Raw genomic sequence first — 54910 nt, 5'->3', positions numbered from 1 at the left:
CTCGGTTCACCAGGTGCCGCTGCCGTGGCCGCAGCCGTTGCGGCGGTAGCGGGTGTGGTGGTCGCCGCCGGTGACGTCAACGGCGAGGTTCGGGTCGCGCAGCGCCTTCCCGGCGATGGTGAGGTAGCGGGCGATGACGCCCCTGGGCCAGGCGGTGGCGAAGATGGTGGCGGTGGTGTTCGTGGCCATGGGGTTCGATGTCCTCTCGGGTCGGTGGGGTGAAGCGGGGCGGGGTCGTCCGGTTCCCTGCGGCCCTGCCCGTGCGGGACGGACGGAGAAGGCAGAAGGTCGGGATGGCGGGCCCGTTCCGGGGGCTTCGGCTTCGGGCCCGATCGGTCAGTGGGTTCGGCGGGGAATGCCGGTCGGCTGTTCGGTGAGGGCGGCGGCCTTGGCGTAGGCACGGTGGGCACCGGACTGGTACAGCCGCATGGAAGGGGCGGTCGGCGACCGGAAGGCGGCAAGGACGACTACGCGGGCCATCAGCCAGTGGCCGCGCTGCTGGGCCTCCTCGGCCTCCTGCCGCGGAGTGGGCTCGCTCACCGACGGGGTCGCCTTCCGGGGCGCCGCTGGCAGCGTTGCCGTGGGAGCGGGCTCCGGATACCTGGCCACGCGCGGCGGCGGCGCGCTGTCCGCGTTCGGCCTGGGCTTTGCGGTAGTCCTCGAGATCCTGCTCAGCCACGGACACCACCCGCCCTCAAAGTCCTGCGGAGGACAAGCGCGTACTCCCCGCGCGTCGTCTGGCCCGCCACCTGCGGCATGAGGGCGAGGAGCTGCCGCTCCCGGTGCGGGTTGGCGGCGAGCTGCCGGGCGAGGACGATCCGGTCACCCCTCCCCGAACTCGCGGCCTGACTGGTGGACGGTGAGGTCCTCCATGGCGATGGTGAGGAGCCAGCGGAGCGCTTCGCCCTGGTGGGTGAGGGGGTTGCCGGTCAGGGACAGGGCGTCGGTACGATCGCGCATGGTCATCTCCTGGGTTCGTCAGGTGGATGGCTGGCCCCGCGGGCCCGCGGGGTGTCGCCCCCCGGCCCGTATGGCGTGTGCAGCGCCGGGCCGGGGGGCGTTCCTGTTGAGCACGGGACCGAGATGAGCGCGGCCCCACGCGAACAAACCCTAGGGTTGATCCAGAATCAAATCAACCCTAGGGTTGCAAGCGGTGTCCGGCCGCGCTCTCGCCAGGAAGGAGAGCGAGAGTGGCGGAGCAATCCGAGGAGGTGAGGCGGCTCTTGAAAGCCATCGAGGCGTTCGAAGCCATCGAAGACGACGCGCACTGCACGTCTGAAGTCTCCAAGGCACTCAGGGAGTGGCCCGGCTATCACGCGCGTCTGCGGGAACTCCGACAGCGACGTGTCCAAGCCCTCAGGGAGCAGGGCAAGTCCTGGCAAGAGATCGCCGACATCATCGGCGACATTACTCCCGCTCGCGCTCAGCAGATCGGCGCTGGGCTGCGTGGATCGAAACGTCCGCGGAAGCGGACTGACGAGGACTAGCCGGAAAAACGGCCGAGCGGTGTAGCGACCGCCCGGCCGTGAGTACCAGCGGGCTGCAACCCGCTGATCAACAGTTCCCCACTGCGTAGTAAGGACTGTCTTGCCCGGCAGAGTACACGGGCCTGCTTCGGCATGCCCAGATTCCTCCCTGCCCACGTGGAGCCCCGTGCCCCGCCCGGAGCAGGAAGCCACCACCACCGCATCACGCCGTGCCCAGCCGCGCGCCTGGCTGCGCGCCGTGCGCTGGCTCGTCGCGGCCAGCCTGCATCCGCGCGCAACCGCCACGACCCTGCGCATCGCCGCCGACCTGGCGCGGCGCATGGACTACCTCGAGGGCACGGTGCTCTACGACATGCTCGGGACTGCGGCCCGGCTCGAGGTGTCGGTGCCGACGGTGAAGCGGCACGTCCGCGTGCTCCGCGAGCTGGGCGCGCTGGTGTGGCTCGAGCACGGCACCCGGAAGAACCTGCGCCTGCCTGGGCGGGCGTACACGGGTACAGCCACGGTGTACGGCGCCACGATTCCGCCGTGCTTCGATGTGGCGATGGGGCACCGGCTCGACGGCTCCGGGTACGCAGCGCGGGTGGCCGGTGTGACGGAGGCCGGTCGGGGGCGGGCGATAGCCGAAACGCGGCGTGCAGCTGCTTCCCGCGGCCGGGGGCTTGAACCCCCTTCTCCTAGTGGGTACTTCAACGTTGGGAAAGCTGAGGTCGGTGGTGGGTTGAAAGACACACCGAGCGCAGCGTGCTCGACAGCCAGTTCCTCGAAGAAGACCACCACCGGCCGCCAGCGGGGCCGGTGGACGGGTCGCCCGGCGCTCCAGGTCGCCCGGGACATCTCGATCGTCCGCCAGATCCGCCCCCGTGTTGCCTGGACCCAACATGAGGGCCTGCGCCGGCTGGCGTTCGCGCTGCGGCCGCTCATCGACACGGGGCTCGACGCGGAGAGCATCGTCGTGGAGCTGCACTCGTGGTTCCTCGACTGGCGCCCGGCACGGCCGGCCGCGTTCATCACAGCCGAGCTACGGCGCCGCCAGCGCCGGGACGCCGACCTGCCCGCCATGGGAGCACCCGTGGCCGGGGGGCCGACGCCCGTAGTCGCGCCGCAAGACAGCCCGGCCTGGCGCGAGTACTGCCAGCGGCAGCATGCGATGGCCGCGATGCACACCCTGGTCGCCTCAGCACGGGAGCGGACCGACGAAGAGCGACGCAACGCCCGCCTCGCAGCCCTGCACGCCCCGCACCTGGTGCTCGATCACATCGCCGAGCACGGAGAGGACGACGCCTTGGACCTGTACGGCACATGGCTGGTCGCCCGATACGTCGGGCAGGCTGCCTCCAGCACTATCCGCTTGGGCGGGCCAGTATCCTGACCCTAGTGTTTTCGCCCGCACGCGCGGGCATGTACCGGCCGTTGCCCTGCGCAGTGTTCTTGGCGACCGCTCTCGCCCGCCCACGCGGGTTACGAAAGCCCCCACCGACACGGCGGGGGCTTCTTGCTGTCCGTACGGGGTCAGGGACAGCCGCAGGGCCCAGCCCGCGTCCTCTTCGTCGCGGACCAGGGGGCTGGTAGGTCTCCGGTGCCGGGCGCCCAGCTTCCTCCCAGTCGGCGAGCCAGCCCCGCAGGGCATGCAGGGATGGGGAGTCAGGGGCGTCGACAATGATCGTGCCGTCCGGCAGGATGACTGCGGCGGAGGTCGGGGTGGAGTGGCCCAGTCCGATCTCGTCGGGGGGCGAGGGCGGCCATGGTCAGGTGGGTGCCGCCGGTGGTGGCGGCGTAGGTACGCCAGCTCGCCCAGTCGAGCGGTTCCCCCTGGTAGGGCTCGGTGTGCGTGTCCTTCAGCAACCGCGCCAGGGCGGTGCGGGCTCCGGTGTGGAGCCGGTCGTCCAGGTCGCGCCACGCGATGGAGATCCAGGACGAGGCAGGGACGCGGTTCTCCCAGTCAACCCAGCGCAGCGGCACATCGTAGTCGGCGCGCGGGGAGCTGCCGGTCTCGATGTAGCCGCCGTGGAACACGGCGTCGATGCGCGGTCCGCCCACCCCGACGGTGATCCGGGCGACGACAGTGAGCTTGGGGACGTCTGCGATCGGCAGCGCGGTCACGATCACCGACCCGACGGTGAGCTGGTCCACCCACGCATGGGGCAGCAGCGGCGGGGCGCACCAGGTCACCAGCCGGTCGTACGGGGCGTCGTCGGGCCATCCGGCGGTGCCGTCGGCGGTGTGGCAGGCGATGTTGGTCAGGTCGCGCTGGTGGTGGAGGATGTTGGCCCAGCGGACCATGTAGGGGTCGATGTCGAGACCGGTGACGCGGCCCGAGGGGCCGACAATGTAGGCCAGGAGGGCACCGGAGTAGCCGGAGCCGGTGCCGATTTCCAGCACGCTCATCCCCTCGGCGGCGGCGAGGGTGGTCAGTTCGCGGTGAATCGCGGTGGGGTTGGAGCGATTGTCGGTGGCGCCGCGGTCTTCGTTGTGGGTGTAGCAGCGCTCGGGCACGGCGGCTTCGGAGACGGAGAGCACAGCAAGGCTCCCTTTGAGTGCGGGTGGACTTGTGCTCTGACAACCGGCCCGGGCGGATCAAGGACACGGACCGGTTGTCAGACCCTCAAGTGGCAGAGATGATCTTCAGAGCCAGTGCCCGCAGGGGGGCGATCCTGCTGCGGACCTCGCTTCCGTAGACAGCGTTGGTGCAGATGGCCAGGTAGCGGCCGGTGTCGGGGGCGAGGTAGAGGCTGGTGCCGGTGAAGCCGTGATGATAGGCGACAGGCCCCGGGGCGACGATCCACGACAGCCCGCGGTCCAGGCCCGGCTCGATCGGGGCGACAGGCAGCATGGAGGCGCGCAGCCAGGCGTGCAGGTCTGCGTCCGGGTCGAACAGGCGATCGGCGTAGCGGGCAAGGTCGTGGGCGGTGGAGAAGACCCCGGCGTGGCCGGCGGCTCCGCCGAGCAGGGTGGCGTTGTCGTCGTGCGGGATGCCCCACATGCGGGGAGCGCCGGGAATGCGCTGTTCGGTGGGGGCGACCTGGGAGGTGCGGGCGAGGGGCCCGTAGCAGGTGGCGGTCATGCCGATCCGGTCCCACAGGTCGCGGCCGAGGTCGGCCAGGTGCCGTCCGGTGACGTGGGCGAGGGCCAGGCCCAGGAGGATGTAGCCGCGGTTGATGTACCGGTGGGTGCCCGGCTTGGTCTCCAGGTCCTCCCTCAGCATCAGCTCATGCAAGGGGGTTTCGCCGCCCCGGTAGAGGTCCAGGCGGGTGGACGCTTTCAGTCCGGCGGTGTGGGTCAGGAGCTGTCCGATGGTGGCCTTGCCACTGGGCGCGGGCCCGTCCATGTGCGGCAGGAGTTCGCGGATGAGGGTGGTGCGGTCCAGCAGCCCGGTGTCGATGGCCTGGCAGACCAGGGGCCAGGTCGCGGTCACCTTGGTGAGCGAGGCGAGGTCGTACAGGATGTGCTCATCTGGTGCCAAGTCACCAAGTTCGAGGGCGATCCGGCCAGCGGTCAGGAAGCGGGGGCTGGCATCGCGGGTGCCAAGCGCGATGACCCCGCCGGGGGCGGCGCCGTCGGCGATCGCCTGGTCGAGCGCGTCGGCCAGGCGGGCGGTGTCGTCGGGGGTGAAGGCGGTCATCGGCAGGTCTCCGCGACGGTGGTGATGTCGGCGCCCAGCGCGGCCAGATTGGGCAGCAGCCTGCCGTAGCCGCAGGCGAGGCGGTACACGCCTCGGATCGTAGAGGTCCCCGCGGCGGCCAGGGCGGCAATACACAGCGCGGTGACCGCGCGGGTGTCGTGCACCTGGGTATGGGCCGCCCGCAGCCGGGTGACGCCTCTGACCCGGGTGACGGGGCTGGCGGCTTTGATGTCGGCGCCAAACGCGCGCAGGCCACCGGTGTCCACGGTGGCCTGGATGCCGCCTGGGCTGCCGGTGAGGACGATGCCGACCGGGACCAGCGCGTCGTCGATTTCAACCGTCGAGTGAGGACGGAACTCGCCCTGGCCAGTTGAGAGCCGGTCAGCGGAGCCGTGTCGTGCCGTGGCAGCGCAGGAACGCAAGACCCCCGCCAAGTGAGGCGGGGGCCGAGGCTGTGCCCCAACCGCCGGGCGAGGGCGCACCGTCTGTCGGGCGGCTACTCAGCGGACCGGGGAAGGTCAAGGACCATCGCGTCATAGAATGGCGCCTCTTCCCACGGGTGGGAGACGCCGACCTTTCGGTACCCCCACGCCGCATACGCGGACTGTGCCGGGGCGGCCTCTGGCTCGGGCCGCATCGTCAGCGTCACTCGCTCCGCTGTCAGCCCTTCCAGAAGCCGGGAGTGCAGCCCGGCCGCGATGCCGCGTCGCCGCCAGGGCTTGCGTACGGCGAGTTCGATGATGACGAACGTCCGCTCGCCGGTCTCGCGCGTGAAGTCCTCCGGGAGCGGGTCGCCCTGGATGTTCTTCCACCAGCGGGTATCCGACGCGAGGAGATAGCCGTAGGCGAAGCCGACGACTTCGTCGATGTCGCGGGCGAGGACAAGGCGCATACCGGGGCGCTGTGCTTGGACCTGATAGTGCTCGATGAATTCGGCGACGTCGCGCGGTCCCTCGCAGTAGGGAGGCTCAACGTAGATCTCCTCGTACGCGGAGAGGAACGCGTCGAGCTGCTGCGCCGCCTCCCGCCCCTCATACCGGTCGAACGTTATCTCGGACATCACGCGGCTCCCTTCGCACGGACGTGCTCCGTCAGTTCCTCGGCGGCCTCCCGGGCGCTCACGGCATCAACCTCACGAAGGAGGCCTGCGACTTCGGTGAGCCGCCGCATGACGCGCCCCGACTCGACCTCCTCCAGGTGTTCCAGGCTCTCTACCGCATGAGCTGCGCCCTCGTCGACCTCACCAGCCTGGAGGAGGCCACGGGCGAGGGTGAGCCGGTACAGAGCGCGGTTGCGGCCGTACGTGCGGTCCTGGTGAGCGAGCGCGGCCCGCAGGAAGGTCACCGCCGCCCGGTGGTGACCGATCTCCGTGTAGAGCAGCCCTTGTGCGTAGTCGAGTTCCGCGTGTCCGTGGAAGGCGGCCCATTCCGGGGAAGGACGCCCACGGCCAGCGCGGTCGATCAGGCGCATCGACTCGGCGAGCCGTGCGCCCGCCGCCTTCCGGTCCCGCATGAGGGAGAGGGCGCGAGCCTCGCGGGCCGCGATGAGGGACTGGAGAGCGGGGGAACCGAAGCGGGCCGCACGTTCCTGCGCGGCGCGGGCGAGGTCGTACCCGTCACGCGGTCGGCCTTCGTGGCTCGCCTGCATGCTCAGGGAGGCTAGTGCCAGGATCTCCAGGCTGTCGTCCCGGAGCATCGTCGCGGTCGTCAGGGCCTCACCCCAGTACCGGCGTGCCTGGTCCTGATCGCCCGCGTCGTAGTACAGCCAGGCGCAGTGCTCGGCCGTTTCCCCGGCAAGAAGTTGAAGCTGACGCCCGATTATGTCCGGGTAGGAGCAGGTGTTGATGACGCGGCGGACGCGGCGGAGATGCCGGACGGCCAGGGAGCGCACGTCGCCCCCGCCGTATGCGTCGTCGAGCTGGTAGAGGGAGCGGAGGCCCTCACGGAGTTCGAGGAGGTGGGTAGTGCCGACGGCGCCCGTGTGGCTGGCGGGCGTGAGCTTCTGCGCGGGGGTGGGTAACCGGGCGGCGGCAGCTGCTCCAATGGAGTCGGTGAGGAACGCCCGTCGGTCCACTCTGGTGCCTTCCTGTGCAGGGGGTGGTGCTTTCCCTACGGTGGCACCCGGCGGGGGTCCGGGGAAACCCAACTCTGCCGGGCTGACCCCGAACATCGCATGGAGTACGCGCCAGGCGCGGGCGCGGGGTGCGGGAGGCTTCGGCTGACGCCACCGTCTGAACTGGCGGTCCGTCACCGTGACCGCCTCGTCGAGCATGGCTGCGGTCTCCTCGAAAACCCGCAGAAAAGCCACCGGCCTCTCCCACCCGTGCGCTGCGCATGCACGCTCAAAGGGAGTCGGTTCGTCGGCCACGTCATACCTCCAGTGTCCGGTCGCACACCGAAGGTAGCGGCGCGGGGGCACGAAAAGGCCGGTCGCGGTGGAAAGTCCGCTGAAAAGTCCGCCCGTACGTCCGGCCGTTGCTGTCCCTCGGGAGTTGACTCGTGGTGTGAGGGAGTCACCGAGGGGAGCCCGAACCGTGAATACTCAAACCATCCGGAAGGGGCCGCCCGGCATGGGCGGCGACCGAGTCGACGTCGCCGCCATCCGACAGGCCGTCGACCGGGCCCTGGCCGTCGGCCCCGTCCTGCCCCGGCACCAGGAGGTGGAGGACCTCATCGCCGACCTGCGCGGCCACCTCCAGATCCTGCTGTCCACTGTCCGCGTCACCGAATGCGCCAGGGCCACAACCGCACTCGCCGAACTCGAGCGCGGCCCCGGCCGCGGCCTACGCTCCGCCGCCGACCACGCGCAGCTGCTGGCGCTGGACTGCCGGTGGGCGCTGCGATACCTCACTGCCCAGGAGGGAACACGGTGATCCAGCACGCCGCTGGCCCCTCCGGTGCCGGCGCCGCGGACGGCCGCCTCCCGGTCGACTGGCTGTCCCCCACCGGCCGGCTGCCCGCCGTCCTGTCCGCCTGGGAGCGCGGCGTCCTGGCCGAGGTCCCCACGGGGATCGCCTGGGACGTCGTCCGCCTCCCGGCCAGGCTGGTGCACGAGACCGTGCAGCGGCTGCGGGCCGCCGGGGCCCCGCTGGGGCCCGTGCTCTCGGCCCTGCTGGGCGCGGAGTTCTTCGTCGCCCCGGGCTCGGCGGACGGCTGGGACGTCGCCGAGGGGACCGTCCTCCCCTACGGCACGCTGGTGCTGATGCCCGACCCAGGCGTGGTCGGGCACCGCCGAATCGGCGACCGCGGCTGGCTCGTCGCCCCGGCCGGACAGCCGCTGTCCCGGGGAGCGGACCTGCGGGACGCCTACGCCGAGGCCCGCGCACACGCCGCGGAAGCAGCGGAGGTCCTGGGATGAGCCCTCGCTCCGTGCTGCGCTACGTCCGCTGGCATCTCGCCCTCAACACCGAGCCGGACGCGGAGCCGCTGACGTACGCGATGGAGTGCACGATGTGCGGCGAGCGCGGCCCGGCCAGCGAGGACGCGAAGGCCGCCCGCGCTTGGGTGTTCGAGCACGTCAAGGCGCCGGAGAACCGGCTGCACATGACCTACCGCGAGCACATCACCCGCCCGTGGACGGCCATGCCCGGACCACCCGCACCGGCCTCGTCCCCGACCACGCCGCCCCTGAGTGCCGCGCCAACGGAGGCTTCGTGAATCCCTCCCCGCCACGCCCGGCCGCTGACGACGTCACCTCCCGCCCGGCCCCGCTGCCCCGGCCGACCGTGGTCCCCTACATCGCCCGGTGGAGCGCCGAGCAGAGCCTCACACCCGACGTCATCGCAACCGCGCGGGGCCTGGCCTACCCCGACGAGACGCCCTATGACCGCGACCATGGCGGAGCGCTGTGGGCCCGTACCGAGCTGAAACCCGGGCACGGTAAACCGGACTTCGGTGGTGTCCATCCCCAGCGGCAGCGCCGCGCGATGCAGCGGCTGCTGTGTCAGGTCTGCGGCCACCGGGCCGACCGCACCCAGGGCGGCGTGCTGTGGCTGGTCGAGGACCACCGCGGCGACTGGAAGGACTGGCCCGAGGGGCTGGTCACCGCCCATCCGCCGGTGTGCCTGCCTTGTGCCCGCCTGGCAGTCGTTCAGTGCCATCACCTGTTGCATGTGCCCTGGATGGCGCTGCGCGTACGCGGCTCCGCAGTCGAGGGCGTCTACGGCCGGCCATATCACCTCCAGGGGCATCGCTTGGTGCGAGGCGAGAAGGCAGCCGTCTTCTACGACCATCCCGCCATCCGGTGGATCGTGGCGTCCCAACTCACCCGGACCCTGCGTGGTTGCACGGTTGTGGACCTGGACTCCGCTCCCGCCCCGTGAAGGTTCCTGTCCCCGGCAGCGGACGGCTCCCCTTTTGTGGCCCGCAGCCGGGGACAGGCAGAAAACCTGTTCGCCCCCGACCTGTCAGGAGTTCTCCATGACCGCACCCGCAACTCCACTGGCGCAGCACGCCGCTCCCCGAATGAGGACGACATTCCTGGAGCTGGAGATCACCGGCAAGTGCCAGCTCGACTGCTCCCACTGCTACGCGCACTTCGGCCCCGCCGGCGACCACGGCGCCATGACCATCGACGACTGGCGGTCGGTCATCGGGCAGGCCGCGGACATGGGCGTGCTCGAGGTGCAGTTCATCGGCGGCGAGCCCACCCTTCACCCGGACTTCCCCGCGTTGCTGGACTGTGCCATCGACCACGGCCTGAAGGTGCAGGTGTTCTCCAATCTGGTGGCCGTCCGCGAGCCGTTGTGGGAGCGCCTTCGCTGCCCGGCCGTGTCCTTGGCGACGTCCTACTACAGCGACCGCGCCGACCAGCACGCCCACGTGACCGGGCGCCGCGCCGCCCACGCCCGTACCCGCGCCAACATCGCCCGGGCTGTGAAGCTCGGCATCCCGCTGAAGGTCGGCATCATCGACATCTTCGACGGGCAGCGCGTGGAGCAGGCCCGCCGCGAGCTGGAGGCCCTCGGCGTGCGGCACATCCACATCGACCGGCAGCGCGGCGTCGGCCGCGCCACCACCGTCACGGGCGTCGGACCCACCGTCGACGAGCTGTGCGGCAGGTGCGGCATCGGCCGGGCCGCGATCGGCCCGCAGGGGGAGGTGTGGATGTGTGTGCTGTCCCGCTTCCTGCCCCCGGCCGGTAACGTCCGCACCACGCCGCTGCGCACCATCGTGGAGGGCGAGGCGATGACGACCCTGCCGGCCCAGGTCCCCCGACGCCCGGACGCGACCGCGTGCAAGCCCAACAGTGACGGCTCGGACTGCTCCCCGGCAGAGACCACAGCCTGCAACCCTGCCTACTGACGAAGGAGTCGGTCGTGGAGTGGCGAAAGCACGCCGAACGCCTGGCCGCCCAGGTGACTCATCCGGTCTCTCGGTGGCGGCCCGCCGTGGCCACCGTGCCGAGGCATCTGTTCGTGCCCCGCTGGTGGCACCCCGACGGTGACGGCTGGGCGTTGCGCGACGGCCCCACCGATCCCGAAGCATGGGCGGCGGCCGCCTACAGCGACACAGAGTCCCTGGTGACTCGAGTCGGGCAGTGGCATGCCGACCACGCCCAACCAGGGGATCGGCCGACCGGGCTGCCCACGTCCTCCTCCACCCACCCCTCCCTGGTGGTGCGGATGCTGCGCCACGGCATGCTCACCGACACCAGCGACCTGCTGATCGTGGGCACCGGCACCGGCTACTCCACCGCCCTGGCCTGCGCCCGACTCGGCGACAAGCGCGTGAGCAGCGTGGACGTCGACAGCTACCTGACCCAGGTTGCCACTCAGCGCCTGGCCGCGGCCGGGTGGGCGCCGACGGTGACCACGGCGGACGCCACCGGGCCACTGCCGGGCACCTACGACCGCATCGTCTCCCTGGTCGCCGTCCGCCCCGTCCCGGCCTCCTGGTTGGCCGCACTGCGACCCGGCGGACGGCTGGTGACCACCCTGGCGAACATGCCCGTCATCATCACCGCCGACAAGACCGACGACGGCGGCGCGATCGGACAAGTGGAATGGGACCGCGCTGGGTTCATGCGCACCCGCCACGGCCACAACTACCCTCCCGGCCTCACCCAGCGCCTCCCCACACTCCGGGAGCAGGAAGGCGAACACGTCGGTACCGGCCGCTATCCCGTCCTCAACGTACCCGAGGCGTGGGAGGTGTGGTCGATGCTGGAGCTGACCGAGCCCGGCATCGAGCATCACTTCGAGGCCGGGCCCGGCCGGCGCCGCACCGCGTGGATGCTGCACCCCGACGGTTCCTGGGCCCGGGCCACCGCCGTCTGGACCGACCCGCCCCAGGTGCACCAGAGCGGCCCCCGCCGCCTGTGGGACACCCTGGAGAAGGTCAGGAACCGCCTCAACCTCGAGGGCGCCCTGCCCGTCTACGGCGCCACCGTTCGTATCGACCCCGACGGCACCGTCCACCTTCACCGCGGCCGATGGTCCGCAGTCGTGCCATAGGCACGCTTCTCGTTCCTCAAACAGCCTGGCTCGGCAGGAACCTCAAGACTGCCACGCGCCTGTGACCCCCGACGCGGGCGCGCGCGGCTCCCTCTCCCCTGCCGTGCAGATCCCAGCGGGTCACTCACGAGAACGGAAAGAGCAAGCAGAGTGTTGTTCCAGCCTGCCCGGTCACGGTTCAGCGTCAGGCTCACCGTGGGCCGGGGCACCAGCGGCATCACCGGTCCGTCCGGCGGGATGGTGGTGGATCCAGGACAGGCCGCCCAGGTCCAGCCTGTACCGTGCGCGGGTGACGGCGACGTAGGCCAGGCGGGCCTCGGCGTCGTCGATCACCCCGGGCAGCGGCTCGCCATGGTCGTCGGTCTCCTCCCGGTCCGGCGGCGGGGTGAAGTCGTCGGCGATGCGCACCGTGGCCCACTGGCGGCCCTTGGCCTTGTGGGCGGTGGAGACGATCACCTCCGCACAGCGTTCGTCGATCAGGCAGTCGGCGGCGTGGAGGATGGTGTCGGCGCCGTGTTCGCCGACCAGGTCCACCAGCGGCTGCAGGTCCCGGCCGGCCGGGTCGTGTTCGGCGTAGTCGAGCAGGTCACCCCAGGTGGTGAACAGCACCAGTTCCGGGTGGGAGGTGCGGCGGCCGGACTGCAGGTCGCGGGCGGCGTGGGCCAGGGCGCGCAAGGCCTGCCCGCCGCCCGCGAGGGCCACCGCGCGGCCGTCGTCGAGGTGTTTCATGATCTCCACCATGGCGCCGACGTTGGTCCGGCACAGCACCGCCGCCGGCTCGCCCACCTCCCCCACCGCACTGGAAATCTCTTCGGTGCCGGTCAGCCGGATCGGCGCCTGGGCAATGGCCAGCCAGCGGTTGGCCTCCTCGGCGATCGCGGGGCCGAAGCGGAAAGAGCGGGACAGGGTCAGCGGGGTGCCGTCGAAGCCGGTCATCACGTCCTTCGCGCCGCGCCAGCCGTAGATGGCCTGGGCGGAGTCGCCGACCATCACCAGCTGGGCGTGGCCGCGCTGGGCCAGGAAGACCTCCTCCAGGACCGGGTTGGTGTCCTGGGCCTCGTCCAGCAGCAGGAAATCCGCCTGAATCCGGGGCTGGGACAGGGCCCACATCTTCAGGTAGTGGTCGTGGTCGAAGCGGACCACCCCCTGGTCGGGGTGCTGCAGGTCGGCCCAGGCCTTGCCCGCGTACGGCAGCACCAGGTCGGCGAGCTCGGTGTGCAGCTCGTCCGTATCGAGGCCGCGCAGCCGCGGCACGTGGCCGGCGTCCAGCACCGGGTCGGCGGAGTGGCAGAACCGCTCCACCGTCCGCAGCACCACCGCCGACAGCGCCTTCGGCGACAGGTCGCGGCCGCCGAGGGTGATGCTGTGGCGGATGCCCAGCTCCATCCCGGTGCGCCAGCTGGGGATCCGGGGGGCGTTGAGCCGGGCGGTGTAGCGGTGGCCGATCGCGGCGTAGGCCAGCGCGTGCGCGGTCTTGCAGACCACCGTGCGGGGAAAGGCCTGGGCGGCGGCCTGGGCGATGGCCCGGTTGAACGCCAGGTACCGGCCCCTCCGCTTCGTGGCGTGGGCCAGCAGCGCCAGGGTGGTGGTCTTCCCGGCGCCGGCGCCGGCCTGGATCACCAGGTGCTCCCCGGCGGCGAACGCCTCGGCCGCGGCGGCCTGCTCTGCGGTGGGCTCCACCGTCGTCATCTCCATCTCCTTCACGGCTTGGCAAGGTCAGCAGGGGGTGGCCGGTGCACCGGCCGGGCGGGTGGGGCCGGCGGAGCCGTCCGGTGCGCCGCCCCGGACCGCCGCACCGGGGGACACGGCCGACGGAGCGGGCGGCGGGCCCGGCAGGTCCGCTGCGGTCAGCCACCGGCCCCGGCCCGGATCGGCGCCGGGGACCAGCCACACCGGCACACCTGCGGCCACCGCGCGGCGGGCGATGTCCGCGCTCGTCCCCGGGCCGGGGGTGAAGGTCTCGTGGAAGACGACCACCAGCCGCGGACCCTCCTCCCGCAGGATCCGCTGATGGCGCACCGCCAGGGTCTCCCGCGGCAACCGCATCAGCCCGCGGCTCGCCTGGAGGCGGGGGTGGCAGCGGTGCCGCCACGCCGGCAGGCCCCGCTCCTGGCACCAGCGGTGCGCGGCCCGCTCCGCCCCGGTCCCCGCCCCCTCGATCACCACCAGATCCCCGCCGTGCCGGTCGGCCGCCCGGTCCAACACCGCCGCCACCGTCTGCGGCCACGGCCAGCACCGGCTCCCGCACACCCACACCCGCGCCGCGAACCCCCTCACCGGCCCGCCCCCGGCCACGACACGACACGAACATGCCGATCACGGAGCACTTCGCCGACGGTGGAGCAGCCCAGCCGGCGCACAGGCGAGCCGGTGGCCGGCCGCAGAACCGCGAGCGGGCCGGGAGTGCCGCGTGCCGCACAGGTGCCATCAGCTCCGGCAAGGCGGCGCTGCACGGCAGATCCGCCGAGACCGCTTCCGGCTTCCCGAGGCCGTTGTCCACCGCTGCCCGGCCGCCGCTCGGCGTTCTTCCACGAAGGAGAAAAACTCATGGAGGGGACCGTGGCAGGCGACACGCCACAACACCGCCGTCCAGGCCGCATATGTCCCGGAGAAGGGTGAATTAGCCGCCACACACGTTCGGCAACTGGATCACCAGTTCACCTCGGGTCGGCACCGCCGAGGACGGCCGCGCGGCCTCTTGAGGCTTCTGCGCGGACTTCAGGACGAGGACGCCGTCGGCGGCTGATGCCCCTCGCACAAGACGCCGAGGAACTGCCCGATCGGGATCCCCAAGGCGTGGGCGAGAGCGTGCCAGGTCCTCAGGCTGCCGATGGTGCGCCCCTGTTCGATCTCGATCAGAGTACGGCGAGCCAGGCCACTGCGCTCGGCGAGTTGGTCGTAGGTCCACCCCCGCTCCGCCCGTGCCCGCGCCAGCCTCAGGCGCAACGCGGCCAGGTTCGGGTCGGGCGGAGGGATCGTCACTCAGCTATCGCACGGTGCAGACCCCTGCCCTGTCAGTGCAGACCTCTGCCCTATCTTCGGTAATGCCCCATTCAGGGCAGAGGTCTGCACCGACAGGCCTCACCCCGCCCACACCACGCACCACCACACCCCAACCAGACAAGGAGACACCGCCCCCATGGGGACCGGCACGACCCCCCACCCACCACGGCGTACCTGGACCGTCACCCTCAACCCGCCCTCAAACGACCCCGGGCTGCACTGCACCGCCTGCGGCCCCCTCCCCCACTCTGCAGGAACGCCTCCCCGCAACGCCGCCCTCGATCACCTGGGCGACCACGTACACCACACCCCACTGGAACCACACCTGCGCACCTGCCAGTGCCGCGAGGACGGCTGCCGCGGACACCCCCGACACCGCGGCTGCGACGGCTTGGTGGCCCTCTACCTCACCCACCACCCCACACACCGCTCTTGGCGGCTGGCCGACCTCTGCCACGCCTGCGCCACCGCCACCCCCCACACCGCCAAGGTCCCCGACCTCCCCCAACCACCGCCCCCTCAACGCCCCAGCGCCCCTCCCCCAACGGGCCACTCCACAAGTCCCAACACCCCCCAAGACAGCCCAAACGACGAAGAGTTCGAGTTCCACCCGTGGTGGACCGACGACGCACCCCCCTACCTCTGAACACCTCCGACGCGCCCCATGACCAGCCCACGCTCCCGGCCACGGCCACCACCACCGGCGACACATCTCCCGCCCTGGCACTGCCACCGGCGCGCCCCGCCCACCTCCTACGGCCGAACACCGGACACCCCCATCCCCCACACCCCGCCCCCGACCACCGACCGAAAGGCCCGCACACCGTGAGCCTGCCACCCAACCACCCGCACCCCGACACCGGCGACCGGCCACTGCCCCCGACCCACCACCATTCCCTACATCGCCCGGTGGACCGGCGAAAGCGACCTCACCCCCCTGGTCGTCGCCCAAGGCCCGGGGATCGCCTACCGCCGAGACCAGGAGATCCCCCAGGACCGCCACCACGGGGTGCTGTGGGCACACCGCTCGCTCAACCCCGGCCACGGCCAACCGATCTACTCGGGCGTGCACCCCCAGCGGCAGCGCCGGGTGATGGCCAAGCTGCTGTGCCAGGTGTGCGCCAAACCCGCCGGCCGCACCGAGGACGGCGTGCTGTGGCTGATCGAGGACGACCGCGGCGCGTGGTCGGACTGGTCGGAGGGCCTGGCTACCACCCACCCCCGCTCTGCTGCCGTGCGCGAGGGCGTCCCTCACCCAGTGCCACCACTGGCGACGGGAGAAGGCCGTGGCGGTGCGCTCCCGCGCCTCCCAGGTCAGCGGCGTCTACGGCACCCCCTACCAGTGGCAGGGCCCGGTACTGGTCCCGCAGAAAGAGCGGGGCGTGCGCTACGACGACCCCGCCATCACCTGGACCCTGGCCCGCCAACTGGTGCGCACGCTGTACGGCTGCACGCTCGTCGCCCTCGAAGCCGAACTCGCCGCCTGACCCCCGCCGCTCGTCTCCTGAACCCCTGCCCCCGGTCGCGGACGATCCTGCTGTCTACCCACGGCGGTTCCCCCACGGCCCGCATCTGGGGGGCAGGCTCCAAGCCGCTCCCCCGCCCGGTTGCCGAGTTTCACGCGCGTTCCTCGGCAGGCGTCGCCGGGCGGGAAAGCCCCGCCCCCTGTCGACCGAAAGAAGACGGACCGTGCTTCCCTCCCCCTTCGGCTTCACCACCTCCGCCCCCGAACTCGCCTGGCTGCTGCAGGCCTTCGTCGAACGCGTCACCGGCGTCCGCGGCGCGGTGCTGTTGTCCGGCGACGGCATCCATAAGACCTCCCACGGGCTGGACCAGGACAACGCCGACCGTCTCGCCGCCGTCGCCGGCGGCCTGTACTCCCTCGTCGCCGGCACCGCCGCACAGATCGGCGACGTCGACGACAGCGGACACCCCCGGGTCCGGCAGGTCATCGCCGAGATGGGCACCACCGTGCTGTACGTGTGCACCGCCGGCGCCGGCAGCCGCCTGGCCGTCCTGGTCGACACCGGCACCGACCCGGCCGTCATCGGCCACGAGATGGTCCGCCTGGGCAACAGCGTCCGCACCCACCTGGACACCCCCGCGCGGACTTCCCCGTCCGCCTGACAGCTCCTGGCCGCCCTGACCCGGGCCAGGTCCCCGTTCCTGAGGCGCCTCAACGGCCACCGGTGCGCCTCGGAAACGGGTTTCCACACAACCCGTCACACCCCTGAAGGAGAGGACCCATGGACTCGACCCTGGATCAGCCCACGACCGAGACGACCTTCGACCTGGATGTACAAGTCGTCACCGACGTGCCCGCCGACAGCGCCGACATTCCGTGCGGCACCGGCGACGGATGCGCCACGACCTGCGCCTCCTCGTGCACCAGCGCCGTGTGAGTCGGTGACATCCCCCGGGGCCCGGAAGGAAATCCGGGCCCCGGCCCGCCCCGTACCGCCCCTTCTCGTACCGCCCGGATGGAGGCCGGATGCCCTCTTCCCGCATGACGCCCGCCGGCGTCGCTCTGCTACGCGCAGCGGTCATGCCGCTGGACAGCGTCCCCGACCAGTGGCCCGACCCGTCCGACACCCCGGCGTGCCGCGCATGGCTCGCGCAGGTGTGGGACCGGTCGGAGTTCGCCGCCGCGGTCCGGCAGGCCAGCCCCGACCTCGCCGCCCGGGTGGATGCCATCCGCGCGGGCCGTGCCACCTCGGACAAGCACGTCCGCCGCGCCGTCGTGTCGATCACCCGCTACCTGCTGCGCGCCACCGGCCGCCCGACCCCGTTCGGTCTGTTCGCCGGGGTGGCCCGCGCGGGCCTGGCGCCCGCGGCGGCCGTGCGTTGGGGAACGGAGCACCGGGCCGTGGCCCGGCCGGACACCCAGTGGCTCGCCGCTGTGCTCGACCGCCTGGAGGCGTGCCCCGATCTGTTGGAGCGCCTGGACGTGGTGTTCAGCAACCTGGCCGTGCAGCGCGGTGGGCGGCTCCATCTGCCCCACGGCCCCAACCGGGTCACCATCGTCTACTCCGCACCGTCCACGAGGCCGCCGCCATCCCGATCCGGTTCGAGGCCTTGGCCGACAAGCTCGCCGCCGACTTCGGGCCGGGCGTCGATCGGGCGCAGGTGCGGCGGATGCTCACCGAACTAGTCCGACAAGGGTTCTTGATCACCTCGCTTCGGGCGCCGTTCACGGTCACCGACCCTCTCGCCCACTGCCTCGACCGGCTCCGCGCGGCCGGGGCCGAGGACACCGACGCGGCCGAGCTGCTGCACGCACTCCAGCAGGTGGCCGCCGACCTCGCCCGCCCCGACCAGACCACGAGGACCGCCCGGCGGATGCGGAGGCTGTCCCCGGCCGGGCGCACCCCGCTGGCCGTGGACCTGGCCCTGGACTGTGACGTGAGCGTGCCCCATCAGGTCGCCGACGAGATGTGCCGGGCCGCCACGGCGTTGATGCGGCTGACCCGCTTCCCCACCGGACAGGCGGTGTGGCGGTCCTACCACGCCGCGTTCTGCGACCGGTACGGCACCGGTGCCCTCGTGCCGGTGTTGGAGGTCGTCAACCCCGACACCGGGCTCGGGTTCCCGACCGCCTATCCCGGCAGCGTCCTCCCGGAGCCCGCCGACATCCCCACCGCCCGCGACGAGCGGCTGCTGTCCCTGGCCTGGCAGGCGAAAACCTGCGGCGGAGAGATCACCCTCACCGACGACCTGATCCGCGACCTGACCGCCGGGGACCGGTTCACCACCTGGAACATCCCGCCGCACGTGGAGCTGGCCGCCCGCATCCACGCCCCCACCCTCGACGCCCTCGACCGCGGGGACTACACGCTCACCGTCGCTCCGGCCCGCTCCGCCGGCACCCTCATCTCCCGGTTCACGCCGCTGGCGACCGGCACCGGCCTGGAAGACCTCTACCGCACCGTCCCCACCACGGTGCAGGGCGCGCTACCGGTGCAGATGAGCTTTCCCCCGGTCTACTCGCACGCGGAGAACGTCTGCCGCATCCCCGCCTACCTGGACGATCTGCTACCGCTGGGAGAACACCGCGCCCCGGCCGAGGACCTGGTGGGGATCGAGGACCTGGCGGTGACCGCCACCCACGACCGGCTGCACCTGGTCAGCATCTCCCGCCGCCAAGTGGTCGACACGCAGGTCTTCCACGCCTTGGCGCTGGAGAAGCAGCCGCCGCCGCTGGCCCGCTTCCTCGCCCACCTGCCGCGGGCCTTCACCGCCCGCTGGCACGAATTCGACTGGGGCCCGCTCGCCGGGCGTCTACCGTCCCTGCCGCGCATCCGGTACGGCCGTACCGTGCTCCACCCGGCCCGCTGGCGGCCCGACACCACCCAACTGCCCTTGGCCCGCGACCTGGACGCCTGGCAGCAGTCCCTGGAGGACTGGCGGCGCCGCTGGAACTGCCCGGAGACGGTGGAGCTCCGCGACGCCGACCGGACCCTGCGCCTGGCCCTCGCCGAGCCGTCCTACGCCGCCACCCTGTACGACCATCTCAAGCGCCACGGACACGCCCTGCTGTACGAGGCACCCACCCCGGATGCGTTCGGCTGGATCGGCGGGCACGCCCACGAGATCGCCGTGCCCTTGGCCCGCACCGCCCCGGCCGCACCGTCCCCGCTGCGCGGGGCGCTGCCGGTCGTCACCAACCGCAGCCCCGGACACCTGCCCGGCGCGGCCGGTACCCGCTGGCTGTACGCACAGGTCTTCACCCACCCCGAGCAGCACGACGACATCCTCACCACGCATCTGCCCGGCCTGCTGGATGCCCTCGAACCGCACGTCGGGGAACCGGTGTGGTGGTTCGTGCGCTACCGCAGCCCGCAGGAGACCGACCATCTCCGCCTCCGGTTCCGCGTCCCCACCCAGGAGGTGTACGGAGCGTGTGCGACGACCGTCGGCACGTGGGCCGCCCGGCTCCTGGACGCCGGGATGGCCGGGGACCTGCGGCTGGGCACCTACCGGCCCGAGGTCGGCCGCTACGGGACCGGCAAGGCGATGGAAGCGGCCGAGACGGTGTTCGCCGCCGACTCCCGCCTGGTACGCGCCGAGCTACAGGCCCCACCCGCCGGATGGCACCCCACGGCGCGGGTCGCGCTGTCCATGGTGGACATCGCCGCCGCGTTCCTCGGCGACTTGGAGACGGCCGTGCCCTGGCTGATCGACCGTCCCGCCGGCACCGGCGAGGGCGCGGACCGGGAGATGGCCGACCAGGTGGTCCGCGCGGCCCGCGACGGCCACCTGCGCAAGCTGCCGGACGCGCCCGACGCCCGCCAGGCCCGCGCCGAGGCGCTGGCCGCCTACCGTCGGGCCCTGCCCGAGACCACCGACCTCGACGGGGTGCTGGGCTCCCTGCTGCACATGCACCACAACCGCGCGCTGGGCATCGACCCCGACGGTGAGAGCGTCTGCCGCCGTCTGGCCCGGCAGGCGGCCCTCGCGCACCGCGCCGCCATGGAGGGGGACCGGTGACCCCGGCCGCCGATCCGCTGTGGGAGCAGTCGCTGACCGGCGCGGCCGGGAACGCGCTGTGGCACATCACCCAGGCCCAGGCCGGCGCCGGGAGCTGGGAGACCGCGCACCAGGCGGTGCGCGCCATGACCCGTCACCCGGTCGTCGCCCACTCGACCGCCGGTCTGTACCGGGGAGCCCCCGCGGTGGCGTTCGTCCTGGCCACCGCCGGTCTGGACGCCTACGCCCCGGCCCTGGCCGCCCTCGACCGGCACATCACCGCCCTGACCCGGCACCGTCTGGAGGCCGCCCATCGGCGCATCGACCGCGCCGAGTTGCCCGAGCTGCGCGAGTACGACCTCATCAGCGGCCTGACCGGCATCGGCGCCTACCTGCTCCACCGCCACCACGGTGGCGACCTGCTGGTCGAGGTGTTGGCCTATCTGGTGCGGCTCACCGAGCCGGTGAAGACCGAGGAGGGCGAGGAGCTGCCCGGCTGGTGGTCCGTCTGCGGGCCCGACGGAAAACGGTCACCCGACTGGGCGGGAGGACACGGGAATTTCGGCATCGCCCACGGCATCGGCGGCCCCTTGGCGCTACTGTCGGCCGCGATGCGACGCGGTATCACCGTCCCCGGCCACGCCGAGGCCATCGCCCGGATCTGCGCGTGGCTGGACTGGTACCGCCGCGATCACTGGTGGCCCGAGGTGATCTCCCGTTCCGAGTGGCGGATGGGCGCCGCCCGGCAGACCGGCCCCGGCCGCCCCTCCTGGTGCTACGGCACTCCGGGCCTGGCCCGCGCCCAGCAGCTCGCCGCCCTCGCCACCGGCGACCCGGCCCGGCGACGTCTCGCCGAGGACGTCATGACCACCTGCCTCGTCGACCTCCGGCAGGTGTCCCGGCTCACCGACCTCGGCCTGTGCCACGGCTGGGCCGGTCTCCTCCAGGTCACCCGGCGCATGGCCGCCGACGCCGCCCCGGCAGTCCCCTGGCCGGGCGCCTGCCGTACCTGCACGCCCGCCTGGAGCGGTCTGCCCCCTCCGGGGAGCCGGCCGCCGCCGGGCTCCTGGAAGGGGAGGCCGGGATACGCCTGGCCCGACACACCGCCCCGACCGCCGCCCGCTGGGACGCCTGTCTCCTGCTGGACGGCTGACCCACCCGCCCACCACTGCGAACGAGGAACTCTTTCGATGACCACCACCCCCGACGAACTCGCCGACCGCCTCCGGCTCCGGATGCTCGATCTCATCCGGGACGCCGGCCGCACCCCCTCGCCCCGCGTCACCGACGCCATGCGCACCGTCCCCCGGCACCGGTTCGTGCCCGACGCACCGCTGGAGAACGCCTACACCGACGAGGCGGTGATCACCAAGCGGGGAGCCGACGGGGAATCCCTGAGCTGCGCGTCCGTGCCCAGCCTCGTCGCCGCGATGCTCGACTGGCTCGACGTCCAACCCGGCCACCGCGTCCTGGAGATCGGCGCCGGCACCGGCTACAACGCCGCCCTGCTCGCCCATCTGGCCAGCCCCGGCGGGCAGGTCGTCACCATCGACATCGACCCGGAGGTGACCGCGCAAGCCCGCCAGGCCCTGAACGCCACCGGCCACGAGCGTGTGCGGGTCATCACCGGGGACGGCTCCCTCGGCGCCCCCAAGCACGGCCCCTACGACCGGATCGTCTTCACCGTCGGCGCGTGGGACATCCCCCGCGCCGTACAGGACCAGCTCGCCCCCGGCGGGCGCTTGGTGGTGCCCCTGCGGTGGCGCGGCACCACCTGCTGCCTCGCCCTGGTGAAGGAGGAGGACGGCACCCTGCGGGCGGACTCGGCGGAGCTGTGCGGCTTCGTGCCCATGCTCGGCCCCGACCAGGACGGAGAACGCTCCGCCGGCATCGACGCCGACGGACGGGTCACCCTGTACTGGGACACCGATCAGGCCATCGACCCGCAGTCCCTGGCCGGGGTGCTGGAGCGGCCCAGGACGACCACCTGGAGCGGTGTGGTCGTCGGCCCGATGGAGCCGTTCGACGGGGTCTGGCTGCGCCTGACCGGCACCGAGCCGGGCACCTGTCGGATCGCGGCCGACCCCGCGGCCGTCGACAGCGGCCTGTGCACCCCCGCCATCCCCGTCCGCAGCCCCGCCCTGGCCGAAGGCGGCTCGCTGGCCTACTTCACGCTCAGGCCCCTCGGCGGGAACGGCGACGACCGGCGATGGGAGTTGGGAGCGATCGGCCACGGCCCGACCGGACCGGACCTCGCCGACCGCATCTGTGAGCAGATCCACGCCTGGAACGCGGACCGGGACGCCACCCCCGCCCTCGTCGTCCACCCGGCAGACACCCCCGACGAGGAGATCGCCACGGAGGCGTTCGTCATCACCAAGCGCAGCACCCGACTGACACTGGCCTGGTAGCGGTGCCGCGGCAGCCGCCCCCACGCCGGCGGCCCGGTCTCCCCGTCACCATGCCGGGCCGCCCTGCTTGGCGCGATCCGTGCACCAGCCGGACCATCCCCGCAGGTTCAGGGAGCAGTCCGGCCACGGGGTTGTGCTCCCACTGGTCGTCGGACCGTCCCCGCAGGTGCAGGGGAGCAGACTCGGTGACCTGCCACTTTCCCCAGTGGGGCGGTGGTTCCCGACCAGCTTCACCGGGTCAGACATGACAGACAAGACTCCCTCGATGGCTCGACCTCTCTCAAGATGGAGCGGGTGGCGGTTCCGAGCGGATTTTTCCTCTGCCGTCATCGACGGTGCCCGTCAAACATCCTCTGTTCTTCGCCGGTTCCACTGGGATGGTTACGATAGGCCCGCTACCGGCTCCAGCGTTCCCAGGGGGTGTGGAACGCGGCCTTGACCTTGGCCGCACCGACCTTGCTCGGGCTCGGCTCCCTCTCGGCCTGGGCGGAGGCCTCCGCGCCGGTGGTGCGGCCGGTGCGCAGGGCGACCAGGCAGGTGGTCGCAGGTGCCGGGCGATGCGGTCCCGTGCAAGGGGACGGCAGTTGGTTGCATCGCCGCGCGCCGGGTTCGCTTGTTTCTCAGCGGGCTGATCGACAGGTGTCCTTTCCGTTACGGTCAACGGGCCGCGTATGGGCCGTAGCGCCCTGTGCGGCCAGCTGAGGGGACTGACGGTGGCCGAGACGACTGAAGACACTGCTCTACCCGACCGGGGCGTGGTGCTCGGGCAGGCGGTGCCGTTCGATCCGGAGCGCTGGACATCGCTTCTTCCGGGTGCCGCATGGTGGCCGGAGGAGCTCAACTCCTGCCCGGTCACCGGTCGCCGGCCACACGTGGACCGGCGGACGGTCTTCGGCCTCGCCCGCCGGGCTGACAGCGCCGAAGACCGTCGGCGCCTTCTGATCGCCACCCTGGTATGGGGCTGTGGTACCAGGGCACGGTTGGTGCACCGCCGCGCCCGCCTCTTCACCCGCACCGCCGCCACGGACATCGACGCTCGACTGGCTGCAGCCCTGCAGACACTCCGTGAACGTGGAGCCGCGGCGGCGTACTTCGCCTTCCACAGCGATCATTGGTCCCGCACCGGGGGCCAGCGTTCTTCACCAAGGTGCTCTGCTTCGCCGGGCACGACACCCCCACCGGCCGCTGATCCTGGACAGCGTCGTCTCCCGGGCCCTGCGAGCGGGCGGGATGGCCGACGCCTGGTGGCTGGCTGGCGGCTGGGCTACGCCCGGTACGAGCAGTACCCGACCATCGTCCACGACATCGCGCACCGGAGCGACGTGCTGCCGTACCAGGTCGAGGCGGCCCTGTTCTCCCACGGCAAGGCCGTGCCGTGACCCGGCGCAACGCGCGCGAGAGACGTTGATCAGCATCGCTTGCCTCGCCCATCCTCGTGCCGACAGTCCCGTTGCGGAAGAAAAAGAGCTGCCCAGGGGCTGGCTGGACACGGCGATAAGGCCGCTGCGTATGTCGACGAACGGTGCGCGCTCCGCTCAGGGCACACTGGTGGCGTGAGCGATGTGCCTGACGGCGAGCTGGTCCCCGGCCTCTCGGGTGTGGTTGTCGAGCGTCTGCGATCGGAGATTGGTGGGCGGGCGGAGAGAGTGCTCCGTTGCCTTCGCACAGCGGCTGCCCTGATTGCGCAGGCAGAGCAGGACGGCAGCGGTCTTCGGCTTACTGAGAGCGCGGCCTACAACCTCCGTGAGGCCCTGAACAGTGTGGTCGAGGGGCAGGATGCTTCCGAGGGCGGCTTGCGGGCCGTGATGGATGCTTGGCAGAGGTACAAGGAGCAGGCGGCAGTGCCTGGTGCGGACGCTGCCGCGGCACGTGACGACCTGGATCAGGTGCTGCGGAGGGTCGCGGCCAATGAGTCACGCGCTTCCTACTACGCACGCCGGCTGGTGACCTACTTGCGCGACAGGGCTGGTATCGACCCCTGGAATCGCCGCGGTGATCCGGTCTCGGAATACGCTGAGCTGCGCGAGAAGGCGAATAGGGCGGTGCATGACGAACTCGCCCTCGCAGAAGTTGCGGCCTTGCTCGCTCGGGCGGTCGCGTGGTTCGTCCGGGTGTTCACTCCTCCCGACCAAGTGGTCGAGGCCATCCGGAGCCTGGCCGCAGAGCCGTGGCGCGGGCCGGAGCAGATCGCCGAGTTGGAGCGACTGGCCACGAACGACCATCATCTGCGGTTGTTCTTCAATGAGGTCACCGATTCGGCGTGGCTTGAGCCGCTGCGCGAGGCCGATATCGCCCAGGTGCCGATGGACGGGGCGCCCTGGCCCGTGGCGGGGCTCCTGGAAGGGCTTGGGAAGGCCAGCCCCGAGAGCGTCGCCGCTCTGCTGGAGCGCTTTCTGGAGGACGCGGCGGGGAGACCGAAGGACGAGCAGGCGGTGGCGCGGTTCGAGTTGTTGCGGGTAGCCGTCCAACTCGGTCCATCGGGACACAACGTGGTGGCGGAGGTCGCGCGTCTGCACAGCGACCTGTCGAGTGTGCGCTCCCTCAGCGTGCACACCGCGCGGAAGGCCGACCCCGCAGACCCTGTGGTGCGCCGGGTGGCCGACGCGGTGTTGAACCACTTCCCCAGATTCGCGAATGGAGATCGTTACTACGCGACCGAAATACTCAACCACCTACAAGCCGGCACCACCGCCGACAACGTCGCTGATCGGGCACGGATGCTCGCGGGGAAGATCCGACGTCTGGCTCGCTCTGACCAAGCGCGCTACGTGGTGCTGGGCATCGAGGCGCTGACCGTCGACCCGGACGAGCGCCCTGAGCCGTTGTTGCTGTTCGCCCACCACCTCGCACACATGCTGTCCAAGGCTCGGCGATGGGGGGTGCCCACCTCGGTGCAGTTGGAGTGGCTGGGGAAGATGCGGGGTGAGGTGGGTGAGCGTCTGCGCGGCCACGCCCTGGCCGGCGCCGATGACATCGCCGTGGCGGACAAGATTGCCCATGTCACCGTGCGGCTGGGCTCCTCGACCGCGACCGGGGAGGACCTGGCGCTGGTGACCGACATCCTCTCCCGCAACCCCGCCCCGGAAGACCTCGCCGACTGGACCGAAACCCTGGGGACTCCGTCCTCCGCTCCGGCCAATAGTGAGGACCGGATTCCCCGGGACTGGGCCCGCGCCTGGCGGTGGGCGGCAGTGCTGCCCGACCACGTCCTCACTGGCTGGCGCCACGCCATCGCTCACGTCAGCGCACGTCACGGAAAGCCCGACCCTCGTGCATTGACCCGCAGCCGTTCCCCGCTGTGGGAAGCCGACTTCGGGAAGTCCCCCTACAGCACCGAGTACCTATCCGCACGTCCACCGCTTGAGGCGGCCGCATTGGTCAGCGCCTGGCAACCTGACGTCGAGAGCGAGCGGCAGATTTTCGGGCGACTGGAGCTGGCTCGGGCGCTTGCGGAGGCCGTGAAGGCCGATCCGGTGGGCTGGAGCTCCGACCCTGCGGCCGTCGTAACGACTCTGAGTGCGCCGCTCTATATCGAGTACTACTTCCGAGGTCTCTCCGAGCGAGCTGGTGACATCATTCCCCAAGCCACCGCGGTACTCGCCGCCGCCCTGGCACAGCCCGCCGCAGGCGAAGGGCAGACCAGCGACAGTGACGTGGAGAAGGCCCGCCTCGAGCGCACAGACACGGAAGACGCCGTTCTCGGCCTCGTCAGAACGCTGGCCAACGAGGACGCGGACCTGACCACCGGTCTCGATGATCTCTGGGACCGGGCAGTCGCAGCGGTGCGGAACGTCCCGGAGACCGACGAAGGCTTGTTGTTCGCCGACCACGACGCCCTCAACAGCGCGATCAACCGCTCGTGGGGCCACGGCCTTCAAACGATGCTTGCCCTCGCCGCGTGGGAGTTCCGCAACCGCAGGAGTACCCGGCCGGAGTTCGAACACGCTCTTGATGCCATCACCGCATCGACTGGCTCGGTCGGCCTTGAGTTCCGCGCGATCCTCGGTGCCCACCGCCCGCTCCTGGAGGGCATCGCGGGCACCTGGTTCGAAGCACACTCGGCAGCACTCTTCCGAGAGGGCCCACTAGCGTCAGAGACGTTCGACCTCACCATCAAATGGGCCAGACCGACAACGCAGCTCTACCAGAACTTCAAAGCCGAGCTCGTCGACGCCGCACTCCGCGGAGCCGACAACGCCGCCAGGTACCTCGCGATCGCCGCGTTGAACGAGGTGGAGGGCTACGGCCTTGCCCCCCTCATCGAGCTCCTCCACAAGGACCCGGCCGTGCTGGGTGCCGTGGTCGAAGACGCCACCTTCCTCGTGCAGCAATCCGAACCGGACTCAACCCTCCTCACAGTCGCTGTCCGGTTCTGGGCCCTTCTTCTCGATACCGACCGGTCCAAAGTCCCTGCTCAAGCTCTCATCGGCCTCGGCCGCTGGGCCTTCGTCGACAACATCGACGATGACCAATGGGCACACCTCACCGCCCGCACCCTCGACGCCACCGACGGCCGAATCGACAACGCCGTCTCCGTCGCTGACCGCGCCGCCCGCATCCCACCCAGCAGCACCAGCCGTGACATCCTTCTGCGACTGCTCGACAACAACGAACCGTGGGAAAGGCATCATGCTGCGGCGAAAGCCGTCGCCGTCCTCCACGCCTCCACCGCCCAACCCGCAGACGGCAGCTTCCATCGCTTGCGAACCCGCCTCATCGACCTCGGACACCACCAAGCCAGCACCATCACCCCACCGGACCCCACCGACCAAGCTTGATCACCAGCTTCGATCGGGTCTGTCAAGAGCGGCCCTGTTTCAGCTTGACTCTGGCGGGGTTCTGGGGATCCCCAGGTGGAAGGACACGGTCATCGGGCAGGCTCGGTTGGGTTTCGCAGGTCGTTCGTCTTCGAGGTGAGCCGATCTCCCTCCGCTCCTGCTCTGGTGAGCTGTTCCCCTCCGTGACCGCGCGGGCAGTGCGAGCGAGCAATCCCCGTGGTACCACCGCGATGCGGGTGCGTGACCGGCCGGACGGTCCGTGGCGGGACGAGAACTTCGCCTCCTGATCCCCCTGGGACGGGCGGCCCGGGTGGTCGCCAGCCCAGCTCGCCACGGTGTGCGTACCGCGGTTCCTGCTGGACCTGTCGGACCGGCAGGCCGCCGAGGCGGTGCGCTGCCGCATCGACGTCACGTACGCCCTGGCCCTGGAGCTGGCCGATCCCGGTTTCCACCCCAGCGCGTCGGCCGATTTCCGTGGTCGCCTCGCGCGGAGCGACCGGGCCGACCGGCTGCTCGGCCTCGCACCGGCCCGGCTCAAGGATGCCAGGCTGGTGCGCAAGCGCACACCGCAGCGCACCGATGCCACCCCCGTGTTGGCCGTGGTGCGCGACCCGACCCGGCCGGAGCCGGTCACCGAGGCGGTACGCGGCGCGCTGGAGGAACTCGCCCGCACCGCCCCCCTCCTGGCCGGCCTGGTCGGCGAGGTCCGGGGACGCCGCTGCGGCCGTCCGGCGCGCCCTGGCAAGAACCCCACCTGCCCCACGACCAGGATTACCACCGGGAGGGACGCCTACCGTCTGCCGGACCACCTCTGGCGCCACCAACCCAACCTGGAGCACGGGCCCCGGGTCTAGGTGTGCTGTCCGGGGACGTTGGTGACACTCGTGCTGGATGCTTGAACGGGTGAGGGCCTTCTGGGTTCGGTGTGGATTGCGACATCTACCGCCGACCGCAGGAGGCCCTCGTGTCCCACCGTAATGCCCCGCTGACGCCGAACGCCAGGCAGCGTTTCCCGACTGGCTGGACTGGTACAACTACCACCGACCCCACACCGGCATCGGCGGCCACCCACCAGCCAGCCGCGTCATCAACCTGTCCGATCAGTACACCTAGTGCTGTGACCGGGAAGGTTCGCCGGGTTGGTGTTCGCCCCGGGTACCAATCGGCCGGTTGGATGTGGGGACACATCCGCTCGGACGCGTGGAGGCGCGGTGGCAGAGCCGGCCAAGGTCCGCAGACTGACCGACCAAGGGGGACAGCGGCTGCAGCAGCTCGTGCGCCTGGGCAGCACCAGCACGGTGCGGTACCGGCGCACGATGATGATCCTGGCCTCCGCCGGCGGGAACCGCGTGCCGGTGATCGCTCAGCTTGTCCAGGCCGGACGAGGACACCGTCCGCGATGTGATCCACCGGTCCAACGAGATCGGGCTGGCCTGCTTGGACCCTCAGTGGGCGGGAGGCCGTCCTCCCCCAGGCTCCGCCCGGGGGTGCCCCCAGCCTGCTCAGCCCTGACGACGAGCACTTCGCCATCCAGACGGCCACCACCCGCCCGGCCAAGCTCGGCCGGGCCCTTCACCCGTTGGTCCATCCGCAAGCTCGCCGCCTACCTGCGCCGCGTCCACGGCCGGGCGGTCCGCATCGGCCACGAAGCCCTGCGGTGCCTGCTCGCCCGCCGCGGGATCACCTTCCAGCGCACCAAGACGTGGAAGGAGTCCACCGACCCCGACCGCGACGCCAAGCTGGATCGGATCGAGTACGTCATCGAGCACTTCTCCGACCGCACCTTCGCCTTCGACGAGTTCGGCCCGCTGGGCATCCGCCCCACCGGCGGGTCCTGCTGGGCAGAGCAGGGCCGTCCCGACCGGCTGCCGGCGACCTACCACCGCACCCATGGCGTCACCTACTTCCACGGCTGCTAATTGGTCGGCGACGGCACCCTGTGGGGCGTCAACCGCCGCCGCAAAGGCGCGGCCAACACCCTGGCGGCGCTGCAGTCGATCCGGGCCGCCCGCCCCGACGGCGCCCCGATCCACGTAATTCCGGACAACCTCTCCGCCCACAAGGAGGCAAAGATCCGGCACTGGGCGAAGAAGAGCAAGGTCGAGCTGTGCTTCACCCCGACCAACGCCTCCTGGGCCAACCCGATCGAGGCGCACTTCGGGCTGCTGCGGCAGTTCGCCATCGCCAACTCCGAGCACCGCAACCACACCGTGCAGACCAGAGCCCTGCACCGCTACCTGCGGTGGCGCAACGCGAATGCCCGCCACCCCGACGTCCTGGCCGCTCAACGCCGCGAACGCGCGCGCATCCGCAGTGAGAAAGGCATCCGCCGGGGCGGACGCGCACTGCCCGCCGCGGCCTGACCACCGCGCCGGGCGCCACGGTCACAGGTCAGCGGTCTGCCGTGAACCTTCCCATCAAGCGGGTGGAACCCGACAGACAGGGACCTCAAAGACGAGTTCGAGACCGTCCTCCTCATCCCACTGCTCTCCGACCTCAACGAAGCCGAAGCCCGAGATCGTGGCCAGAGAGGCCACGTTGTCGGGGCTGATCGTCGCCCGCACGGTCGTGACTGCGGGTTCCGCTGCTGCCCGGCGGAGCAGCTCGATCAGCGTGGATCGGGCGTATCCCTGGCGACGGAAGTCGGGAGCGACGGAGTAGCCGATCTCGACCATGCCAACCTCATCGGGCGGTCCGTGGAACCCGGCATGTCCGACGACAAGGCCCTTGCCCCCGACGACCGCCTGCCGCACCATCCACCGTGCCTGGCCGGGATCGGCGGCCATCTGGTCGAGCCGGAACTGCCACAGCCACCGTGCTCTGTCGGTCACGAAGTACTCGGTCAGCAAAACCCCGGCGATCCTGCCGGCTCCGGACAGGTCTCCAGCCAGCAAAGCGGACATCGCCTCGCCGGACAGCTCGACAAAACGGACACGTTTCGGGCTCCGCGTGAGTGGTCTCCGACGACCGGCTTCATCTGTCACCTGCGGATACTCGCTGACTGATCCGAAAGGTGTCCAACGATTTCGAAGCAGTCCGGCGGCCGGCCCGCGACGTCATCCACCACCACAACCTCGTGGCCTTGATCCGTGAGACCGTCCGGGGCCTGCGCCGGGCCTCGCTGTCGTTCCGCAGCCTGACGCCCACCGATGCCGATGCCTGGGACCTGGGCTGGACGAACCTGCGGTCCACGGCACTGGGCGGGCGGCGCCACCGGCCGGGGCAGGTCGACGCGTCCGCCATCCGTCAGCCATGGCTCCGGGAGGTGATCAAGACGTGGGCCACCACCGTCAGCCTGGACAGTGGCAGGTTCAAGCGGGTGTTCGCCGCCTGCGTCGTCGCGTCCGATGCCCTGCATGCCCGGCTCGGCGGCGACAAGGACTACACGAAGCTGCGGTTCGCCGACATGAAGGCGGTCTTCACGGCGATGAGCCGCATCCGCCGCAGCACCGACGATGAGCTCGCCAGCAGGAGCTACCGCCAGCAGTCGTTCGGCTGCTTCATGGAGATCATCGACTTCGGCCGCAAGTTCGACCGGGACAAGACGTTGGTCCTGCCGCCCGAGGAGACGAACGAGGACGCCGCCGGCCGGGCTGTCCCTGAGTCCGTCATCGCTCAGCTTGATGCCCACCTCGCCCTGTTGGGAGCCGACTTCTCCTACGGCGAGTTGGAGCGGGCCGACATCGAGCTGATGATGCAGACGGCCTACCTGGTCCTGCGCGACACCGGCCGCCGTCCCGTCGAGATCGCCAGTCTGCGGCTGAAGTGCCTGGAGACCCGCGGAGACGAGAACACCCTCATCTGGGAGAACGTCAAAAAGCGCCGCTACGGCCGCAAGCTGCCCATCACCCGCGAGACCGCCGCGGTGATCAGGACCTGGCAGACCCGTCGACGTCAGCCGGAGGTTCCCTCCCGCAGCCGGAAGTACCTGTTCCCGTCGATCACCGACCGCAGCGGGGTCGCACACATGGGAGCGTCCAGCCTGGCCAACGCGATGCGGGAGTGAGTCACGGCGATCCCGATGCTGCTGAGCGACGAATTCGACGAGCAGGGCAGCAAGCTGCCGTTCGACCGCACACTGATCTTCCCCTACGCGTTCCGGCACGCCTATGCCCAGCGTCATGCCGACGCGGGCGTCCCCGTTGACGTGCTCAAAGAGCTCATGGACCACCGGTCGATCGTCACGACGATGTCGTACTACCAGGTGCCCCTGAAGCGGCAACGCGAAGCGATCACGACCATACGGAAGCACACCACCGACCGGTCCGGCCGTCCGGCACCGTTCACCAGCACGACCGGCTACGAGGCCCAGTCGGTCGCCGTCCCGTTCGGCAACTGCCGCGAGCCCAGCAACGTCAAGGCCTGCGCGATCCGGTTCCAGTGCGCCGGCTGCGGCTTCTATCACCCCGACCCGTCCTACCTGCCCGCGATCGAAGAGCACGTCAACGATCTGCGGGCCGACCGCGAGACCGCCAAGGCCATGGACGCCGACGACTTCGTCGTCCGCAACCTCGCCGACCAGATCACCGCGTTCACGAACGTCGCCGACACCATGCGCGACCGGCTCGGCAACCTCCCCCAGGACGAACGCGAGGAGATCGAGGAGGCCAGCGCGGTCCCGCGGAAGGTCCGGGCGACCCGGGACCACAAACTGCTGCCGCTGACCGTGATCCGCAAGGAGACCCTAGATGCCTGCTGAGACGTCCGAGAAACCCTCCAGGACACCCGCAGAGGCCCTCAAAGCCGCACGTCAGCGGGATAGTGCCGACAAGCGCGGACGCGTCCTGAAGGCCGTCCAGGACATGCTCCGCGACAACCGGCGCATCACCTTCGCTGCGGTCGCCCGCGAGGCAGGCGTCTCCAACCGGCTCGTCTATGCCCCTGGCCTGCGCGAACGCATCGAGCAGGCACGGGCCCGCCAGACCGCCCAGGGCCATCAGGACCAGCAGAGCGGCCGGAGGGTCTCAACCGCCAGCGAGCAGACCGACCTGCTTCTCGCCCGACAGGAGATCAAGCGACTCCGCACCGAGAACGAACAGTTGCGGCGGCAGGCCCGTGTTCATCTCGGGCAGCGGGCAGCAGGTTGAACAGCTCGGCAACCACGACTTGGCCAACCGCATCAACGAGCTCACCGAGGAGAACCTGAGGCTGTCCACAACAGAACGGAAAGCGACCGCCGAGAACGAGCGCCTCCAGCATCAAGTCACCGAGCTTGAGGACGACCTCGCCGCAGTCCGCACCAGTCTCCGCCGCATGATCCGCAGCGAAAACCATTCTCAAAAGAAGAACACGACTACGACGCCCTGACTGCGGCAAACCGAATGGAGTGGTCACTCGGTACTGGCATCAGTCCACCCGAGGGCTGGTGAGAGGCACTGGGATTGCGTTTGTCGGGTTTGCTCAGTTCAGGAACTCGGTGGCCGAGGAGGTGGGGAAACCTGCTCGCCTCGCTCCCAGGCAATCTGAAGTGCTGCTGATTGCGGATCGAGGATGAGTCGGTGCACATCCTCCAGCTCTAGAGATTCCAGCCCTTGCTGCTGCCGCTCTGAGTTCATGCTCTCCAGAGCTGCCGTATGGACGATCTTCACGAGCTGGAAAGGAGCATGCTCCTGCGAGAGATCAAGATCCAGATACTGGCGGACCAGCTCCCGTCGTGCTGCGATCCCTAGGTGCACCTTCTGAGCGACTCCGGCTTCTCGGCCGCCTCTAACGATGCCGGCAAGACTGTCCAAGTGCCGCAAACGGACCGACTGACGCACCGGCATCCGCGCGGCAAGCAATGCCGCCGCAAGGGCAACCGCAGCACCGACCAGGGCCCCTCCGAAGCCTATGAGCGCAGAGAGCAGTTCATCGGACATGGCCGGAGACTACTCGCCCGTCGTAACCACCCCGGACACGCCCTCGACAACGAGAACCGTGCCTAACGTCCCTCACGCAGCCTTATGACCCTCACCTGCATAAACACCGCGCGAACCCCCAGACAACACCGGGGAACACCGCATCGCTGGACACGTGGACCAGGCGGCTTCCGTGCTCCGCCGCCGCCATCGCGAGCCGGACGGGGCCCTCCACCGTAACCGTCCAGTCGGCCTTGTCGCTCGATGCGTTGACGACAAGATGGGGGCTCACCTCGGCCATGACGGCGTCCAGGCGTTCCGCATCCCGCAGATCAAGGGGGTACCACACGGCCTGGGAGGCGTCGCCGGGCTTGGTCGCGTGGTACGTCGCGGCCGTGGGGTGCCCGGCCGCTCTCGCCTGCCGGATCAACTCGGCCCCCAGGAAGCCGCTGCCGCCGATGATCAAAGCTGTCATGTGCGGCACGGTAGACCGGTCCCGGTCGGTGCCGGCGGAGGCTCGGCTTCCGGGCCGCCCGAGGTGGCGGACGGTCCAGCCCGTCGCGCGCCGGGGCTCGACGGCGAAGGCGGTCACTCCGAGTTCTGGTGACCACCTTCGCCGTGAGCGTACCCGGTCCAGCCACGGCCGCGGTGGCAGCTTGTCAGGGCCAGCGGGCGGCCGACCGTTCCCCGGGTCTGATCACTCGCCTCCTCCGGCGTTACGTCCGGGGCCGCCAGACGTAGCGGATGTCCGGCTCCCGCTCATCGTTGCGCAGCCCGTCCGTTCGCTCGGCCTCGATGAAGCCGTGCCGCTCGTAGAACCGCCGCGCCGAGATGCCGACCCGGAACGTCCACAGCGCCAACCCGTCGGGCTGCCGCTGCTTGGCCAGAAACATGAACCGATCGCCCAACTCACGCCCACGCCACGCTGGATCGAGGTAGAGCTGCTTCAACTCCGCACCGTTGAGCATCAAGACCCCCACCACACTGTTCTCGGCGACCGCCGCCCAGGTCTCGTACTGCGGCACAAGCACACGTGAGAACAGTCCCGCACCTTGGCATCGTCGTGCGCACGACGCACCGACGGCAGCGCGGCGTCGAAGGAACGCAGCCACACGTCGGCCGCGGGGAGTGCATCGGCGGGGCCCGCACGACGGAGGGCAACGTCGTCACTACTCACCACTACTCACAGCGCGAGGCCTCCACACTCTTCTGGAGTCTGATGGCTTCTCACCCAGGAGCTCTCTTACGGATCACTTGGTAGAGGTTCGGTCTCAGGGCCTGCTGGCGCCGGCGGAACCGCTGCCTGCGACGATGCGCTTGTGAGTTATGACCTTGCGGTGTGGGACGGCGACCGTCCACTCGACGACCGCCAAGCGGGTTTGACCTACGACGAGCTCTACGAGCGCTACCTGGAGTCGGACGATGTCGTCGTGCCTCCGACACCGCACATCGTGGCGTATGTGGAAGCGCTCGTCGCGCGATATCCGGACGACGTCGATCGCAGTGTCGTATGGGCGTCCTCACCGGTCATCAAGGAGGCATCGGGCCCGATCGTGTACCTGCTCATGTCCTATGGCAAGGCAGAGGAAGTGTCCGAGTACGCCGCTACGCTGGCTCGCGAGCACGGACTCGTCTGCTTCGATCCGCAGGGGGAATGCCTCCAGCCGTGATCTGCTTGGGAGGAGTACGCCCTGTCGGCCAAGACCACGTCCGGCCGGGTGCGGGGGCGTCCCACGGGGCGGGGCACCCACAGGCGGGCCATGACCGCCTCGAACGCCGGGGCGTCCCCGGCCTGTCCGGGGGTGAAGGTGGAACGCCAAGGGCCGGCAGCGGCCGTCGGCGACCGGGTGGATCTTGCAGGTCCGCCCCGGGACCGTCCGCAGGCGTGGTCGGCCGGCTCGCCGGCCGGGGCCCCCTTGTGCGGGCCCCGGCGGCGTGCTGGTGCGCGCGGACGATGGTGGGGTCGACTCCGACCAGCCACTCCAGGTCGCCTGTGGTGTCCGCACGGGCTTGCGAGGCAGTCAGGACGCGGGGCCGGGCGCCGTCCTTGGCCCACGTGGCGAACCAGTGGTGGACCGTCTGCCACGGCCCGAAGCACGCCGGGAGGGCACGCCGGGCGTTGTTGCCGCGGAAACGCCAGGCGACCGCGTCGATGACCGGCCGGTGATCGGTCCGCCGGCACCCCGACGCGGTGTCCGGTTCGGCGGCAAAGGCCCGATCAACGCCTACTGCTCATTCGTCGGTCCACCCCGGTGGCCCACTCCCGGACACAACAAACGACCGATCCGTCAGACACTGCCTAGACGTCCAGCGAGAGTGCGTTCTTGGCGTGCGCGACGGATGCCTCGGAGGCGGGCCCGCCCGGATTTTCCGTGGCCAGGGCCTGGTTGAGGCTCACGAAGCGGCGCATCCGCTGCTCGTAGCGGGAGAACGCGGCGTGGTGATCGCCGTGTGCCTGAGCGAGGCAGTCAGCCAGCACGTAGGAGCCCGCGAGGGCGAGACTGGTGCCCTGCCCCGAGAGTGGGGACGGGCAGTAGCCGGCGTCTCCGAGCAGGGCCACCCTGCCCCGCGACCAGTGGTCCATCCGGATCTGGGCCATCGCGTCGCAGTAGAAGTCCGGCGCGTCCCAGGCAGCCTTGGCCAGGCGAGTACCTTCCCATTTCAGGGAGGCGAGCTTGTCCGCAACGAGGCGCCGAAGCGCACCGTTGCCGCGGAGGTCATGGCCAAGTGGCGCGGACGGGAAGCCAAAAGCGATCCTGAGCTCGGTGTTGTCGCGAACGGGCATGATGCCGAATCCTGTGTCGCCGTCGCGTAGCCACATCTGCCAGTGGTCCAGTGCGAGGAAGTTGTCCGCGCTGAACACTGAGAGGTAGCTGCCCAGGTGCTGGGCGAAGCGCTCCTCGGGACCGAAGGCCAGGCGCCTGACGGTCGAGTGCAGGCCGTCGGCCCCGATCACGAGGTCGAAGGTGCGGGACGCTCCGTGGGAGAAGTCGACGTGCACGCCGGTCTCGTTCTCGACGAGTGCGGTGATGCTGTTGCCGAAGAGGTATTCGACATTTGCGCGCGTGTGTTCGTACACCATCCGCACCAGGTCCTCGCGCAGCAGCTCGATGTCGTCGCTGTCGAGTCGGCCGCTGCTGAAGGTCGCATCGGTGAAACGATCGATCTCGTGGCCTTCGGGGTCGAGGATCGACATGCCATGCATCCGGGTGCGCACGCGTCGAGCTTGTTCCAGCAGGCCCATCCGCTCGACGACCTCGAGCGCGACGCCGCGGATGTCCACGGCCTGGCCACCGGGGCGTGGAACCGGGGCGCGTTCGACGACAGTGGTCTCGAAGCCGTGGTGGTGAAGCCAGTAGGCGAGCACGGGTCCGGCGATTCCGCCGCCGGAGATGAGAACGGTCTGCATGGAAAGCTCCTCCAGTACGCTGTACGCGCCCTGAACGTACGGCGTACGTGCAGCCCCTTCAACTGGCCAAATGACCGTCCTGTACTAGGGCAGTCGACCTCCACTCGGCGCCCTCGCTGATAGCCCTTGCGCTAGTACAGAAAAGGAAGGTGGTAGGACGTGACGAAGCTCACACGCGCATCCGGTCAGCCGCCCTATCTGCGCATCGTCGCCGGGATCCGCCGACGCATCATGGACGGGGAACTGGGCCCTGGGGACCGGGTTCCCTCGACCCGCCAGATCGCCAAGGAGTGGGGTGTCGCCCTCGCCACCGCCACCAAGGCCCTGACCACCTTGCGTCTCGAGGGACTTGTCGAGACCCGCCCCCGGATCGGCACTGTCGTCGCCGGAACCGCTCCCGCCGCGCCGTCCAGCAGGCAGTCGCCGTCTGCCCCACCTTCCGAGCAGGAACTGACCCTCGACCGGATTGTCCGCACAGCCATCGACATCGCCGATACCGAAGGGCTGTCCACGCTCTCCATGCGCGGCGTCGCGGCCCGGCTCGGTGTTGCCACCATGTCGCCCTACCGGTACGTCCCCAGCAAGGACGACCTCGTCCTGCTCATGGCCGACGCCGCGTTCGGTGACGAGACCTATCCCGCCGATGCGCCCGAAGGGTGGCGCGCCCGCATCGAGCTGGGCGCTCGGACCCTGTGGACCCTGTACCGCAGGCACCCGTGGCTGGCCCAGCTCGGTTCTCTCACCCGCCCGTTGCTCGTGCCCAATCTGATGGTCCACAGTGAATGGATACTCAGTGCCCTCGACGGCCACGGCCTCGATCCCACCACCCTGTTCGACATCCACGTACTGATCTACAGCCATGTCCAGGGCCTGGCAGTGCACCTGGAGTGGGAAGCGCACGCCGAAGCCACCACAGGCCAGTCGGAGGACCAGTGGATGGACAGCCGGGCTCCCGTCCTACAGGAACTGGTGGAATCCGGCCGCTTCCCCACCTTCGCCAAGATGGTCGGAGCTTTCAACGACGGCTATGACCTGCGTCTCGACGTGCTCTTCGAATCCGGCCTCAAGGCACTCCTCGACGGCTTGACCCCCATCATCGAAGGTTAGGAAACCGTCCAGGCAGTGCCGACCGGGCACCCCTGGTCGTGCTCGCTTGCAAACCACCTCGTTCAATTTTGGGCGACCTGTTCTCGCCGGGAAGGACGTCGAGAACAGGCCGCGCCACTGGTCGTGGCGGGGCTGGATTCTCCTGCGCGCCGGAAAGGCCGTCGAGCGCGCGCCACCGCGCGACCCCAAACGGGCACTCTCCGAACTGCGGGAAGCCCTCGAGTCAGCGTCCTGGTCCCTCTGGTTCCAGCTCCAGCACACCGACGTGATCGCTTCCATGCGGGCCGCGGCACCGCACTTCCCGGACACGGTGCAGCCCTTGTGGAACGAGATCACCGACGAGCTCGAAAAGCGCGCTCCCTACGGAGCCGGCTGAGCGACACCTCAGCACACCGCGAACTCATGCCCGGCCGCACCGGCCCAAGCCCACGGGGAGAGAGTGGCATCGGCAACGCGGTCGATGGCTCTGGCGTGAAAGGAGCACCTCCATGCCGAGACCAGGCATGAGGTCCAGCCCGTACACAAGCCGCCTTCCCCTACGTCCACGGAGCGGGGTCCACTGCCGCAAGCTCGTCATTGCCACTCTGGGCGGTGCGCGGCCTGGGTGCCGAGCGTGCCGAGGGCCGCCAGGCCGGAGACGGCGGCAAGCAGGGCGAACAGGTGGGGGTAGCCGCCCAGTGGTGCGGCCAGGGCGGCTCCGGCGAACGGGGCGAGGGTGGTCGCCGTGGTAATGGGGGCGGCGAGGAGGCCGGAGAGGCGGCCGTAGTGGGTGGTGCCGCAGCGGTCGGTGACGGCGGTGGCCTGGAGCAGGGTGAGGTTGCCGCGGACCATGCCGGCCGCGACCGCCAGGGCGACCAGCAGGGGGTAGGGGCTGGAGACGAGGGCGGGGGTGACGATGGTCAGGGCGCGGACGGGGTCGGGGGCTCACCAGCGGGTCGGGGCGGCGAAGGCGGGCTGGTCGAAGGTGGCCGCCATCGCCGTTTCCGGAGGCAGTTGGTGATCACCTGGCTCACGGATCTCGATGAGAAACGACGGCACTGTCGTGTCCACGAACGTGAGACGGCCCGCCTCTCGTCAGAGCGGCCGGCCGTCGAAGGGGCCGCCGGAGCCGGGCTTGAACGTCGCGCCGAGGTCGTACTGCGCGATGCCGAACGGTTGAAAATCGGCATCGGCAAGGACGCGGTAGAGGAACTCGGAGGTGGACATGTCGTACCAGTGCCATGGGCCGCCGTCATGGGACCGCGCAAGGACGGGGTAATCGCCCGGCCGCTCGGCATCGATCAGCCAACAGTACTCGTCAGCCCATTCGGTGGCGCCCCACGCAACCACCCCCTTGCCGCCCGGCGCGTAGATCGCATAGGGATCGACGGCGGAGACGCTTCCGAGCCTGCTGTCCTGGTCAACCGACAGGGCGACCCGCCACTGTGTCAGGAAGTCGAACGAGACACCCTCGTCGCGCCCCAGAAAGTAGACGGAATCACTGAAGATACCGCCGCCGAACGCCTCGTAGAGCTCCTTGTAGTCCGTCGGCAGCGGCACCCCCAGCTCTCCCTCGATCGCCGCCCAGTCGACGGAGATCCCGAGCGGCTTCCACCCGGTCAGTTCGATCACTCGCCGAACCCACATACAACAATCTTTGGGCAGTTCGGTCCCCACTTCCGCTTCGATCTCCGCCCAGGGCTGCGCGGCGTCCCGCGCGTCCCAACCTGTGACACGGAGAAGAGAGTCCACCCAGGAAGCTCCCTCCGGCGGTGCATCTGGCGACGGTGCAGCCCGCTCCGCCACGAGCACCACCAGCTGTTCGCCGTCCCCGGCACGGACCACACCGCAGCCGATCCACCGACTGCCGGACGCCCACCCGCGCATCTCGACCAGCTCCCCAGCGAAAGGAGCAAGGAGCGGCAGCCCGGTCCGCTCGGTCACCGTCGGATCGACGTAACCGCCCATGACGAGGTTGCGCAGCTGCCCGTACCAACGACTGAACTCCTTGAGGAGAGTGGATAGGTTGATTGTGTCGGAAACCACCAGACATACATGCCCCGCCAGGTGTCCAGGCCGGCCGCACACCAACTCCCGCCCGCCCGGCCGAACCAAGGAGGTAACGGCTTCGAGCAGTTCCTGTTCGCCCATGGCCTGGGAGTGAAACACATGCCACAGACAACGAGCCGGGACTGCGACCCAGCTGACATCCACGACTGACATCAACGAGGACGAACGGCGCCGGACACAAGCGTCCTTCGTCGGAGTCGAGAAGGCCTGCCAGAGCCCGCCGAGCAGGCCCGGGCCGCACTGCGGATGAAACTCCTAAAGCGGGTGCCGCAGGGGGGCCATCTCCGCAGGCGCGGGGAGCAGCGAGCCCGGCGTCCCTCGCGCGTCCGGCGATGGGGCCATCCCCGCGGGTACGGGGAGCAGGCCACCGACTCCGGGGCCCGCACGTCGGGACGGGGCCATCCCCGCGGGTGCGGGGATGGTGGCTGCGCGACCGGGGGCCATCATTCATTCCGGGGCCTCGTGGTACCCGGGCCGGGTGTTTCTCGGGCCGGGCGCTCCTGATGGCGTCTGCTCCGAGCCGTCGTCGGCGGGGACACCGCGGCATCGGGCCCTCACCGCTCGGTGGGCAGCCGCCCCGTGCCGCCCCGCACGTTCGGGGGCGGCCCGGACAGGCCGCTGAAGAGGAACGGGGGTCGCCAGCGGTGTTCCCGTCACGGGCCGTTCCACGAAAAGGGTTGCCCCGGACCGAGCCGCCGCGGCCGGTGGCGCCGTTCGTGTCGCTCTGCTTCTCCAGGAGCTTGCGAGCGGACGACGTGGCAGAAGGGCCCTGCCGACGGGGGCAGGACCCTCACAGCCGTTCCGATGACGGTTTCCGCCCGGTCTCAGCCCTCCACGGGGTCGGTGCCGCCGAGCAGTGCCGACGCGGTCTGGAGCGCAGTGGGGACGCTCGGGGGCGCGGCCTCGGGGCCGGCGTGACAGGTGAAGCCGAGACGGGTCATGGCCCGGGTGACTTCGTCGCTGGTGAAGTCACGGCGGTCCTGTCCGGTGATGACGTGGCCCACTTGCTTGACGGGGTAGCGGCGGCGGCCGATGGTGACGGACTCGCCCGTGACGGGCTCGGGCTTGACGCCCTTCATCGAGGCCAGCACCCCGCTCTTGCTCAGGTCGAACGGGTACCGGGCGATGATGCAGCGCATGATGCCTCCCAGGGGAAAGGGGAAAGGGGAACGGGCCGGTGGGGGGGGCGAGGCGGGTCAGAGGGCGAGGGCGCGGAGGTCCGCGGCCCGGTCATGCTCCTCGACGGCGCCGGGCGAGGTGGACGGTCCGTCGAGGACTTCCCGTAGACGGATCCGGTCCGTGTACGTGGAACTGTCGCGGAGAACGGCGAGCCGGGCCCGGGTGATCAGGCCCGTGTACTGGTCGTCTCCGTCGCACAGGGTCAGATGGTCGACACGGGCGCCCGCCATGACGGCCAGGGCCACCTCGACGGTCATGTCGTCACAGACCCGCGGTCCGGACGCGTCCGTGTCGTCGTCGACCATGGTTCGGGGGGTGGGATCCGCCACGCGATGTCGCCTCTGCTCCGGTGTCAAGGTGCCTCCTGCGGGAAAGGGTGGGCCGGGTGCTTCACGGTGGCTCTAGGCGGCCGAGTCGAGGGCACGCCGCCGCTGTGCCGTGCGGCGCGACGCTTCGCCGACGGGTCGGCCCTGGCCGGTGCGGCCCCGGCGGCCCCGCGGTGCGGAAGACGCGCGGCGGGGACGTTCCACGGCCGGCGCGGGGATGGTCACGGGGACGCCGGAGGGTGCCTGGGCGCCGGTGATGCGGCTCAGCTCCGCCTCGCCCGGACGCACCTGGGTGATCTGCGGGGTGATCCCGGCGCAGGCCATCAGCCGGCTCATGCCGCGGCGCTGGTCGGGGGTGACCAGGGTGACGACGCTGCCGGACTCGCCGGCGCGGGCGGTACGGCCGCCGCGGTGCAGGTAGTCCTTGTGGTCGCCGGGCGGATCGACGTTGACGACCAGGTCGAGGTGGTCGACGTGGATGCCGCGGGCGGCGACGTTGGTGGCCACCAGCACGGTGACGTGGCCGGTCTTGAACTGGGTCAGGGTGCGGGTGCGCTGGGGCTGGGACTTGCCGCCGTGCAGGGCCGCGGCGCGGACGCCGCTGTTCAGCAGGTGCCTGGTGAGTCGGTCCACCGCGTGCTTGGTGTCCAGGAACATGATCACCCGGCCGTCGCGGGCCGCGATCTCGGTGGTGACGGCGTGCTTGTCGGCGCCGTGGACGTGCAGGGTGTGGTGCTCCATCGTGGTGACCGCACCCGCCGACGGGTCGACGGAGTGGACCACCGGGTCGCTCAGGTAGCGGCGGACCAGCAGGTCGACGTTGCGGTCCAAGGTGGCCGAGAACAGCATCCGCTGCCCCTCGGGGCGCACCTGGTCGAGCAGGGCGGTCACCTGGGGCATGAAGCCCATGTCGGCCATCTGGTCGGCCTCGTCCAGGACCGTGGCGCCGACGTCGTCCAGTCGGCAGTCGCCCCGCTCGACGAGGTCCCTGAGCCGCCCCGGTGTCGCGACGACCACTTCCGCCCCGGCGCGCAGGGCACCGGCCTGCCGGCCGATGGACATCCCGCCGACCACGGTGGCCAGCCGCAGGTTCACGGACCGGGCGTAGGGAGTGAGCGCGTCGGCGACCTGCTGGGCGAGTTCACGGGTGGGCACGAGGATCAGGGCCAGGGGCCGGCCGGGCGCGGCGCGCCGCCCTGCGGTACGGGCCAGAACGGCCAGCCCGAAGGCGAGGGTCTTGCCCGATCCGGTGCGTCCCCGGCCCAGGACGTCCCGGCCGGCCAGGGAGTTCGGCAGGGTCGCCGCCTGGATCGGGAACGGCTCGTTCATGCCCCGGCCGGCGAGCGTCTTCAGCAGCGCGGCCGGCATGTCCAGCGCGGCGAACGATGCGGCCGCCGGCAGGGCGGGCGTGATCGTCTTCGGCGGCGCGAACTCGCCCTGGAGCGCGGCAGGCCGACGCCCGTGGCCGTTCGAACGGCCGGTGATGTTCGAGCGGCCGGGAGTCCGCGAGCGGAGTCCGCCGCTCCTGCCCGAACCGGCGGAGGCGTCTTTGTCGGCGAAGGAGCGGCGGTCGTTCGTGCGGGTGGCGCGGTTCATACAGAACCTCCTCGAAACGGCGCGTGTCGAGGATTTCCCTGGCCGAAGCGCGCGGGCGGGAAAACGCAGGAACGTGCCGATGGAAAACGGAGAAAACGGAGTGGAGTCCGGGCCCCGGAAAGGGGCCTGGACCGCGGGGCCGGGCAATGGCGCGGGTGGCCCGGATTCGTCCGGCGGGCGACGGGGAGCCGGACCCCGGCCCGGGGCGTGGTCCGCCACGGACCCCGGTAGCGGTTTACCGCGCGGCCTCGTGTCCCGGCCGGGCGCGGAGCCGGTGCGGCGGGCCGGGGCCCGGAAAGGCGAAGGGCCGGGGCCCGCACCCTGTGGTGCGGGCCCCGGCTCTCGAAATGCGCCGGACGTCAGGCGGGAACGATGTTCTCCGCCTGCGGGCCCTTCTGGCCCTGGGTGACGTCGAAGGTCACCTTCTGGCCCTCGTGGAGCTCGCGGAAGCCCTGGGTGGCGATGTTCGAGTAGTGGGCGAAGACGTCGGCGCCGCCGCCGTCCTGCTCGATGAAGCCGAAGCCCTTTTCGCTGTTGAACCACTTCACGGTGCCAGTAGCCATGCCTGTCTCCTTATGACGGGGCAGTGTCCGGAACCGCACTGCGCGGCCCCGCGTCGCCGCGATGATTGCCCCGCCCGGAAAAAGCACCGGAAACAAGAAAGTGCTCCCACGGCGCAGGACGCCGGTGGGGGCACTTGTAAGTCTTTGGGAACCACAACTGCAACTGACATCGACAGTAGCACGGAAAGAGCGAGGATGGGCGGAGAACTTTCCGGCCTCCTCCGCGGCGCCCCGGCACACCTCACGGATCGATGGGTTTTTCTCCTCCCGCGGCAGCGGGCAGCGTGCTCGGTGGGCGGAGCGGCTGGCTGACAGCCGCCTCCGCGATCACCGTCCTGGGCAGCGGCGAGTCGCTGTACGGGTTCGGCGGTTACCGCTCGCTGGGCGCGGCCCTGCACGCGACCGCGCTGGCCACGTCGCCGGAGAACCGCACGGTCACCCCGACGCCTTCTTCCAGGTCCTGGAGATCGTGCTCGCCCTCTGCTCCGTCGCCGTCTTCGCCACCCTCGCCGGCAGTCTCGGCGCCTGCTTCCTGGAATCGCGGGACGCAGCGCGGACGCGACCGGAGACGGGCCCATCGGAGAGGTTCTGACGGCTGCGGCGCTCCATCGCCACCGGCCGTCCCGTCAGGGTTCCGGCCACGTGGTCAGGGTGGGGAGCGGAGGCGGCGGGGATTCCTTGTCGTAGGTGGGCGGTTGGCTGGGCACCTGCAGCGACAGCGAACCGGCCCGTTCGAAGTGCAGGGTCACCCACACGAAGTCACCACCGCGGATTTCCTGCCGCACATCGCGCAGCACCAGGTGGGTGCGATCCTTCTCTAGCTCCACCAGCTTCTCGGGCGGCAGCTCCACCCCTGTCCGGATCACCTCGCCGTCCGCGTCGACGATGGTGATGGAGTCGGCCGCCGGGGACTCGGCCGACACCAGCCGGTCGGCCGGGGACCGCTGGTTGAACAGCCACACGTACAGCGGCACGTCGCTGCCGGTCTCCCACGGGCCGTCGGAGGGTTCGGCCAGATGGGCGTACCGCACCAGGACCGGGCCGATCCGCGCGTTCGTCCCCGGCGAGTCCACCTCTCCGTCCCCTCCCCCTCCGCAGCCCGCGGCCGAGGCCGCGAGGATGGCGGCCAGGAGCAGGCCGAGCACACGGCGGCGGATACGCACGATCGTTTGTGTCGGGTGCCTCACCTGGCGTCCTCCGGTGTGGTGCGGCGGATACGGAGCAGCAGAAGCAGGCTTGCGACGGCCAGCACGACGAGCACGACGCCCGTGACGACCTCGTTGGCCTGCGCGGTCTCGGGGGTGACGGCCGGGCCGCCGTAGTCGATTTGGAAGGGCGCCACCACCAGCCAGATGCCGAGGGCGAGAATGATCAGGTCCGACAGCCATCCGCGGGGCCGTACCATCCGGGCGCCGGCGGTGAGTACCACCACGATGCCGACGCCGGTCTCGTTGCGCTGAGCGTCCACCGCCGCGTCGGTGAAGGGATAGTCCAAGAACCATGGCGCCAAGAGCAGCCAGACGCCGGCGAGCAGCATCAGCAGAGTCACGAGCCGGTTACGCGCTCCCCTGGCGTCCGGCGCAGGTTCGGTGTCCCGGACAGGCGCCGGTCCACGCGCGGAGGAATGAGGGCCCATAACGACTCCTTACAGGTTCACACCGACATTCTGGCGGTAAATCCGGCGATTTGCCCTATACGGGGCTCCATCCGATCCCGTTCCGCACTCGTCTGTCCGGCCGTGCCCCGGTCGACTCCCGGACGTCCCGTAAGGAGCTGCCCGAGCCGGTCCGGGAGCCGGGGAAGCACGCTGAAGCTGCCGTCGGTCTCCAGCCCCACCGCGGCGACCTCCTCGACCGCGCCGATCCCCTGGGAGCGAATCGCCCGGCGCGCCTCACCGGCCGTCACCCGCTGCCGGGCCATCGCCTCGCCGAGCAGGCGCCCGTCCCTCAGCAGCGTCGGCTCGGTCTTGATCAGCCGCCGAAACCGACCGGAGCCCACCGCGACCCGGGCGTTGACGAACTGCAAGGCCACCAGGAGGGCCAGAGCGAGGGCCCCTCGGCCAGAGAGACGGTGGAGGTGAGCAGAATGGTCGCCGACGTCGAACCCAGCGCCACGGTGACCACCAGGTCGAAGGCGTTCATCTTCGCCAGCGTGTGCTTGGCCAGCGTGCGCTTGCCCGGCAACCGCACCACCGCGATTACGGCGGCATAGGCGCACGCGGCCATGGCCGCCACACGCAACAGGTCGTACCAGGAATCGAAGAACGTCGGACACGGCCACCCGGCGACCAGAGGTCTGCAACACGGCCCTCTCTGTGACCAGACCGCCGTCCCGGTTGACTCTCGTATGCGGTTGCCGAGGCGCGGGCGCTGCGGGTCAGCGCGGCTGCGCGGCGTGCAGGCCCGCGGTGATCAGCTTGCGGACGGCGAGCACGGCGGCCGCCGCCGCGATGGTGTTCCAACTCGGCTCACCGGCCAACCGGAGCAGCCCCGCCGCGGTCAGGAAGTCCAGCAGAACGGCCAGTGCGGGCATGAGCCGCCTCGACGCCGCGAGCACCACCGAGGCGGCGACCAGCCCGAAAGCCGTGGTCGCGAGGGCGGCCAGTTCCAGGACGGTGGTCATGCCGGTGCCGCCGGGGAACGCGGATCGCTCCCCTCCTTCCGGTGCTCGCGTTCGATCTCGGCGCGCTCGTTCGCGATCTCCCTGCCGAGGAAGAAGTTCAGCGCGGTACGGATCGCCGCGATCGCGGCGAGCTGCCCGATCTCGGTGAAGCTCGGCGCGACGGCCGTGCGCAGCACGTCCCCGGCGAGCTGGAACTCCAGCCCCAGCGCCAGGAACCGCCCGAGGGTGAGCCGGATCCGGTTGAACCGGCGGTCCGGACCGTCACCGCGACCCGGCGGGCCTGCAGCACCTGCTCAACGGCGCCCGGTGGGACGCCGACGCGGTCCGGGACGACGTGCGCAACCATGTCGCCGAACGGCTCGGCCCCGGTGGTGTGCTGATCATCGACGACGCCGGGTTCGTCGAGAAGGGCACCACCTCGGTCCGGGTGGGCCGGCAGTACACCGGCACCTCCGGAAAAGATCGACAACTGTCAGATCGGGGTGTTCGCCGCCTACGCCACCCGCTCCGGCCGAGCTCTGGTGGACCGGGAGCTCTATCTGCCCAAGTCCTGGACCTCCGACCGTGGCCGCTGTCGGGCGGCGAAGAGATTCCCGACGAGCGAGGACTCGCGACCAAGGACGAACTGGCCCGGGACATCGTCCGCCGCTGCCTCACGGCCGACTTACCCGCCGCGTGGGTCACCTGCTCGTTTCTTGGTCAGCCGGCCAGAGTGAGGTTGTGGAGGCGGGCGATACCGAGCACCGCGTGGTGAACGCCATCGCCCTTGAGACGGCAGTCGCGCAGGATCTTCCAGCCCTTCATCCGGGCGAAGACGTGCTCGACGCGGGCGCGGACGCTCTTGTGCGCGTGGTTGTGCTCCTCCTTCCAGGCCGGCAACTCTTCGCCTTTGCGTCTCCGGTAGTGCGGGACGACCAGGCCGGTGCCGCGGTAGCCGCCGTCGGCGATCGTGGTGGTCCGGCCGATCACGGCCTTGACGCCGGACTCCTCCCATGCCCGGCAGTCGCCTGCGCTGCCGGGCACCGGTCGGCCGACGGTGACGACGATGGGGGTACCCCCGGACGGAGTCCGGGGAGGGTGTCGGCGTCGATGGCGACCTGGTGGTCGGTGGAGTAGCGGTGGTTCTTCGACCGCTCCGCGATCGAGTGGTCGCGGATGGGGACCAGGGTGCCGTCCACGATCAGCACGGTCTGTCTGCGGAACCGCGTGCGGAGCTGCAGCGCGAGCGCCGACCCGAGGTGGGCGACGATCCGGCCGGCCGCGGACTTCGAGATCCCGAACAGCGGGGCGAGCTGCCGCAGGGTGAGGTTGGTGCGCCAGTACGCGGCCACCAGCAGGACTCTGTCCTCCAACGGGAGGCTCCACGACCTGCCTCTGCGCACCGGATCGGCTCCCTCACGGCGCAGCGCGGTCACCAGCCTGCGGAACTGCCGTGGGCTCAGCCCGGTGAACGGACTGTCCAGGACGGCTCCGACGCCGTGATCACACCAGCCACATCAAGATCATCTCACCTGCGACCAGCAGTTACGGGACAGGTCTTAGGGCCGCATCAGGCAACATTTGTCCTGTCACCGACGATGCGCTGTTTGGGGCCTCTGTCCTGGGCATCGTGCCCCAGGAAGGTCTAGGCTCACGGGGTCGAAATTATCGGCTGACCATCAAAGGAGTGAGATGGCGGCTCAAGACGCCGCGGATCCCACGGAGTTTCCGCGAGAGATCGGCAGGACCGCCCGTCGCGTACTGGCCCTTAACGGCTACACGCGATACGACCAGCTGACGAGCGTGACATCGGCGGAACTGTTGAAAATCCACGGCATGGGGCCCAAAGCGATCCGGATCCTCGAAGAGGAACTGGCAGCAAGGGGGCTCGCCTTCGCGAGTGCCGCATCGGGCAACGTTCGCTCGGTCGATGACGGCGCGTAGGCACGGTCGTCAGCATGGCGGTTTCGCCAGATGATGTAGCGGCGAATCATGCTGCCCTGCTCCTTGTGGGTGGCGTGGTCGGCGCCGTCAAGGGTGAAGCAGCGCAGTGCGGTGAACCGGACCTCGATGCGGTTCAAGCAGGAGGGGTTCGTCGGGGTGTAGGCGATCTCGACGTTGTTCGCCGCGGCCCAGATGCTGCCCCGCCGGCACTTCTCCGTGGTCAGCTGGGGGAAAGGTGCCGCAGACGATCGCGATACGGACATCGGCTGGGCAGAGGGTGCGCAAGGTAGCGGCAGAACTTCAGGAACCGCGTCCACCTCTTTGACCGGCTTGATGTGGCCGTGGAGCTTGTTCTTGGCCAGGTCCAGGGCCGCGAACAGGTGCCGCACGCCGCCGTAGCGGTTGTAACTGATCGTTTCAGAATGATCTGCGGAGTCGGCGGAGACAGATGTTGGCGCAGGCCAGTTCCAGCAGGCTTTGATGGAGGTCGGCTCGGCGTTCGTAGCGGATACGCAGGCGTGTGAACCGATGGAGCCGGGCGAAGGTGCGCTCGACGACCCACCGAGTGCGGCCCAGGCCGGAGCCATGCGGAGCGCCACGCCGGGCGATGACCGGCCGAATGCCGCGCTGCCACAGCAGGCGGCGGTACGTGATGTGGTCGTAGCCGCGGTCGGCATACGGCCTCTTGGGCCGGTGCCGTGGTCTGCCGCGCAGCCCACGCAGGCGCGGTATCGCGCCGAGTAGGGGCAACCGTTGGGTGACGTCATGGCGGTTGCCGCCGGTCAGGGAGGCGGCCGGCGGGGTGCCACAGGCATCGACGACCACGTGGTGCTTGGATCCGGGTCGGCCCCGGTCGACCGGGGAGGGGCCAACATGGCCCCCCTTTGACCGCGCGAACGTGCGAACCGTCGACCGCGCGGTCGTCCATCTCCGGTTCTCCGGCCGTGCGGAGTTCGGTCGGCAGGGCCTCGTGCAGGCGGGGCCAGGCGGTCACCTCCGAGCAGCCGACCATCCGGGCCGGCACGTCGCGCCGGCTCACGCCCGTGCGTGGGACGTGGACGATGCCGGCCAACGCAGCCCGGTCCGATATCGGTCGCCGACCGGGATAGCGGTGTCGGCGCGGAGGCCGAGGCGGCAGCAGCGGAGCTATGCGTTCCCACAGGTCGTCGGGCACAAGATCGGCAGGCACCCGACCGACCCTGCTCAGAACCGTCGCAGATGACCAGGCGACACACCGATCTCATTTTGAAACGATCAGTAAGCCAGGGTATTCCCGACGGCAGAGGGGTCGGCGTTTCGGCCCGCCCGCGGCAGCCGCTCCTCCGGATCGGGCCGTTCACCGACGAGGGGGTCGGGCGCGGGCGGCTTGCCAGACTGCCGGGTCGAGGAAATGCACGTCGTAGCGTTCCTGTTCGGGCAGGAGCGTCTCGAAGGGCTCCAAACCGTGCTGGATGCGGCCCAGGGCGCGGAAGTAGTCGAACCGCTCGATGCCGGGCGTCAGCACCACGAGCAGGTCGGCACCCGTACCGGGAGCCGCGCCGAAAGCGTGCGGCATGCCCGGCGGGACGGCGACCAGCCCGCCGGCACCCACGGACGTCATCCGGTCGTCGAGGAGGAAGTCGACCGTGCCGTCGAACACGTGGAACAACTCCCACGACACCGCGTGGTAGTGCGGTCGAGCGCCGTCGGCCCCCTCGCCCAGGACGAGGCGATTGGCGCCCAGCACGCCGCCGGTCCCGCTCGCGTCGACCAGCAGATGGAAGCCCCCGCCGTGCGGCAACGCCACATGTTCGGCCTCCTCGGCCCGTACCACCAGAGCATGGGGGAAAGTCATCGGTGTCCTTTCTTCGGGTCGGTTCCATTCGACCGTGGGAAGAAGACGGAAACCACAGGCAGTTGGAGTCGTCACAGATCACCGTTCGTGATGAATCGGGGGACGCGTGGAGATCCGACAGCTCCGATACTTCGTGACCGTCGCGGAGGAGGGCGGCTTCGGCCGTGCCGCCGAACGGCTGAACATCGTGCAATCGGCAGTGAGCCAGCAGATCCGGCGCCTGGAACGCGAGCTGGGCGTCCCGCTGTTCGACCGGTCCACCCGTCGGGTACGGCTGTCCGCCGCCGGTGAACGGCTGCTGCCCGAGGCGCGTGCCGTCCTCGCCGCCGTGCGACGTACCCATCGGGTGGCCGCCGACATCGCCGCCGGTGACGACGGTGTGCTCAGGTTGGGGAGCGTGCAGGGGCCAGGCGACCGGATCCGCCGCGTGCTGCACGAGTTGGCCGCCCTCGCGCCTCGACTGCGGGTCCGACTCAGGCAGCTCGCCCCGCTGGACCGGATCGACGCCGTGCGTTCCGGCGCGCTGGACGCCGCGCTGGTCCGCGCCCTGACCGCGATGCCGAATCTGGAGGTGCTGCCGGTGTGGACCGACCCGCTGTACGCGGTTCTGCCCGCCGGGCATCCGCTGGCGGCCCGGTCCGCGGTGGACCTGACGCAGCTCGCCGACCTACCGCTGCGACTGGCACCCCGGGAGAACAACCCGCCCTTCCACGATCTGGTCGTCGACGCGTTCCGAGCCGAGGGTCTCCAACCGTCCCTCGCGGCCCCGTTCACCCGGTTACAGGAAGCGCTCAGTGCGATCGCCACCAGCGCGCCGTCATGGACGATCTTCTACGACGTGACCGGCCTGCCGCAGCATCCGGGGGTGGTGGTGCGCCCACTGCGCGGGCTCACCATGCCCACATCGGTGGTCGTGGCACCCGGCCCGCCGAGCCCCGCACTGCGTCACCTGCTCGACGCCCTGGCACGGACCGATCCGTCCACGGACGCCTGACGGCCTCCGCCAGGGAAGCCGGGGGCTTCGGCTTCGACACAGACGTACAGGCCGCAGCCGTCCACGCCGGTCCTCGGGTCGACGCCGACGGCCCCGGCGTCCTTGATGAGAGCCGGCCCGGCGTCATGGTCGACGGAGACGACCTGGGCACATGGCTCCAGCGGCAGTAAAGAGACTGGAACCTGCTCACCGAGACCCAGCAGAAACGCCTCGCCCGGCTGGGCCTGAAACCCGCCCAGCAGCCCACAGGCGCCCCGACCGCCAAGAGCACCATGAAGGGGAAGGGAAAGCCATCAGCGGCCTCCCAACGCGACCTGGCGGCCCTCGCCCAGTATCGCCCGCAAGGGTGCCGACAAGCCGATCCCGCGCGACCACGTCGAACCCGTCGTCATCGACGGCCAGGAACACCAGCACAAGCTGGGTACCTGGTGCACCAACCAGAAACACCGCCGCGACAAACTCACCCCCGAGCAGCGCGCCGCGCTCCGAGAGCTGGGCGTGAGGTGGGCATGAGGCGTACGACAGGTTTCCGTCGCAGGGCCGGGCCGCGACCGCAGGCGCCGAGTTCCGGGGAGAGGCGGGCAACTGCCCGGCCGGGCTCGGTCGTCTACCGGGCATGACGTCTGCTGCGCCCGAACCACCATTCAGCACCCCGCCGCCGTGGCCGCAGTGCGGCCACGGCGCCACCGCCGATGATCCGGTCGGCTGCCGCGGCATCCACGTGCCCGGGCACAGCGCCTGCCTGGCCCACCTGGACGAGGACGATCGCGCCGCCTACCTGGCCGGCCTGGCCCCCGGCGCCGATATCGACCACCGTGGCACCCCCTTCACTCCGGATCTGCTGGCCCGGCTCCTCGCCGCCCTGCGCGACCCCGCCATCGGCAAGCCCCGCACCGGCGACGTCCAGTTCGACGAGGCGACCTTCTCCGGCAACGCCCGGTTCGTCGGGGTGGTCTTCTCCGGCAACGCCTCGTTCAGTGAGGCGGTCTTCTCCGGCAACGCCTGGTTCAACAACGCGGCGCTCTCCGGCAACGCCTCGTTCGACAGGACGGTCTTCTCCGACATCGCATCGTTCGGCGAGGCGGTCTTCTCTGACAGTGCCACATTCGGCGAGGCGGTGTTCTCCGGCGAAGCCTGGTTCAACGAGGCGGTCTTCTCCGGCAACGCCTGGTTCAGCGGGGTGGTCTTCTCCAGCGACGCCCGGCTTGCGGCGGTGTTCTCCGGCAAGGCCTGGTTCTCAGGGGCGGTGTTCTCCGGCAACGCCTGGATCAACAAAGCCACCTTCTCCGGTGACGCCGCGTTCGACGGGACGACCTTCTCCCGCGACGTCGGGTTCAGCGGGGCGACCTTCTCCGGCGATGCCCGGTTCGGCGCAGCGCGGTTTGAGATGGCGTCGCGCCTGGGGCCGCTGGCGTGCGGTGGGCGGGTGGTGCTGGACGGTGCGGTGTTCCAGCAGCCGGTGACGGTGGAGATCGCCGCCCACCAGGTGAGCTGTGCGCGCACGCGGTGGGCGTCGGCCGCCACGCTGCAGCTGCGCTACGCCGAGCTGGACCTGCGAGACGCGGTCTTCGAGTACCCGGTGGTGGTCGCCGCCCGTCCCACCCCCTTCCCTCTCTCCGCCCCGGGTGACTTGCTGCCGGAGACGGAGTTGCCCGGTCTGGATCCCGGCGTGCGCCTGAGCACGGTGGGCGGGGTGGATGCCGCGCACCTGGCGCTGCACGACATCGACCTGAGCGGGTGCCGGTTCGCCGGCGCGGTCCACCTCGACCAGCTGCGGGTGGACGGCTGGTGCACCTTCGCCACCACCCCCGCCGGCTGGAGCCGCCGCTTTCCCTGGCGGTGGAGCCGACGCACCACACTGGCCGAGGAGCACCACTGGCGGGTGCGTACCGCCCGCCACCCCGCCCTCGCCCGCGGCTGGACGCCACCGCCGGAGGACGCCCCCGCGCTGCGGCCGACGGCGGTGGCAGCGCTGTACCGGCAGCTGCGCAAATCGCTGGAGGACGGCAAGAACGAGCCCGGGGCGGCCCACTTCTACTTCGGCGAGTGCGAGATGCGCCGCCGCGACACCGACGGCACCCCGTGGTCCGAGCGCGCCCTGCTGACCGCCTACTGGGCCCTGTCCGGCTACGGGCTGCGCGCCTCCCGCGCCCTGGGCTGGCTGGGGGTGGCGATGACCGTCACGCTCGCGGTGATGGTGCTGTGGGGGCTGCCCGCGAAGGACCCGAGGCCGACCGTCACCGGCCGCCAGGTCGCCGTCGGACAGGATGTCGCCTGGACCACCGACACCCCGGACCCGGTCAACCCCACCGGCCCGTGGTCCGAGCGGGTCACCGGCGAGCGGGTGGAGAAGGCGCTGCGGGTGGTGATCAACTCGGTGGTCTTCCGCTCCTCCGGTCAGGACCTGACCACCGCCGGCACCTACACCGAGATGGCCTCCCGCCTGGCCGAGCCCGTCCTCCTCGGCCTGGCGGTCCTGGCCGTCCGCAGCCGCGTCAAACGCTGACCGCCGGCCCCGCAGCGGCAGGGGCCATGGGGCGTCTCCTCGGCACTACCGGAGGCCGGGGTGGTTCAGCCGAGGACCTCGGCGAGGGCCGCGGTCAGGGCCACGGCGAGGGCGAGGGGCGCGGCGAAGGCGACAGCGGCCCGGGCCATGTAGTCGGTGAAGAAGGGGTCCCAGCGGACCGGGTAGTGCATCCCGCGCGTGAGGCCGACGTCGTTCTCCGCTTCGAGCCGATGACGCAGGGAGGTGGTGATGCGGTCGAACGCCGCCCCCATCCGGCGCGGCCCGCAGACCTTCACCGCTCCGACCGGGCCGGCGTGGTTGACGGCGTCGAACGGCCCTGTTGCCGCGTTCAGCAGCCGGGCGAACCCCATACTCACGCCGCGGGGCAGCCGGGCGAAGAGTCGCGTCACCACCAGCAGCACCCGGACGATGAGGTAGCCGAAGAGCATGTGCCATAGCAGTTGCCCGTTGGTCCACCGGGCACCACGGGAGATCCCGCCCGGTACTGCCATGGTGCCCGCCTCCGTCCCCAGGGCGCGACATCCGGCGCCTGGGCGACCGGTCCCTCGTCGGCCCGCGGGCTCCTGCCTCGCCCGCGGGGCGGGCGGGATCACCGTGGAGACCTGGAGTGGCCGAGGTGTGCGGCGATCTCGGCGGCGGCGGCGCGCGCGGGGCGGCCGACGCCGATCAGGGCGGCCGAGGCCGGGCCGGTCCAGTCGCCGTGGCCGAGCAGGTGCAGCCGCGGTTCACCCACCGCGCGGGTGCCGTCGGTGGCGAGGTGTCCGCGGCGTCCGCGCAGGCCGAGCGGTGCGAGGTGGGACAGGGCGGGGCGGAAGCCGGTGCACCAGATCACCGCGTCCGCCTCCGCGGTGCTGCCGCCCGCCCACACGATGCCGTCGACGGTGAGGCGGGCGACCATCGGCTGGGCCTTGAGCAGCCCGGCGTCCCGAGCCGCGCGGACGGACTCCACGGCGCCGGTGATCGCGACGAGCACTGCCTCGGTGGTGTCCCGGCGGCGCACTTGGCGAGTCGACTTCGCTACGTCAGTGCTCATTTCGGCTGCCTGCCGTGCCCTCGACACCACGCGATCGTTTGAAACAATGTGACGATCAACGTTCCGTCGCCACGGGCTGTGGGCCGGACGGTGGTGGCCGTCGCGCTGACGGTGCTGCTCGCCGGGGCCTGTACGGCACGGCCGCGAGCGGCGCTGCCTGCCTCGGAGCAGGGCCGCACTGATCTGATCGCGGCCGCTCAGCAGATCCTGGTGAACCAGTGTCTGAAGGCTCGCGGCGCCGCCGGGCCGCCTCCGCGGCAAGAGGTGCTGTTCGGGACGGGGCCTGCCGAGTTGTCGGTCACGCTCGCCACTGGTTACACCGTCCGTGCGCACACCGACGGTTGCCTGGCCGAGGCCCATCGCTATCTCTACGGCGAGCAGGAACGCTGGTTCCACGCCCAGGTCGCCGTCAACAACCTGCGTCCCGAGGCCCAGGCCCGGCTTCGGGAGGATCCCGCCTACCGGGCCGCTCTGGCCCGCCGGGCCGCCTGCGACGACCACGACACCGGATGCATCCGGGCAAGCGGCCTTCAGCGCCTGCGGGACCGCCTGGAGCCAGTCCGGCTCGCACAGGTCCGTGCCGCACACCGCGACGACATCGAAACCTACAACCGCCTGCGCGACCGCGCAGTGCAGCGCGCGGCCGGCCTCCTGGCCGCCCGCCCCACCCCCTACCGGAAAGGCAACCCG

General features: G+C 70.6%; 59 protein-coding genes and 11 pseudogenes. 34 read left to right on the top strand and 36 right to left on the bottom strand.

The window, feature by feature from the left end; genetic code table 11:
* Positions 1–6: 6 nt before the first annotated feature.
* The 3 genes from ABD335_RS27220 to ABD335_RS27210 all read right to left on the bottom strand — a co-directional run bounded on the left by ABD335_RS27220 (position 7) and on the right by ABD335_RS27210 (position 960).
* Entirely contained in the window at positions 7–189 is a 183-nt protein-coding gene (locus ABD335_RS27220) for a hypothetical protein (RefSeq protein WP_344328257.1), read from the bottom strand.
* Between the two features lie 147 nt (positions 190–336).
* Positions 337–540, bottom strand: coding sequence for a hypothetical protein (locus tag ABD335_RS27215; protein WP_344328255.1), 204 nt, complete (start codon positions 538–540; stop codon positions 337–339).
* Between the two features lie 282 nt (positions 541–822).
* Complete coding sequence (locus tag ABD335_RS27210; RefSeq protein WP_344328253.1) at positions 823–960, bottom strand: hypothetical protein; 138 nt, start codon at positions 958–960, stop codon at positions 823–825.
* A gap of 230 nt (positions 961–1190) precedes the next feature.
* Between ABD335_RS27210 and ABD335_RS27205 the strand changes: the two genes are divergently transcribed.
* Positions 1191–1487: a hypothetical protein gene (locus ABD335_RS27205; RefSeq protein ID WP_344328250.1), complete on the top strand. Its 297-nt coding sequence runs from the start codon at positions 1191–1193 to the stop codon at positions 1485–1487.
* A 166-nt stretch (positions 1488–1653) separates the two neighbouring features.
* Positions 1654–2859, top strand: a complete 1206-nt coding sequence (locus ABD335_RS27200; protein WP_344328247.1) for a cell wall protein — start codon at positions 1654–1656, stop codon at positions 2857–2859.
* Between the two features lie 272 nt (positions 2860–3131).
* Here ABD335_RS27200 and ABD335_RS27195 read toward each other — a convergent pair whose 3' ends face one another.
* The 5 genes from ABD335_RS27195 to ABD335_RS27175 form a co-directional block, all read right to left on the bottom strand.
* Complete coding sequence (locus tag ABD335_RS27195) at positions 3132–4007, bottom strand: protein-L-isoaspartate O-methyltransferase family protein (protein ID WP_344328244.1); 876 nt, start codon at positions 4005–4007, stop codon at positions 3132–3134.
* Between the two features lie 85 nt (positions 4008–4092).
* Complete coding sequence (locus ABD335_RS27190) at positions 4093–5109, bottom strand: serine hydrolase domain-containing protein (RefSeq protein WP_344328242.1); 1017 nt, start codon at positions 5107–5109, stop codon at positions 4093–4095.
* Complete coding sequence (locus ABD335_RS27185) at positions 5106–5531, bottom strand: hypothetical protein (RefSeq protein WP_344328240.1); 426 nt, start codon at positions 5529–5531, stop codon at positions 5106–5108. Before ABD335_RS27185 ends, ABD335_RS27190 begins: the two co-directional genes overlap by 4 nt.
* Before the next feature lie 74 nt (positions 5532–5605).
* The gene (locus ABD335_RS27180; RefSeq protein ID WP_344328238.1) at positions 5606–6169 is read right to left on the bottom strand and encodes a GNAT family N-acetyltransferase; all 564 of its coding nucleotides are present in this window, start codon (positions 6167–6169) and stop codon (positions 5606–5608) included.
* Positions 6169–7416 carry an NsdA family TPR-like regulatory protein gene (locus ABD335_RS27175; protein WP_486387931.1) on the bottom strand — a complete coding sequence of 416 codons (1248 nt, stop codon included), beginning with the start codon at positions 7414–7416 and terminating at the stop codon, positions 6169–6171. The genes ABD335_RS27180 and ABD335_RS27175 overlap by 1 nt, the downstream gene beginning before the upstream one ends.
* Positions 7417–7678: 262 nt before the next feature.
* Here ABD335_RS27175 and ABD335_RS27170 point away from each other — a divergent pair, with 262 nt between their 5' ends.
* The 6 genes from ABD335_RS27170 (at position 7679) to ABD335_RS27145 (ending at position 11563) form a co-directional block, all read left to right on the top strand.
* A complete protein-coding gene (locus ABD335_RS27170; protein ID WP_344328233.1) occupies positions 7679–7981 on the top strand; it encodes a DUF6415 family natural product biosynthesis protein in 303 nt (100 codons plus the stop codon).
* Complete coding sequence (locus ABD335_RS27165) at positions 7978–8466, top strand: hypothetical protein (protein WP_344328232.1); 489 nt, start codon at positions 7978–7980, stop codon at positions 8464–8466. The genes ABD335_RS27170 and ABD335_RS27165 overlap by 4 nt, the downstream gene beginning before the upstream one ends.
* Positions 8463–8765 (top strand): DUF7848 domain-containing protein, encoded by a 303-nt coding sequence (locus tag ABD335_RS27160; RefSeq protein ID WP_344328230.1) that lies wholly within the window; start codon positions 8463–8465, stop codon positions 8763–8765. The genes ABD335_RS27165 and ABD335_RS27160 overlap by 4 nt, the downstream gene beginning before the upstream one ends.
* Entirely contained in the window at positions 8762–9430 is a 669-nt protein-coding gene (locus tag ABD335_RS27155; RefSeq protein ID WP_344328229.1) for a hypothetical protein, read from the top strand. Before ABD335_RS27160 ends, ABD335_RS27155 begins: the two co-directional genes overlap by 4 nt.
* Positions 9431–9527: 97 nt before the next feature.
* A complete protein-coding gene (locus ABD335_RS27150; RefSeq protein WP_344328227.1) occupies positions 9528–10412 on the top strand; it encodes a radical SAM/SPASM domain-containing protein in 885 nt (294 codons plus the stop codon).
* 14 nt (positions 10413–10426) lie between these two features.
* The gene (locus tag ABD335_RS27145) at positions 10427–11563 is read left to right on the top strand and encodes a methyltransferase domain-containing protein (protein WP_344328226.1); all 1137 of its coding nucleotides are present in this window, start codon (positions 10427–10429) and stop codon (positions 11561–11563) included.
* Between the two features lie 171 nt (positions 11564–11734).
* Here the strand turns inward: ABD335_RS27145 and ABD335_RS27140 are convergent, their stop codons facing one another.
* The 3 genes from ABD335_RS27140 to ABD335_RS27130 all read right to left on the bottom strand — a co-directional run bounded on the left by ABD335_RS27140 (position 11735) and on the right by ABD335_RS27130 (position 14545).
* Positions 11735–13243 (bottom strand): UvrD-helicase domain-containing protein, encoded by a 1509-nt coding sequence (locus ABD335_RS27140; protein ID WP_425583765.1) that lies wholly within the window; start codon positions 13241–13243, stop codon positions 11735–11737.
* Positions 13244–13279: 36 nt separating this feature from the next.
* Positions 13280–13813 (bottom strand): SLOG family protein, encoded by a 534-nt coding sequence (locus ABD335_RS27135; protein ID WP_344328302.1) that lies wholly within the window; start codon positions 13811–13813, stop codon positions 13280–13282.
* Positions 13814–14281: 468 nt separating this feature from the next.
* Positions 14282–14545: a helix-turn-helix transcriptional regulator gene (locus tag ABD335_RS27130; protein ID WP_344328222.1), complete on the bottom strand. Its 264-nt coding sequence runs from the start codon at positions 14543–14545 to the stop codon at positions 14282–14284.
* A gap of 157 nt (positions 14546–14702) precedes the next feature.
* Between ABD335_RS27130 and ABD335_RS27125 the strand changes: the two genes are divergently transcribed.
* From ABD335_RS27125 to ABD335_RS30985, 14 genes and pseudogenes are all read left to right on the top strand, one after another.
* Positions 14703–15212, top strand: a complete 510-nt coding sequence (locus ABD335_RS27125; RefSeq protein WP_344328220.1) for a hypothetical protein — start codon at positions 14703–14705, stop codon at positions 15210–15212.
* A gap of 640 nt (positions 15213–15852) precedes the next feature.
* Positions 15853–16053 (top strand): hypothetical protein, encoded by a 201-nt coding sequence (locus tag ABD335_RS27120; RefSeq protein ID WP_344328219.1) that lies wholly within the window; start codon positions 15853–15855, stop codon positions 16051–16053.
* A gap of 202 nt (positions 16054–16255) precedes the next feature.
* Positions 16256–16693, top strand: coding sequence for a roadblock/LC7 domain-containing protein (locus tag ABD335_RS27115; protein WP_344328218.1), 438 nt, complete (start codon positions 16256–16258; stop codon positions 16691–16693).
* 119 nt (positions 16694–16812) lie between these two features.
* Entirely contained in the window at positions 16813–16968 is a 156-nt protein-coding gene (gene fxlA, locus ABD335_RS27110; protein ID WP_344328216.1) for an FxLD family lanthipeptide, read from the top strand.
* A gap of 89 nt (positions 16969–17057) precedes the next feature.
* The gene (locus tag ABD335_RS27105; RefSeq protein WP_344328214.1) at positions 17058–17717 is read left to right on the top strand and encodes a lantibiotic dehydratase; all 660 of its coding nucleotides are present in this window, start codon (positions 17058–17060) and stop codon (positions 17715–17717) included.
* Positions 17642–20053, top strand: a complete 2412-nt coding sequence (locus tag ABD335_RS27100) for a lantibiotic dehydratase (protein WP_344328212.1) — start codon at positions 17642–17644, stop codon at positions 20051–20053. The genes ABD335_RS27105 and ABD335_RS27100 overlap by 76 nt, the downstream gene beginning before the upstream one ends.
* The gene (gene fxlM, locus ABD335_RS27095) at positions 20050–22443 is read left to right on the top strand and encodes a methyltransferase, FxLD system (protein ID WP_344328211.1); all 2394 of its coding nucleotides are present in this window, start codon (positions 20050–20052) and stop codon (positions 22441–22443) included. Before ABD335_RS27100 ends, fxlM begins: the two co-directional genes overlap by 4 nt.
* A gap of 671 nt (positions 22444–23114) precedes the next feature.
* Positions 23115–23549 (top strand): annotated as a pseudogene (locus ABD335_RS30995) (8-oxoguanine DNA glycosylase OGG fold protein); the annotation flags it as partial.
* Between the two features lie 138 nt (positions 23550–23687).
* On the top strand, positions 23688–23822 hold the full coding sequence (locus ABD335_RS27090; RefSeq protein ID WP_344328209.1) for a hypothetical protein: 135 nt from the start codon (positions 23688–23690) through the stop codon (positions 23820–23822).
* A gap of 174 nt (positions 23823–23996) precedes the next feature.
* Positions 23997–27221 (top strand): hypothetical protein, encoded by a 3225-nt coding sequence (locus ABD335_RS27085; protein WP_344328207.1) that lies wholly within the window; start codon positions 23997–23999, stop codon positions 27219–27221.
* Positions 27222–27532: 311 nt separating this feature from the next.
* Positions 27533–28075: pseudogene (locus tag ABD335_RS27080) on the top strand (IS1182 family transposase); the annotation flags it as partial.
* Positions 28076–28205: 130 nt separating this feature from the next.
* Positions 28206–28334: pseudogene (locus tag ABD335_RS27075) on the top strand (integrase core domain-containing protein); the annotation flags it as partial.
* Between the two features lie 374 nt (positions 28335–28708).
* The gene (locus ABD335_RS30990; RefSeq protein ID WP_425583763.1) at positions 28709–29140 is read left to right on the top strand and encodes a COG3415 family protein; all 432 of its coding nucleotides are present in this window, start codon (positions 28709–28711) and stop codon (positions 29138–29140) included.
* Complete coding sequence (locus tag ABD335_RS30985) at positions 29141–29584, top strand: transposase (protein ID WP_425583762.1); 444 nt, start codon at positions 29141–29143, stop codon at positions 29582–29584.
* A gap of 54 nt (positions 29585–29638) precedes the next feature.
* On the opposite strand, the gene ABD335_RS27065 is transcribed toward ABD335_RS30985, so the two are convergent.
* Positions 29639–30124: a GNAT family N-acetyltransferase gene (locus tag ABD335_RS27065; RefSeq protein WP_344328301.1), complete on the bottom strand. Its 486-nt coding sequence runs from the start codon at positions 30122–30124 to the stop codon at positions 29639–29641.
* Positions 30125–30234: 110 nt separating this feature from the next.
* On the opposite strand from ABD335_RS27065, the gene ABD335_RS27060 reads away from it, so the two are divergent.
* The 4 genes from ABD335_RS27060 to ABD335_RS27045 are packed head-to-tail and all read left to right on the top strand — an operon-like array spanning position 30235 to position 32528.
* Positions 30235–31227, top strand: coding sequence for a hypothetical protein (locus tag ABD335_RS27060; protein WP_344328205.1), 993 nt, complete (start codon positions 30235–30237; stop codon positions 31225–31227).
* 15 nt (positions 31228–31242) lie between these two features.
* Positions 31243–31920 carry a tyrosine-type recombinase/integrase gene (locus tag ABD335_RS27055; RefSeq protein ID WP_344328204.1) on the top strand — a complete coding sequence of 226 codons (678 nt, stop codon included), beginning with the start codon at positions 31243–31245 and terminating at the stop codon, positions 31918–31920.
* Positions 31910–32308 (top strand): DUF6262 family protein, encoded by a 399-nt coding sequence (locus ABD335_RS27050; protein ID WP_344328202.1) that lies wholly within the window; start codon positions 31910–31912, stop codon positions 32306–32308. The genes ABD335_RS27055 and ABD335_RS27050 overlap by 11 nt, the downstream gene beginning before the upstream one ends.
* Positions 32277–32528: a hypothetical protein gene (locus tag ABD335_RS27045; RefSeq protein WP_344328201.1), complete on the top strand. Its 252-nt coding sequence runs from the start codon at positions 32277–32279 to the stop codon at positions 32526–32528. Before ABD335_RS27050 ends, ABD335_RS27045 begins: the two co-directional genes overlap by 32 nt.
* Positions 32529–32626: 98 nt before the next feature.
* Here the strand turns inward: ABD335_RS27045 and ABD335_RS27040 are convergent, their stop codons facing one another.
* The 3 genes and pseudogenes from ABD335_RS27040 to ABD335_RS27030 all read right to left on the bottom strand — a co-directional run bounded on the left by ABD335_RS27040 (position 32627) and on the right by ABD335_RS27030 (position 34235).
* Positions 32627–33079 (bottom strand): hypothetical protein, encoded by a 453-nt coding sequence (locus ABD335_RS27040; RefSeq protein ID WP_344328199.1) that lies wholly within the window; start codon positions 33077–33079, stop codon positions 32627–32629.
* A 91-nt stretch (positions 33080–33170) separates the two neighbouring features.
* Positions 33171–33533 carry a sugar nucleotide-binding protein gene (locus ABD335_RS27035; protein WP_344328197.1) on the bottom strand — a complete coding sequence of 121 codons (363 nt, stop codon included), beginning with the start codon at positions 33531–33533 and terminating at the stop codon, positions 33171–33173.
* Positions 33534–33774: 241 nt separating this feature from the next.
* Positions 33775–34235, bottom strand: a pseudogene (locus ABD335_RS27030) (GNAT family N-acetyltransferase).
* A 142-nt stretch (positions 34236–34377) separates the two neighbouring features.
* Between ABD335_RS27030 and ABD335_RS27025 the strand changes: the two are divergent.
* Complete coding sequence (locus tag ABD335_RS27025) at positions 34378–34728, top strand: hypothetical protein (protein ID WP_344328195.1); 351 nt, start codon at positions 34378–34380, stop codon at positions 34726–34728.
* Here the strand turns inward: ABD335_RS27025 and ABD335_RS30980 are convergent.
* A pseudogene (locus tag ABD335_RS30980) lies at positions 34664–35239 on the bottom strand (transposase); the annotation flags it as partial. The gene ABD335_RS27025 and the pseudogene ABD335_RS30980 sit on opposite strands and share 65 nt — an antisense overlap.
* 118 nt (positions 35240–35357) lie before the next feature.
* Positions 35358–36467, bottom strand: coding sequence for an FAD-dependent monooxygenase (locus ABD335_RS27020; protein WP_344328194.1), 1110 nt, complete (start codon positions 36465–36467; stop codon positions 35358–35360).
* Between the two features lie 159 nt (positions 36468–36626).
* On the opposite strand from ABD335_RS27020, the gene ABD335_RS27015 reads away from it, so the two are divergent.
* Both ABD335_RS27015 and ABD335_RS27010 read left to right on the top strand, forming a co-directional pair.
* Entirely contained in the window at positions 36627–37574 is a 948-nt protein-coding gene (locus ABD335_RS27015; protein ID WP_344328192.1) for a TetR/AcrR family transcriptional regulator C-terminal domain-containing protein, read from the top strand.
* Between the two features lie 46 nt (positions 37575–37620).
* On the top strand, positions 37621–37950 hold the full coding sequence (locus ABD335_RS27010) for a hypothetical protein (protein ID WP_344328190.1): 330 nt from the start codon (positions 37621–37623) through the stop codon (positions 37948–37950).
* Between the two features lie 197 nt (positions 37951–38147).
* Here ABD335_RS27010 and ABD335_RS27005 read toward each other — a convergent pair.
* The 13 genes and pseudogenes from ABD335_RS27005 to ABD335_RS26945 all read right to left on the bottom strand — a co-directional run.
* A pseudogene (locus ABD335_RS27005) lies at positions 38148–38459 on the bottom strand (MFS transporter); the annotation flags it as partial.
* Positions 38460–38498: 39 nt separating this feature from the next.
* Positions 38499–38624 carry a hypothetical protein gene (locus tag ABD335_RS27000; RefSeq protein ID WP_344328189.1) on the bottom strand — a complete coding sequence of 42 codons (126 nt, stop codon included), beginning with the start codon at positions 38622–38624 and terminating at the stop codon, positions 38499–38501.
* A gap of 24 nt (positions 38625–38648) precedes the next feature.
* Positions 38649–39704, bottom strand: a complete 1056-nt coding sequence (locus ABD335_RS26995) for an SMI1/KNR4 family protein (RefSeq protein ID WP_344328186.1) — start codon at positions 39702–39704, stop codon at positions 38649–38651.
* 743 nt (positions 39705–40447) lie between these two features.
* Positions 40448–40762, bottom strand: coding sequence for an SCO5918 family protein (locus ABD335_RS26990; protein WP_344328184.1), 315 nt, complete (start codon positions 40760–40762; stop codon positions 40448–40450).
* Positions 40763–40819: 57 nt separating this feature from the next.
* Positions 40820–41107, bottom strand: a complete 288-nt coding sequence (locus ABD335_RS26985; RefSeq protein ID WP_344328183.1) for a CBS domain-containing protein — start codon at positions 41105–41107, stop codon at positions 40820–40822.
* Positions 41108–41203: 96 nt separating this feature from the next.
* On the bottom strand, positions 41204–42724 hold the full coding sequence (locus ABD335_RS26980) for a DEAD/DEAH box helicase (RefSeq protein ID WP_344328182.1): 1521 nt from the start codon (positions 42722–42724) through the stop codon (positions 41204–41206).
* Positions 42725–43083: 359 nt separating this feature from the next.
* The gene (locus ABD335_RS26975; protein ID WP_103500173.1) at positions 43084–43287 is read right to left on the bottom strand and encodes a cold-shock protein; all 204 of its coding nucleotides are present in this window, start codon (positions 43285–43287) and stop codon (positions 43084–43086) included.
* Between the two features lie 626 nt (positions 43288–43913).
* Positions 43914–44450 carry a copper chaperone PCu(A)C gene (locus ABD335_RS26970; RefSeq protein ID WP_344328179.1) on the bottom strand — a complete coding sequence of 179 codons (537 nt, stop codon included), beginning with the start codon at positions 44448–44450 and terminating at the stop codon, positions 43914–43916.
* Between the two features lie 20 nt (positions 44451–44470).
* Entirely contained in the window at positions 44471–44836 is a 366-nt protein-coding gene (locus tag ABD335_RS26965; RefSeq protein ID WP_344328178.1) for an SPW repeat domain-containing protein, read from the bottom strand.
* Positions 44837–44940: 104 nt separating this feature from the next.
* Positions 44941–45312, bottom strand: coding sequence for a YetF domain-containing protein (locus tag ABD335_RS26960; RefSeq protein WP_344328177.1), 372 nt, complete (start codon positions 45310–45312; stop codon positions 44941–44943).
* Positions 45258–45521 carry a DUF421 domain-containing protein gene (locus ABD335_RS26955; protein WP_344328175.1) on the bottom strand — a complete coding sequence of 88 codons (264 nt, stop codon included), beginning with the start codon at positions 45519–45521 and terminating at the stop codon, positions 45258–45260. Before ABD335_RS26955 ends, ABD335_RS26960 begins: the two co-directional genes overlap by 55 nt.
* A 142-nt stretch (positions 45522–45663) precedes the next feature.
* Positions 45664–45909 carry a hypothetical protein gene (locus ABD335_RS26950; protein WP_344328173.1) on the bottom strand — a complete coding sequence of 82 codons (246 nt, stop codon included), beginning with the start codon at positions 45907–45909 and terminating at the stop codon, positions 45664–45666.
* Positions 45906–46160: pseudogene (locus ABD335_RS26945) on the bottom strand (DUF1622 domain-containing protein); the annotation flags it as partial. The gene ABD335_RS26950 and the pseudogene ABD335_RS26945, both read right to left, overlap by 4 nt.
* 11 nt (positions 46161–46171) lie before the next feature.
* On the opposite strand from ABD335_RS26945, the pseudogene ABD335_RS26940 reads away from it, so the two are divergent.
* Positions 46172–46627: pseudogene (locus ABD335_RS26940) on the top strand (IS701 family transposase); the annotation flags it as partial.
* Here the strand turns inward: ABD335_RS26940 and ABD335_RS26935 are convergent.
* The 4 genes and pseudogenes from ABD335_RS26935 to ABD335_RS26920 all read right to left on the bottom strand — a co-directional run bounded on the left by ABD335_RS26935 (position 46609) and on the right by ABD335_RS26920 (position 49666).
* A pseudogene (locus ABD335_RS26935) lies at positions 46609–47404 on the bottom strand (transposase). The pseudogenes ABD335_RS26940 and ABD335_RS26935 sit on opposite strands and share 19 nt — an antisense overlap.
* A 395-nt stretch (positions 47405–47799) precedes the next feature.
* Positions 47800–48242 (bottom strand): annotated as a pseudogene (locus ABD335_RS26930) (IS630 family transposase); the annotation flags it as partial.
* A 7-nt stretch (positions 48243–48249) separates the two neighbouring features.
* A protein-coding gene (locus ABD335_RS26925; RefSeq protein WP_425583761.1) for an IS5 family transposase occupies positions 48250–49021 on the bottom strand; the annotation gives its coding sequence in 2 pieces (ribosomal slippage) (positions 48250–48709 and positions 48708–49021; 774 coding nt in all).
* 147 nt (positions 49022–49168) lie between these two features.
* On the bottom strand, positions 49169–49666 hold the full coding sequence (locus tag ABD335_RS26920) for a cupin domain-containing protein (protein WP_344328170.1): 498 nt from the start codon (positions 49664–49666) through the stop codon (positions 49169–49171).
* A 106-nt stretch (positions 49667–49772) separates the two neighbouring features.
* Between ABD335_RS26920 and ABD335_RS26915 the strand changes: the two genes are divergently transcribed.
* The 3 genes from ABD335_RS26915 to ABD335_RS26905 all read left to right on the top strand — a co-directional run bounded on the left by ABD335_RS26915 (position 49773) and on the right by ABD335_RS26905 (position 53166).
* Positions 49773–50660 (top strand): LysR family transcriptional regulator, encoded by an 888-nt coding sequence (locus ABD335_RS26915; protein WP_344328167.1) that lies wholly within the window; start codon positions 49773–49775, stop codon positions 50658–50660.
* Between the two features lie 333 nt (positions 50661–50993).
* A complete protein-coding gene (locus tag ABD335_RS26910) occupies positions 50994–51173 on the top strand; it encodes a helicase associated domain-containing protein (RefSeq protein WP_344328300.1) in 180 nt (59 codons plus the stop codon).
* Positions 51174–51276: 103 nt separating this feature from the next.
* On the top strand, positions 51277–53166 hold the full coding sequence (locus ABD335_RS26905) for a pentapeptide repeat-containing protein (RefSeq protein ID WP_344328165.1): 1890 nt from the start codon (positions 51277–51279) through the stop codon (positions 53164–53166).
* Positions 53167–53231: 65 nt separating this feature from the next.
* Here the strand turns inward: ABD335_RS26905 and ABD335_RS26900 are convergent, their stop codons facing one another.
* Both ABD335_RS26900 and ABD335_RS26895 read right to left on the bottom strand, forming a co-directional pair.
* Positions 53232–53678: a hypothetical protein gene (locus ABD335_RS26900; RefSeq protein ID WP_344328163.1), complete on the bottom strand. Its 447-nt coding sequence runs from the start codon at positions 53676–53678 to the stop codon at positions 53232–53234.
* 98 nt (positions 53679–53776) lie between these two features.
* A pseudogene (locus ABD335_RS26895) lies at positions 53777–54211 on the bottom strand (pyridine nucleotide-disulfide oxidoreductase); the annotation flags it as partial.
* A gap of 57 nt (positions 54212–54268) precedes the next feature.
* On the opposite strand from ABD335_RS26895, the gene ABD335_RS26890 reads away from it, so the two are divergent.
* Positions 54269–54910, top strand: a 642-nt coding sequence (locus ABD335_RS26890; protein ID WP_344328160.1) for a hypothetical protein, incomplete at its 3' end; no start/stop codon positions are given.

This window comes from Streptomyces macrosporus (assembly GCF_039533145.1).
GTDB lineage: Bacteria > Actinomycetota > Actinomycetes > Streptomycetales > Streptomycetaceae > Streptomyces > Streptomyces macrosporus.
Note: the sequence above shows the minus strand (reverse complement) of the source record. Positions and strands in the feature narration are given on the sequence as shown.

What these genes read in the sequence shown, in the direction of transcription:
- ABD335_RS27220 (WP_344328257.1), bottom strand. Translation starts at nt 189, where the DNA reads ATGGCCACGAACACCACCGCCACCATCTTCGCCACCGCCTGGCCCAGG.
- ABD335_RS27210 (WP_344328253.1), bottom strand. Translation starts at nt 960, where the DNA reads ATGCGCGATCGTACCGACGCCCTGTCCCTGACCGGCAACCCCCTCACC.
- ABD335_RS27190 (WP_344328242.1), bottom strand. Translation starts at nt 5,109, where the DNA reads ATGACCGCCTTCACCCCCGACGACACCGCCCGCCTGGCCGACGCGCTC.
- ABD335_RS27180 (WP_344328238.1), bottom strand. Translation starts at nt 6,169, where the DNA reads ATGTCCGAGATAACGTTCGACCGGTATGAGGGGCGGGAGGCGGCGCAG.
- ABD335_RS27170 (WP_344328233.1), top strand. Translation starts at nt 7,679, where the DNA reads ATGGGCGGCGACCGAGTCGACGTCGCCGCCATCCGACAGGCCGTCGAC.
- ABD335_RS27160 (WP_344328230.1), top strand. Translation starts at nt 8,463, where the DNA reads ATGAGCCCTCGCTCCGTGCTGCGCTACGTCCGCTGGCATCTCGCCCTC.
- ABD335_RS27150 (WP_344328227.1), top strand. Translation starts at nt 9,528, where the DNA reads ATGACCGCACCCGCAACTCCACTGGCGCAGCACGCCGCTCCCCGAATG.
- ABD335_RS27125 (WP_344328220.1), top strand. Translation starts at nt 14,703, where the DNA reads ATGGGGACCGGCACGACCCCCCACCCACCACGGCGTACCTGGACCGTC.
- fxlA (WP_344328216.1), top strand. Translation starts at nt 16,813, where the DNA reads ATGGACTCGACCCTGGATCAGCCCACGACCGAGACGACCTTCGACCTG.
- ABD335_RS27105 (WP_344328214.1), top strand. Translation starts at nt 17,058, where the DNA reads ATGCCCTCTTCCCGCATGACGCCCGCCGGCGTCGCTCTGCTACGCGCA.
- ABD335_RS27065 (WP_344328301.1), bottom strand. Translation starts at nt 30,124, where the DNA reads ATGTCCGCTTTGCTGGCTGGAGACCTGTCCGGAGCCGGCAGGATCGCC.
- ABD335_RS27055 (WP_344328204.1), top strand. Translation starts at nt 31,243, where the DNA reads ATGCTGCTGAGCGACGAATTCGACGAGCAGGGCAGCAAGCTGCCGTTC.
- ABD335_RS27050 (WP_344328202.1), top strand. Translation starts at nt 31,910, where the DNA reads ATGCCTGCTGAGACGTCCGAGAAACCCTCCAGGACACCCGCAGAGGCC.
- ABD335_RS27040 (WP_344328199.1), bottom strand. Translation starts at nt 33,079, where the DNA reads ATGTCCGATGAACTGCTCTCTGCGCTCATAGGCTTCGGAGGGGCCCTG.
- ABD335_RS27035 (WP_344328197.1), bottom strand. Translation starts at nt 33,533, where the DNA reads ATGACAGCTTTGATCATCGGCGGCAGCGGCTTCCTGGGGGCCGAGTTG.
- ABD335_RS27020 (WP_344328194.1), bottom strand. Translation starts at nt 36,467, where the DNA reads ATGCAGACCGTTCTCATCTCCGGCGGCGGAATCGCCGGACCCGTGCTC.
- ABD335_RS26995 (WP_344328186.1), bottom strand. Translation starts at nt 39,704, where the DNA reads ATGGGCGAACAGGAACTGCTCGAAGCCGTTACCTCCTTGGTTCGGCCG.
- ABD335_RS26990 (WP_344328184.1), bottom strand. Translation starts at nt 40,762, where the DNA reads ATGCGCTGCATCATCGCCCGGTACCCGTTCGACCTGAGCAAGAGCGGG.
- ABD335_RS26985 (WP_344328183.1), bottom strand. Translation starts at nt 41,107, where the DNA reads ATGGTCGACGACGACACGGACGCGTCCGGACCGCGGGTCTGTGACGAC.
- ABD335_RS26980 (WP_344328182.1), bottom strand. Translation starts at nt 42,724, where the DNA reads ATGAACCGCGCCACCCGCACGAACGACCGCCGCTCCTTCGCCGACAAA.
- ABD335_RS26975 (WP_103500173.1), bottom strand. Translation starts at nt 43,287, where the DNA reads ATGGCTACTGGCACCGTGAAGTGGTTCAACAGCGAAAAGGGCTTCGGC.
- ABD335_RS26950 (WP_344328173.1), bottom strand. Translation starts at nt 45,909, where the DNA reads ATGACCACCGTCCTGGAACTGGCCGCCCTCGCGACCACGGCTTTCGGG.
- ABD335_RS26920 (WP_344328170.1), bottom strand. Translation starts at nt 49,666, where the DNA reads ATGACTTTCCCCCATGCTCTGGTGGTACGGGCCGAGGAGGCCGAACAT.
- ABD335_RS26905 (WP_344328165.1), top strand. Translation starts at nt 51,277, where the DNA reads ATGACGTCTGCTGCGCCCGAACCACCATTCAGCACCCCGCCGCCGTGG.
- ABD335_RS26900 (WP_344328163.1), bottom strand. Translation starts at nt 53,678, where the DNA reads ATGGCAGTACCGGGCGGGATCTCCCGTGGTGCCCGGTGGACCAACGGG.